Source organism: Paenibacillus sp. W2I17 (genome assembly GCF_030815985.1).
GTDB lineage: Bacteria > Bacillota > Bacilli > Paenibacillales > Paenibacillaceae > Paenibacillus.
Window position 1 is genome coordinate 57,672 of record NZ_JAUSXM010000001.1, and the last position, 57,671, is coordinate 115,342.

Consider the following 57,671-nt stretch of genomic DNA (forward strand, 5'->3'; position numbering starts at 1 on the left):
CTACCATAGGCAAATGGTTGAAAAAACCGGGCGACCGTGTGGAACAGTACGAGCCGATCTGTGAAGTAATTACCGATAAAGTCAATGCCGAGATTCCATCCACTGTGGATGGAATTATGGGTGACCTTTTGGTGGAAGAGGGCACAACGATTGCTGTTGGTGAAGCAATCTGCCGCATGCAGGTCGCTGCTTCCGACGAAGAAGCGGCTGAGCAAGTAACACAAGTATCGCAGCAACAGGAGCAAGTGCAACATAATGCCAGCAACACTCCTGTTCCTGCCTCAAATACAGCAGCACATGACCCTAACCAGCCGATGCGCAATCGGTATTCCCCGGCAGTGCAATCCCTGGCAGCAGAGCATGGCTTGAACTTGCAAAGCATCCAGGGCACCGGTGCCGGTGGGCGCATTACCCGCAAAGATGTGCTGACATTTGTTGCACAAGGAGGTAACGCGGCTGGATCGTCTGCACAAGCATCATCTCCTGCAGTACAGCATGCACCTTCTGGTGTGCCGTCAGCTTCTCCATTCAGCGGAGTGAATCGTGGAAATGGAGAAATGGGTTTAACCGCTGGAGAAGCGATCTCAGCGTCCGATGCAGGTGTTCCTGTGAGACATTCAGGCATTCATCTAACCGAAAGCCCGAAAATTCCGCAGATCGAAGTGGAAGGTGGCGGCCAGGGAAGATCAGAGTATTTCATCGATGTTACCCCTGTGCGTAATGCCATTGCCCGGAATATGCGTCAAAGCGTATCGGAAATTCCGCATGCATGGACAATGATCGAAGTGGACGTAACAAATCTTGTGATGCTGCGCAATAAACTCAAGGATGAGTTCAAGCGTAAGGAAGGCATCAATCTGACATATCTGTCATTCATGATGAAGGGAGTCGTTAACGCGATTAAAGACTACCCAATCATGAACTCGGTATGGGCAGTGGACAAAATTATCGTCAAACGGGACATTAACCTGTCCATGGCGGTAGGAACCGAAGATTCCGTACTTACACCCGTAATCAAACATGCCGATCAGCGAAATATCGCAGGTCTGGCCCGTGAAGTGGATGAACTGGCTCGCAAAACACGTGAAGGTACGTTGAAGTTGGACCATATGCAAGGTGGTACGTTCACGGTGAACAACACAGGTTCATTTGGTTCGATCCTGTCCCAGCCGATCATTAACTATCCACAGGCAGCGATTCTTACATTCGAGTCGATTGTCAAGAAACCAGTGGTTATTAATGATATGATCGCTGTTCGTTCGATGGCTAACCTGTGTCTGTCGCTGGATCACCGAATCCTGGATGGTGTAATCAGCGGACGTTTCTTGCAACGTGTCAAAGAAAACCTTGAAGGATATACCATGGAGAGCAAGGTGTATTAATTAAATAGTTGTCGGGGAAGTGTATGTGCCGGAGGCCGTGCACTTTTCCTGCTGTCTACGGACAGGTGCTCAATTGTACACTGAACCTGAAGCAGAAGGGTGTGGGGGAATCATGAGCAAGCCGCTGGATGTTGCATACATACCAATGCTTGATTATGAAGAGGCTTGGAACCGCCAGAAAGCGATTGTGCAGCGATTGGACGAGGGCGAGGGAGCGGAGCAGATGCTGCTTTTACAACACCCGCCAACGTATACGATCGGCTCACAAAATCATCCGGAGCATCTGCTTCTCAGTCCGGAAGAGTTGCGTGAGCAAGGGATTTCTTTGTTTCAAATTGACCGCGGCGGTGATATTACTTATCATGGCCCGGGCCAGTTGGTAGGTTACCCGTTATTGATTCTTGGTCGGGATGAAGACCTGGATCTGCACGGCTATTTACGGAAACTTGAGCAGGTACTTATGGATTATCTCGCAGACCAGGGCATCGAAGCCGGACGCAAAGAGGGTTACACGGGTGTGTGGGTTGGCGATATGAAGATTGCTGCAATCGGCATCAAGTTTAATCGTTGCAAACACCGCCGCGGTTTTGTGACCAGTCACGGGTTTGCTTTTAACATCAGCTCAGGCATTCAACATGCAGGTTTTCAGGGGATTGTTCCTTGTGGGATTGAGCAGTATGGCGTTACCTCACTGGAGGATATAACGGGCAAGTCCTATGCGGTGGAGCAGGTAGCGCAGGAGATTGTTCCGTACTTTAATCGTATTTTTCCATATGAGATTAATTGGGTCACAGAAAAAGAAGCCCTTCAACGTCTGTAAACAGTTCGTCGAAAGGCTTTAGGTTGCTATCCGAACAGCAACGGTTCGAGAGCTATGAAAAGGGTGGACCCGATCATGGCGATCAGCATGAGATAGATGATGATTTTGAACCATTTCTTTTTTTGCATGATGAGAGAACTCCTTTCAACATAAAGTAAACAAGCCATAGTAATTGTATTGTACCGTATCCACGAGAGGGAGGAAAGTCCTATGATTAAACAACAACGTGTTATCGATCAGTTCATGGAACTGGTGCAGATTGATAGCGAAACGAAAAATGAACAGAACATCTCGAAGGTGTTAAAAGAACAGTTTACAGATCTCGGTCTTTATGTCTATGAGGATGATACCATGGAGCAAACCGGACATGGCGCCGGAAACCTCGTCATTACCTGGGAAGCGGAAGGAACTGAAGGGGTTGCACCGATCTTTTTCACATGTCATATGGACACCGTGACGCCGGGACAGGGAATTAAGCCTGAACTGGGTGAAGATGGCTGGATCCGCAGTGATGGAACAACGATCCTGGGAGCAGATGACAAAGCAGGGATTGCGGCATTGTTCGAAGCGATTCGTGTGATCCAGGAAAACAAGATTCCACATGGTAAAATTCAATTTGTCATTACGGTCGGCGAAGAGTCTGGCCTTGTGGGCGCACGTGCGATGAATCCAAAGGATATCGATGCCGAGTTCGGTTATGCGCTGGATTCTAATGGAGCTGTAGGCACGATCTGTGTAGCTGCACCGGCCAGAGCTGAAATTCAAATGAGCATCTATGGTAAGTCCGCACATGCGGGCGTGAACCCGGAAGACGGGATCAGCGCCATTCAGGTTGCAGCCAAAGCGATTGCAGCGATGACACTGGGCAGAATTGATGATGAGACGACAGCGAACATTGGAAAATTCCAGGGTGGATCAGCACTCAACGTGGTATGTGACTTTGTACAACTTGAAGCAGAAGCTCGCAGTATTGTGCAGGAGAAAGTTGAATTGCAGGTTGCACAGATGCGTGACGCGTTGGAAACGACATGTCGCAAATACGGTGCTACAGCTGAATTCAGAAGTGAGATCCTCTACCCTGCATTTGGCTTCCATGATGAACATGAAGTTGTACAGCTTGCACAGCGTGCCATCCGCAGTATTGGGCTGGAGACAAGTACGTTTGCTTCCGGTGGTGGCAGTGATGCCAATATCTTTAACGGATTCGACCTTCCGACAGTGAATCTGGCGGTAGGGTATGAGGATATTCATACAACCAAAGAACGCATTCGTGCTGAAGATATTGTGAAGTTGTCCCAGGTGGTCGTAGCTATTATTCAGGAAACGGCAGCTGACAAGAAATAACGTGTACTTCTTAGACAAAAGTCCGAACCCGGTTTGTACGGATTCGGACTTTTTGCGAATTCATGTTATATTTCAAGGGAGAAGACTCGTTAATTTAGGGTCAAATTGAGTCAATGGGTGAATGGATTAATGACCCATTCATTTGCGTCCAGCGAGCAGATCGACTAACTTGGCATCCGGGCCCCACTCGCGCAACCATTGCTTGAGTATGAGCTGCACTTGCTGGGCTTGTCCTACCACGTGTACGGATTGAGGCGTCATATAACTGTTCATTGAAAGTCCCCCTGATTCGTTTATATTTGCTGTGAGAATTCTATACGCTCACCATATGCCCAAAATCAGAGATATATACATTAACCGAATATATAAATTACGATATGGAGTTGAAGAACAAATGAAACCAAACCAATCTGCCCAATCCATCCACGCGGCGCAACCTGCCAATCCAAAACTGGATGAAGTGACCGTATCCACTAAGCCAATCTTCGAGGGCAAAGTGATTTCACTTCAAGTCGATACCGTTAAACTGCCAAACGGCCAGACGGCTACACGTGAGATAATCCGACACCCTGGAGCGGTAGCTGTACTTGCTCTGAATGGGGATCGCATGCTTGTTGTGGATCAGTATCGTCAGGCAATGGGACGCACCGAAGTAGAGATTCCTGCGGGGAAACTGGACCCGGGTGAAGAACCAGAGGTTGCAGCAGCACGTGAATTGCGAGAAGAGACGGGATATGTGGCCAAGTCGCTACGTCATTTGCGGTCGTTCTATACTTCACCGGGGGTTCGCAGATGAAATCATTCATCTCTACATCGCAGAAGAGCTTGAAGCAGGGGACATGGCGCTGGACGAAGATGAATTCCTTGAAGTATCCGAGATCACACTGGAGGAAGCTTACGCTCTCATGGACGAGAACCGGATTAGCGATGCCAAAACGATGATGGCCGTGTACGCGTGGGACCTTTACAGAACGACAGGACGGTTCTAGGCATGCAAGACCAACTGAAAACGTCCACGATGTGGGAGCCCTGTTACACAGACCTGCATATTCACATCGGACGAACCTCTCGCGGTGAGGCCGTTAAAATCAGTGGCAGTCGTGATCTGACATTTGAGAATATTGCTCGGGAAGCTTCGGAACGTAAAGGAATTCATTTGCTTGGTGTTATTGATTGTCATTCTCCGGTTGTACAGAAGGATATTGAGCAATTGCTGGAGAGTGGTACCATGTCCGAGATTGAGGGCGGCGGTATTGCCTACCAGGACACCACCATTCTGTTGGGTACAGAGATTGAGCTGCGCGAGCCTGGAATGCGTGAGTTCCATATGCTGGCGTACTTCCGTGATCTGAAAACAATGAAGTCCTTCACGGACTGGATGAAACGTTATATGAAAAATGTGAATCTCAGTTCTCAGCGTGTCTACGTGCCCGCTCTAGAGATGCAAGGCGAGATTAAGGCACGTGGTGGGCTTATTGTGCCTGCACATGTATTTACACCGCATAAAGGCATCTATGGCAGTACTGCGTCCCGTATGGGCGATGTACTGGATACCCGTCTCGTGGATGCTGTCGAGTTGGGGTTAAGCTCTGATTCATCCATGGCCAGTTATATTCGGGAGTTGGATCATGTACCGTTTCTGACCAATTCGGATGCTCATTCACTCGGTAAGATTGGACGGGAGTATAACGAACTGCAAGTGGCTTCCCCTTCTTTTGATGAATTCCGCATGGCACTTCAAGGAGAAGCCGGCAGGAAAATTGCTGCCAATTATGGACTGAATCCAAGGCTGGGCAAATACCACCGTACTTACTGTGCCGCATGTGGCAGCATAATGGACGAGCAGGCGATGTCAGCAGAGCGTTGTCCGCACTGTGGCAGTCTGAAGCTGGTTCAGGGGGTGCTGGATCGCATTCTGGCAATCTCTGATCGGGAGAGTCCTCATGTTCCTGCAAACAGACCGGCCTATCATTATCAGGTACCACTGGAGTTCATCCCCGGACTTGGCAAAGCCAAACTGCGGCAGCTACTGGACCATTTTGGTACAGAAATGAACGTACTTCATCGCACGCGTGAGGAAGAGCTTGCTACGGTTGTTGGACCTGTGCTAGCAGGCTTAATTGTGGCTGCACGGAACGGACAACTGGAGCTGTCCTCCGGAGGTGGCGGCACGTACGGAAAGGTTGCTGTTCAGGAAAAAGCTTCGGATTAGATAAATTGAACTAAACATTTACACAAAACGGAGGGGACAGAAAGAACTTGAAGAAGCGGAGCTAAAAGCTTTCTGAAAGAAAGCTGCATCGGAAGCATATGCTTCGCCTTTATCCCCGGATTTCCCCTTTAAAAAGGAATGAAAAAAATCTGGGGAAAACAGCGATCGAAAGGTTGTTCTGTCATCGTAGTGACCCGTGTAAATACTCCTAGGTTCAACTGATAAAGCTTCACTTCACGTAGAGCCAATCTGGACAAGAAGTCATACGGGTGCATTCCGGTTCATAAGAATGACTATGAGGATGTAACTGAGAATCCTTGCAGCATGATACCGGAAAGGGGACTCGTACCTGTATGCGCTCTTCCTACTTTACATTTAAAGGTCAGACTTCGTTATATGTATTCGTGGCTGTCTTGTTTCTGGTCGGTGTCATTTTTGGCGCGCTCATGGTGAACGCATTGTCTCTTGAGCAACGTCAGGATCTGGAGGGTTATCTGGGCAATTTCTTCATGACCGTGCAGCACAGTGCACAGGTGACAGAGACCGGGGCATATTGGGACATTGCCATGCTTCATCTGAAATGGGTAGGTCTGATCTTTATTCTGGGTTTATCCGTTGTTGGACTACCCGGTATACTGGTTCTGGATTTTTTGAAAGGTGTGCTCATTGGATTCACAGTGGGGTACCTTGTTGGACAGTATTCCTGGAAAGGGCTGCTGTTTGCACTGGTGTCCGTGGCACCGCATAATCTATTTGTCATTCCGATCCTTCTGATCTGCAGTGTGGCGGCGATGACGTTCTCGTTGTACATCATTCGCAATCGTGTTTTGATGCAGCGAACACCTGGTCGACAAAGGCCTTTTGCTTCATATATAGTGTTAACTTTGGTCATGGCTGCATTGCTTCTCGGCGTGGCGTCTTTTGAAACATGGGTTACACCTGCAATGATGCGCTGGGTCACGCCAATGCTACTACCGGCCTAACGTGCATCGTATAGTGTAAAATGTTGACTTTAATTACGCACTCCCCCTATAATGAAAAGAGTGGGTTAAGTTGCAGTGTGCAGTGATTTCCTAGGGGGAGGGAGAAAATGGAAGCACGGATTGATAAAATTAAGCAGCAACTACAGTCCCAAGGATATAAATTAACGCCCCAGCGGGAAGCCACCTTAAGAGTACTTCTTGAGAATGAAGAAGATCATCTGAGCGCAGAAGACGTATTCATGCTCGTTAAAGAAAAGGCTCCCGAAATCGGTCTGGCAACCGTGTACCGTACCCTCGAACTGCTGAGTGAGCTGCATGTTGTAGAGAAAATCAACTTCGGCGACGGTGTAGCGCGTTATGATCTGCGCGGAGATACATCCAAGCATCACCATCATCACTTAATCTGTGTTCAATGCGGAAGTATGGATGAAATACGTGAAGACTGGCTTGGACCGCTTGAAGAGCGTTTGGAGCGGGAATTCAACTTTTCGGTAGTAGATCACCGACTGGACTTTCATGGAATTTGTTATCGTTGCAAAGCTAAAAATGAACAGAAACCCAAAGATGAAGAATAACATAGCATATCTTCAAGCTCTCACCGGCGGTTTTGACGGGAGAGCTTTTTTGGCACCGGACATGATCTGGAGTTTCCCCCGAATGGCATAAACCTGTGTTTATGGACATACCCTGATTCAAGGACATTACCGGATTCGAATCAGGAGGGGACGCGCCCATGATTATATCAGTGCGGAGAGGGCTCCGTTTTATTCGATTTATCATAGTTTTTGCTGCATTAGTTTATCTGTTCTATCATGTTCTGGATCTGTTTAATGGCTGGATCTCACCTGTGGATCAGTATCAGATGCCAACTGGCAATGCAATCAAAGTATTTCAGGAAACGGATTGGCCTGGTAATGGAGAAGGACATCCTACGATGGCAGAGCGTCTCCGTTTGTTCTATTGGTACGGGGAGTAGCTTCGAACAGCCAGGGATGCAAATACGGGAGCAGTCTGCCAGAGCGGCAGATCTGTCAGTTGAGGAGCGTTGTACATGAAACAGACGATACATGCCTATGCCTTATACTTGGAAGATGATAAAGGGATGTCGAGCAGCACGCTTGAATCGTATCTCCGAGACGTGGACAAGTTCATTGAATTTGCAGATAAGGAATATGGCATACGCGAAGCCGATCAGGTCAGACGCACACATGTCGTCCTGTTTGCAGGTCAGCTCAAACAGGCAGGACGTGCCAATGCAACCATTGCCCGCAGCATCGTATCTCTGCGCTCCTACTTTCATTTTTTGATGCGGCGGGGTGATATTATACAGGACCCTACGTTTGATGTGGAAGCTCCCAAGGCGGACAAGACGCCACCACAGGTGTTAAGTATCCAGGAGATCGAACAACTGCTGACAGCGCCTGATATTCGTTCACCGCAGGGTGTGAGAGATCGAGCGATGCTTGAACTGTTATATGCTACAGGCATTAGGGTCTCGGAACTGATTGCCCTTGACATTCGGGATGTACAGCCAGGCATGCGCTTTATACGATGCGGTGGGGCGGGCAAGGAACGTATCCTTCCCATGGGTGCACCAGCAGCACATTGGGCAAGTGTATATGTGGAGGAATTCCGCAATAAGTTGCTCAAAACCGATTCGGACGAGCAGGCACTATTCGTGAATGTATCTGGTAGACGTTTAACCCGGCAGGGTTTCTGGAAGCTGCTCAAAAAAGCGGCGGTGGACGCAGGAATCTCGGAAGAAATTACGCCGCATACGCTGCGTCATTCGTTTGCAGCACACCTTATTGCCAATGGGGCGGATACACGTGCGGTTCAAGACATGCTGGGTCACGTGGAGCAGCCTGGGCAACAATATGGCAATCATGGTCGCAAAACCATGAAAGAAATCTATGAAACCCATCATCCGAGGGCAAGATAGATTTTGACGCATGGCCTTCACAAATAAATGCGGAACATTGGGCCGATTTAGGATAAAATAAATTGAATACATCCAAACGCCGTTATACATAAGACGGATCGTTTCAACTCAAGGAGGAACATACATCGCATGACAGCATTAAACCAACAAATGATTTCGGAAGCAGCATCTTATATTCAAAGCAAAAGCTCCATCAAGCCGGAAGTCGGTTTGATTTTGGGTTCGGGTCTTGGCGTACTGGCAGAACTGATTGAAGATGGCGTAAGTATCGCTTATCAGGATATTCCACATTTTCCGGTGTCCACAGTAGAAGGACATGAAGGTGAACTATTGGTAGGAACCATTAAAGGTCGTCCAGTCGTGATGATGAAAGGCCGTTTCCATATGTACGAAGGATATGGTCCGGAATTGACAGCTTTCCCGGTACGGGTCATGAAAGAACTGGGTGTAAGTAGCCTGCTTGTAACCAATGCTGCGGGCGGCGTGAATACGTCGTATGAAGCTGGAGACTTGATGCTGATCTCGGATCATTTAAATCTCACAGGCAAAAATCCACTGATCGGACCAAATGACGCCGCACTGGGCGTACGTTTCCCGGATCTTTCCGAAGCATACAGCCGCCGTTTGCGTGCGCTGGCGAAGGATACGGCTGCATCACAAGGTTTTAACGTACGTGAAGGGGTATACGCAGGTATGCTTGGTCCGAACTACGAGACACCGGCAGAGATCAGAATGCTGCGTACATTGGGCGCAGACGCAGTGGGCATGTCCACTGTATCTGAAGTGATCGTCGCACGCCACGCAGGCCTGGAAGTACTCGGTATTTCCTGTATCAGCAACATGGCTGCCGGAATTCTGGATCAGCCGCTGTCACATGATGAGGTGATGGAAACGACGGAACGTGTGCGTGAGTCGTTCCTGGCGCTGGTATTGGCGGTTATTCCACAAATGTAAGCAAGATTTGAGTAGATTAGGTTACCTCTTTGGATGAGAAATCATCGGGGGTAACCTTTTTTTGTTATGTTAAACGTACGGTTACTCATTCGTTGAGTGCAGTGCGTTTTTTTGGCTTTGATCACATTTTCAATAAAAGTTCGGGAAATCATGCTTTACATGGAATAATTTACTGGAAACGGGCCGACAATGATTAGCAGTACATGCATGGAACATGCAGTAAGCAAGTCATTTGAGGAGGTAACCTAGTGAAGAAAAGAATAATGGCATCGTTCATGACCCTTTGTATCCTGCTGTCCCTTATGGCATCAACGGCATTGGCTGAAGAAACACCAAAGGGAGCGGGAGCCGCTGATTTAGCCCCGTCGGCGCGCTCTGCGATCTTAATGGATGCAGACACGGGAACGGTCATTTATGAGAAAAACAGTCATGATCAGCTGCCTCCGGCGAGCATTACGAAAATTATGACCATGCTGCTTACGATCGAAGCGATCGACTCAGGCAAGCTGAAGCTGACAGACAAAGTAAGAGCGAGCGAATATGCAGCTTCGATGGGCGGTTCGCAGATCTTTCTGGAGCCCGGGGAAGAAATGACAGTTGATGATATGTTAAAAGGGATCGCGATGGCTTCAGGCAATGATGCCTCGGTCGCTATGGCCGAGAAGATTGCTGGCTCGGAAGAAGCGTTTGTACAACTGATGAATGAGCGTGCGAAGGAGCTTGGCATGAAGGATACTCATTTTGCCAACTGTAACGGCCTGCCGGTCGATAATCATTATTCTTCCGCCCATGACATTGCCGTCATGAGCCGTGAACTGCTGAAACATTCCGGGATTACGAAGTACACCGGTGCATATCAGGATTACCTTCGCAAAGATACTGAAAAGCCATTCTGGCTGGTGAACACAAACAAGCTGGTTCGTTTTTATCAAGGGGCAGACGGTTTGAAAACAGGTTACACATCCGAAGCGAAATTCTGCTTGTCCGCAACAGCGTCCAAAGATGGACTGCGTGTCGTTTCCGTGGTACTCGGTGAACCAAATACCAAAACACGGAACAGCGAAGTGTCTTCGATGTTTGACTATGCCTTTAGCCAATATACGATGAAGGCACTCTACAAGGCAGGGGATCTGCTGGGCAGTCTGAAGATCGAAAAAGGCGAAGTTGCCGAATTGCCTCTGAATGCCACGCAAAAATTATAGTGTGCTGATGCGCAAAGGAGCCAAATCCAATGACATCCGGCATGAATTGCTGGTTGCCAAAGAATTGAAAGCTCCGATCAAAGCCGGGCAAAGTATAGGAAAACTTGTGGTTTACCAGGGCAATGACGTGATTAAGGAGTTCGACATTCAGGCTCCGCAGGATGTGAATAAGGCTGGCTGGTGGAAGCTGTTCAAGCGGACAACGTCCAACCTGTTTGACTAAACGGCGATTTCTGCGAGTTGCACGCATCCTTCGAACATATTTTGTAGTTAAATAGGGGTTTTCTTCTAGTTTTGTCGGGGGGCAGGAAAAGCCCTCGGAAGCGTAGAAATCCTTGTTCTAAGACAGGGAGGAGAGTGAGCAAACGTGAACTTGCATGTGGAAATGGAACACCATCGCGGGATTCTGATTGTACGATTATCCGGGGAGCTGGATCACCATACAGCTGACATGGTACGGATGCAGATGGATGAAGCCATCCAGCGGAGACAAAGCGAGCATCTCGTACTCAGCCTGAAAGATCTGCAATTTATGGACAGTTCAGGTCTGGGTGTCATTTTGGGAAGATACAAGCTCATTAAGAATAAAGGCGGCAAGATGGTGGTCTGTGACGTCAATTCGCCAGTGTACCGTTTGCTGGAAATGTCGGGTCTGTTCAAGATTATGCCGATATACGAAAATGAGGGAACTGCTCTCTCAGGTCTGGAGGTCGTCTCATGAATGAAGGAACAGGGACAAATTTCATGAATCTGCAATTCGCGGCCAAGTCAGAGAATGAATCGTTTGCACGGGTAACCGTTGCTGCATTTATCTCCCAGCTTGATCCAACGATGGACGAGCTCAGTGACCTGAAGACGGTCATTTCGGAAGCCGTGACCAACAGCATCATCCACGGATACAACAACAACTCCGAGGGTGTGGTGTCCATCCAGGCCGAGATTCGGGAAGACATGATCACTATTATTGTGGAAGACCGCGGTGAAGGAATCGAAGATCTTGAACTGGCCAAGCAGCCGCTATATACGTCCAAACCCGAACTTGAGCGGTCGGGCATGGGCTTCACCATTATGGAAAACTTTATGGATGAATTCGAAGTCAGCAGTGAGCCCGGCAGAGGCACCTCCATCAAGATGAAAAAAAGGATTGAATCCAAGAAAGCATTGTATAATTAGGGGTTGGTGTTCTTATGGATGCTGAAGTGAAACCATCTTCACAGACCTATTTGGACGATGCCGAGGTCAAACGGCTGATTGCGCTCAGTCAGTCGGGTGACCATGTCTCACGGGATACGCTGGTGAACTGCAACATCAGACTCGTCTGGTCCGTCGTACAGCGTTTTATGAACAGGGGATATGATCCGGAAGATCTATTCCAGATTGGTTGTATCGGTCTGCTCAAGTCAGTGGACAAATTCGATCTCAGTTATGACGTGAAGTTCTCGACCTACGCGGTGCCGATGATCATCGGAGAAATCCAGCGATTCCTGCGGGATGACGGTACTCTGAAGGTCAGCCGTTCACTGAAAGAGATGGCGAATAAAGTCCGCAAAAAAAGGGACGAACTGTCCAAACATCTGGATCGTTTACCAACGATTAAGGAAGTTGCCGCAGAGCTGGGGGTAACCCCGGAGGAAGTCGTATTTGCCCAGGAAGCGAACAAACCACCGACCTCCATCCATGAGACGGTATTTGAGAATGACGGTGATCCCATTACGTTAATGGATCAGATTGCCGACGAGTCTCAGGAACGATGGTTTGACAAACTGGCGCTAAACGAAGCCATCGGTGGTCTCAGTGAGCGGGAGCGGTTAATCGTTTATCTTCGGTATTACCGGGATCAGACCCAGTCCGAGGTTGCCAGCAGGCTGGGAATATCTCAGGTACAGGTATCACGTCTGGAGAAAAAAATACTGCAATCCATCCGCGACCAGATCGCGCAGTGATTCTGGGATTGCAACAACAATATTGGTGCATATACACCAATATACGACAACTAACAACCTTCTATCGCGCATTATGGCGAGGGAGGTTATTTGTTGTTAATACGGGGAGATTCCGAACGATTGGACTGCATGACCAGCATCATGCCAAGAATACATACCATACCAATCCATTGATAGAAGCCAAAAGGTTCATGGAGCCATACGACGGTTGTTCCAACAGCAGCAAGCGGCTCTGCGCTCCCGAGCAGGCTGGTTTCCTTGGGTGTAAGACTTTTGAGACTCGCAATATAAAACCAAAAAGCAATCATGGTTCCAAAAAGGATCGTAAATATCAAATAACCGTAAGTTTCGAGCGTGATGTTAGCAAAATTCATTTTCCAGGGCGGGTGAATAAAACTCATTCCCAAACCACCGATGATCATAGCCCAGCCGACCACAACAAGTGAATCGAACTTTTTAATCAGTTGCACGGCATACAGCGTATAAAATGCAGCTGAAACCCCAGATAACAGTCCCCATATCACTGCGAGTGAGGAGACAGATAACCGCGTAAGCGAGCCATTCGTCAGCAGGAGAAAACACCCACTGAGAGCCAGAACGGCGCATGCAAGGTCATTGCGTGTGAGGACAGACTGCTTACGGAGTGCGATGTAAATCATGATCATGACAGGGGACAGGTACTGCAGGAGTGTAGCCACCGCTGAATTGCCGTGTTTAATGGATGCCATGTACGTATACTGGACGGCAAGCATGCCCACCAATCCGAAAATGATCATCTGCCTAGTAGTTTTTTTATTTCTCCACACATTAAAAATCTGAAATTGTCCATTTGTAAACGATTGAATAACCAGTAATAGTAACCCAGCAATCAACAAGCGTACAGTGACATACCAATTGACCTCAATTCCATCCAGTTGAAAGAGTTTTTGAGATACCGTCCCCCCAATGCCCCAGCAGATGGCCCCCGTCAGAACGAGTACGATGCCTGAAATTTTGGATTTTGCAGAAGTTGTCATTCTTGTTCGCCTCACCTTAAATATAAGAATAGTGTTATATTAAGGAGAAATCCGGTACATTTATATCAATATTACACTTAAAAATATAACTATATTGAGATGAGGGCCATGCAGAAAATCGAATTTATCATTGATCAACATTTGAAAGAAATGACGCAACACCGTACCGATACCTTATCTATAGCCTGTTATGAGACAACCATTGTTCAAAATGTTCACGGACATATTCCTCTCCACTGGCATAATGAATTGCAGTTTGTTGACGTTCTTCAGGGTACGGCGTTGTTTCATATCAACGATCAAAAGATGATTTTGTCCAAAGGTGACGGGATTTTTATCAACAGTGGAATAATGCATATGGCCGAAGATCACGGTGTGAGCGAGAACTGCATTTATTTATGTCTGAATTTGTCCCCACATGTTATCATGCCTTCGGATTTGTATATAAAGTACGTACATCCATATGTAACAGCAACTAATTTGCCTTTTCTGTATATCGAAAGAGCTAACGCTTGGGGAGAACAGATCTTGGATGCTATTGCAAGGATTAGAAAGGAGCTGGTGCACCAAGTTCCTTTTTACGAAGTGAATATTGCTTCGGCGGTGCTTAATATGTGGAAACTGCTGATTATGAACGGATATTCTCTTGAACATGATCCATCAGAGATGAGCAGAAACAACCGAATGAAAGACATGTTGCAATGGATTAATCTCAATTATGCCGATCCAATTAAGCTTGAAGATATTGCAAAGGCGGGACAGTTAAGTCGATCAGAGACCTGCCGTTATTTCAAGCAAATCCTGAAAACCACACCCATGCAATATGTGATAGAGTACCGCATCCAAAGAAGCATTGAACTATTGCAATCCTCCAAGCGTAGCATCACCGAAATTGCCTATGAGGTCGGTTTTAACAGTACGAGTTATTACATTAACCAATTCCGCAAAACAATGAATTCAACCCCTTTACGATTTAGAAGGGAATTGAACAAAAGAGACAAAGAACATAATTTTTGAGATATTGTTCATGATTCGTGAGCCTATCCACCAATACCGAAGAGTCGCCCATACGGCGACTTTTTTGATATGTAAAATAATGCTTCACACTCCGTTACGCTTCAACCCGGTCACAAGAAGCATAGGGTGAGGGCTTGCCTAATGATACACAAGCAACGCAGGCGGCAGTTTAGACCTGAAGAAGCGAAGCCTTCACCTTTGTCACCAAATTTCTACACAACTGTATTCTAAGACGCATGCAGAGATAACCTCAAAAGTCATAGAATTGTGAGAAAAATAACCCCATAAAGCTCATCTTTCAATTCCCTTCCTGCCACCTCCCCAGCATATTTATTACAAACGTTTGGAAACGGGAGGACGATGGGTAGCGAAGGGATGGAATCGGTCAAAAGGAGAGAAGCGTGAGGGCTCATCTAAGGATACACAGCAACACAGGCGGCAGATTAGGACCTGAAGAAGCGAAGCGTGCACATTTGTCTTCAAAATTTCTACACAGCTGTAGTCTAGACGGCTCCAGAAGATAACTTCAAGAGTCATAGAATTTTGAGCAAAATAACCCCAAAAAGCTCTTCTTTCAATTCCCTTCCTGCCTACTCCCCCAGCATATTTATTTCAAACGTTTGGAAATGGGAGGACGAGGGGTAGCGGAGGGATGGAATCGGTCAAAAGGAGCGAAGCGTGAGGGTTCGTCTAAGGATACACAAGCAACGCAGGCGGCAGATTAGACCTGAAGAAGCGAAGCGTTCGCCTTTGTCTCCAAATTTCTAACACTTAGAAATCAATCAAAAGAATTTGGAGACAACAGCGATCAGAAGGTTGGTCTGCCGTCGGAGTGTCTGCGTGTATCCTCCCCCCCCGAGCAACAGCGATCAATGACCGATCCATCCCGCAGCGTCAACTCAGCCTTCCACCTTTTTTCCAACCAGTTTGTAATAAATTTGCACATTCTTCAAATACTAACCTAAATTACGCAGTAAAGGAGTGCTATGGATGTCCCAGACACCCACTCCAATGGTCTATATTCGTCTGCGCAGCCGTATTCGCATCCAGAGGGGCAGAGCAGTCAAGCTTGGAGACATTGCACATGTACTGACCTCTTCTGAAGACCAGGAGAGCAGGCTACTGGAGCTTGAACTGCTGCGCCCTGGACCGGAGGATGGCAATCTGATCCTCATTGATATATTGCAGATTATTCCCCGAATTCGGAACATCTTGCCAGAGGTAAGTGTGGAACTGATGGGATCAGGTCATACGTTGGTTGAAGTCATTGCGGGAAATGGTCAACCTTCCAAGTCCCTGTTCATTCTGGTTTGGCTGCTGCTGTTCTTTGGTTCAGCCTTAACCATCATGAATTTTCATGCCGATGTGAACATGCAGGAAGTACAGATTCGAATTGTGGAGATGCTTACTGGGCATCGGGACGAACATCCCTATCTGTTCCAAGTGGCGTATTCCATTGGCATTGGATTCGGAATGGCAGTATTTTTTAATCATTTGTTCAAGAAAAAGTGGAATGAAGAACCTACCCCGCTGGAAGTGGAGATGTTCCTATACCAGCAAAATGTAGATAAATATGTGGTGATTGAAGAGAGCGAACGGATGCACGAGCAGGAACGCAGGGAGATGAATGCGGATGAGCGTTCTTAATGGAGCAATCAGCATTGTATTGGGTATTGCAGGGGGAATTGCCGTAGGGAGCGGCGTAATTGCGCTCATTCTGGTGCTCGATATGATTCCCAGGTTGGCCCAACTTACGCAATCGTATGACAAGACTCACTGGTACGAAGGGGCGCTAATAGGTGGTTCACTGCTCGGGACGGTGGCGGACTTCTGGCACTGGAAAATGCATGGGGTGCTGCTGCTCAGCCCGATTGTTGGTTTGTTCTGTGGCGTGTTCATCGGTCTGCTGGCCGCGGCGCTCACTGAGGTACTCAATGTACTGCCCGTATTAGCCAAACGATTGGGCATGAAACCTTATTTGTTTGGATTACTGCTCGCCATGATTTTGGGCAAAATGACAGGTTCCCTGTTTGATTTTTTTATATATCAGCGGTAACTCGTGGCCATAGGAGGATGGGAAGATGGATGAACGAACGGAGCACACAGGCCAGGAAAATAGTGAAGGTATAACGGAAGAGATGTTACACAAGTCTGCTTATGAGATTCAAAAGGAAGAAGAGGAGAAAGCGTACAATAAGAAAAAACAAAATGAGATGTCCGACAGCATTGAGGAATCCGTACAATATTGGCAGGAAAACGATGACATCTCCCCACGAATGAGTGAGAACAAATATACGCTGCAACAGGTATTGGGGCTTGGAGAATCGTTCGACGTGAATATGAGGGAAATGGTCCTGGGTGGCAAGCACGTTGGATTGCTGATGATCACGGGCTTCGCCAAGGATGAGATTTTGCTTGAAGTGTTGAAAAGACTGACCTATCTCACGCCGGATGACGTCTCCGGACATGCACTCAAATCCTATTTTGAATGTTACATTCCCCATATTCAGGTGGAAAAAGTCGAGAAGATGAGTGCGGTCATCAACAAGGTTCTTACTGGTATGAGTGCAATGTTCGTTGAAGGGGACCGCTCGGTCTTAATTATGGATACCCGGAGTTATCCGGTTCGTTCACCGGAAGAACCTTCATTGGAAAGGGTCGTCCGCGGTTCCAGAGACGGCTTTACCGAAACACTCCTGACCAATGTAACCTTGGTCCGTCGAAGAATACGCGACCCAGGACTGAAATTTGAGATCATGCAGGTGGGGCGGAGAACACAAACCGACGTCTGCGTGGTGTACATTGACGATATTGTGGATAAAGTGCAGGTAGATTCCGTTCGTGAAAAAATACAGCGAGTGGATATCGATGGTATTCCCGCAGCCGACAAGCAGCTGGAAGAAGCGATTATCAACAAGGGTTGGAATCCGTTCCCACTCGTTCGTTATTCGGAACGACCGGATGTTACAGCTTCCCATTTGCTGGAAGGACGAGTTGTCATTTTTGTAGACACTTCCCCGAGTGTGATGATTTTGCCTACGACCTTCTTCGATCTGTGTGAACATGCGGAGGAGAACAGACAAACGGCATTGATGGGGACGTATTTACGGTGGGTGCGTTTTGCAGGGATTCTCATATCGTTATTTTTGCTACCACTATGGCTTCTCATGGTTATTGACCCTTCGATTAAACCGATGGGACTTGACTTCATTGGTCCGCAGGAAAATGTAAAGTTACCGCTGATTCTACAGTTTCTACTGATCGAACTGGGCGTCGATTTATTACGGATGGCAGCGGTTCATACGCCTACACCTCTGGCATCGGCCATGGGCTTGATCGCGGCAATTCTAGTCGGGGATATCGCCGTCAAAACAGGATATTTTGTCAATGAAGTTGTACTCTATATGGCTATCGCAGCCATCGGTATGTTTGCTACGCCGAGTTACGAGCTGGGTCTTGCCAACAGGTTAGTCAGGTTAGTTCTGCTCATTGCAGTAGCGATATTCAAGGTTCCGGGGATTGGTCGTGGGCTGTACATTGCTCATATTGGCGCTTACCGTTCACCGGTCGTACAATTCTTCGTATCTCTGGCCTTTTATACCGTTTAATGCAAAAGCCCTGGGCAATTTTTTATTCCGGCTTCCGTTGCTGGAAAATAAAAAACGTCCATCATTCAATAAAACCCGTGACAACACCAAAATGTCCGATGATCCGGACGGGGAACTGCGAAAAAGTAAAAAACACAAATGATCTTCCGAAAAATCCATTCATCTCGCTGCCTAATTTGATATACTGGTGTAAAATCATTGGAATATCAATTGTTCCAGTATATAAAAAGTGAGGAATGCAGATTATGTATTTACATGGTACAAGTAAAATAAATGCGCAAGGACATCTGGAGATTGGCGGAGTTGATGCAACAGATCTGAAAGAACAATTTGGAACTCCCCTGTACGTTGTGGACGAGCAATTGGTTCGCGAGCGTTGCAGAGAATACATGGAAGCATTCCGTGCTTCCGGATTGGGCTTCCAGGTTGCTTACGCAAGTAAAGCATTCTGTGTAATGGCGATGTGTGCCCTTGCAGCTGAAGAAGGACTTTCCCTGGATGTTGTATCTGATGGTGAACTGTTTACTGCACTGCAAGCAGGTTTCCCGGCTGAGCGCATTCACTTCCACGGTAACAACAAAACGCTGGAAGAGATCGAAATGGCTCTTGATGCGGAGATTGGATGCTTTGTTGTTGATAACTTCAATGAATTGCATCTGTTGCAGGCTGTAGCAGCGGACAAAAATCGTAAAGTAAACATTTTGCTTCGTGTGACGCCAGGTGTTGAGGCACATACGCATGAATATATTTCCACAGGTCAAACGGATTCCAAATTTGGATTCGATATTGGCAATGGTACAGCATTTGAAGCGATTGACTTGGCTTCCAAGCAGTCTAACCTGGTATTGCTCGGTGTGCATTCCCACATCGGTTCCCAGATCTTCGAAGTTGAAGGCTTCCAGATGGCTGTTCAACGTGTTGCTGAATTTGCAGCAAGTGTATATGAGCGCCTTAATGTTGCTTTCAAAGTAGTTAACCTTGGTGGTGGATTCGGAATTCGGTATATCGACGGAGATACGCCACTTGAAGTTGCGCAATATGTGAAGGCTATTACAGATGCCGTTAAAAATCATTTTGCTCAAATCGGCTATGCCGTACCTGAGATCTGGGTTGAGCCAGGCCGCAGCATCGTAGGTGAAGCGGGAACAACGTTGTATACCGTTGGAACAAGCAAAGACATTCCAGGCGTGCGTAAATACGTTGCCGTTGATGGTGGTATGACCGATAACCCACGTCCTGCTTTGTATGAATCCAAGTACGAAGCCGTGCTTGCGAATCGTGCGAATGAGGCTGCTCAGGAAACGGTATCTGTCGCTGGTAAATGCTGCGAGAGTGGCGATATGTTGATCTGGGATCTGGATCTGCCAAAAGTAGAAAGCGGCGATCTGCTCGCTGTAGCTTGCACAGGTGCGTATAACTACTCCATGGCGAGCAACTACAACCGGATTCGTCGTCCGGCTGTTGTATTTGTCAAAGACGGTCAAGGAGATGTCGTGGTACGCCGTGAGACGTATCAAGATATCATCCAGAATGACCTGGTACCAGCGCGCATTGCAAAACAGCCAGTAACTCGCTAATTCGTTTTACAGTTAAAGCAGATGAAAAGGGAACTTCCTTTTTTGTCTGCTTTTTGCGTATTTGAGCTAAATCATGAAAAAAGTTGCCGTTTTTTTTGCGATCCAGACATTTTCGGTGTACACTAAGAAAAGTGCTGTAATGCTTGGCCCAGGGTCATGCGTTCTGGCACCATTAACGATGGTCAATACGAAAGGAGTCATTTACATATGGCGAAACAAGCGAAAATTAAATTGGCAAACGGCGGAGAAGTTCTGATCGATCTGTTCGATCAAGAAGCTCCAAACACAGTAGCAAACTTTGAGAAACTGGCTAACTCCGGTTTCTACAATGGTCTTACATTCCACCGCGTTATCCCGGGCTTTGTAGCTCAAGGCGGATGCCCTAACGGTTCCGGTGCAGGTGGCCCAGGTTACACAATCAACTGTGAAATTAACCCGAACAAACATGAGCGCGGAACACTTGCTATGGCACATGCTGGCCGTAACACAGGTGGAAGCCAGTTCTACATCTGCTACCAACCGCAACCACATTTGGATGGACAACATACGGTATTTGGTAAAGTAACTAAAGGTATGGAGTTCGTGGACGCTTTAGAAGGTAAAGACAAAATGGAAACTGTTGAAGTTGTAGAAGCTTAATACCTTCACCTTAACTGGATCCAAACATGAAGTGCTTCTTTTATAGAAGCACTTTTTTTATTTTTTTACATACTTGAAATCGATGATTAGAAAGGATGAATCAAACCTTGGATATGGTTACTCAGCTAAGCTTGTTAAAACAAATTTATAGTGAGCGCACGTTGTGGGATGAAGAACTGCAGGCATCGCGGCATGTCGTTCCGGATAGTCTATCCGTAAAGGATCGAGAAGCGCTTGAGGCAGCCGGGCATGAACCGAATCGATTTGTACGTCCACAACATGATGAAACGATTACTGAGCTGAAAAAAGTTGCAAATCAATGGACGATCAATGATGCAGCGCAGGCCTTTGTATCCTCTTTGTGGTCAGCACCCATGATCTGGCGCTCGTTGCTTACGGGCAAGCTTATTGCGAGCAGTATGCCAAGTCATGAACATACGCCATATCCATCTTCGAACACTTGTAAGATCTGCGGATTAAGTGTAGATCAAGCAACCGACACAACGCTGCAATGGTATTGGCGGATGACCAATGGAACCCCGTTGGACGGTGATCCTTTTGGATATGTGTTGGCACTTCGAGAGCTGGCTGCCGCGCAGGAGCTTCCAATACCCAATGAGTACGACCGCTGGACATTCCGTGCGGTGTTAACGGTGCTGCGCGAATTACCTCCCAAAACACGTTACAGCAAGGCAGCAGTAGCGCTCAAGAAGGAACGTCTTTTGCCTACACAGAAGGAATATGCCTACCGTGATTTGCTTGAGACGTTAGCTCTGATTGGCATATTGGATACGCCGGAACATCCCGGAATGATCACGGAATTTACCTCTTACATGCAGCGTGACGCACGCCCCAATGTGCGGGTTGAAGTGCAGGCCCCTCTGGCGTGGTGGGACTCATCTGTCGGAATTAATGAGAACAACCTGAACAAGATATTTCATGATTTTGATCTGAATAATATATCTCTTGCGGATAAGCCTGATGAGAGTCCAGCTGTAAAGGACACGATCTTAGGGGCATTGGAGAAGAAGAGAAGTGTTCGCGGAAAAGTGCCAAAGGCATCTCCTGATGCAGGTACCGGGGAGGTACAGTCTGGAGATGTGTATGCTGTTCGGGTCCGGGAAGGCGTATGGGTGACTGTATACTGTCACGAAGTCAGAGACAAGCGTGTCATCGTCGAATATCTGGAGGGTGTCTTTCCAGAGATGCCGGGAAAAGCAGATTTGCATGGGACGTTTCGACCGAGAGCGAATGGACGCTGGAAATGCTCGGCTATTGCGATTGATTCCACAAGTTGGGTCAGAAGGGTGGCAAGAGAGTTCCCGCTTCCGACTTCGCCCCTGCAAGAACCTGACCGCATTCCATTTCATAATGCTAAAGAATTAAAGCATATGGCGAGCTGGTGTTTTCCTGATATGTAGAATGATACGATGGATGTGAAAATGTGCCTCCAAGCAAAAAACGTACCTCCTTAAGAGGAAGCGGTTTTTTGTTGTTTCTTAGCTTATTAAAAGTTAGTATGTGACAAAAAGGAACAAAAAACAATTGATTTTTTGGCATTAAAGTGCTAACATCCAAGTAATAACGAAAGCAATCCTTCAGGGCAGGGTGCAATTCCCTACCGGCGGTGATGCAGGAAGTGTAAGGACCTATGTGTCCAGCACTTGATGCAAAGTCCGTGACCTGTCTGCCATTGGCAGATGGCTGATCTGGTGTAATTCCAGAACCGACAGTATAGTCTGGATGGGAGAAGGAGAGGTGCAGACCTAACAGGTTTGCATTCAGCAGGAGTATTGCTGCACGGTCACGATGTGTGATGTCTTGCACTGTGCAGGGAAGATCCGGTTACGCCGGACAGTTCCATACATATGCCGCACTATAAAAGCTCTTTACCTGTAATTGATGTTCATTAAGGTATGTGTCTATTTTCACTTGTCCGAAATGAAGTTTTGGGCAAAGTGTTGGCGTGCTGTATCCATTTCACTCCTGCTGGTGACATTTGTCTCTCATCATCCCCATCGAACTGATTGTTCGACGGGGATTTTTTAATAAACAAGACTTTAAACCGCGGGGTGAACGGATTTGGAAATGATCAATGATGAATTTTATATGGCACTTGCATTGGATATGGCGGAACGAGCACAGGGACAGACTGGGATTAATCCGGTCGTTGGATGTGTAGTTGTGAAAGAGGGTCGTATTGTAGGCCTGGGAAGCCATCTGAAACGTGGAACCGGTCATGCAGAGGTGCATGCACTTAACATGGCAGGCAGTGATGCAGAAGGAAGTACGGTATACGTTACACTTGAGCCTTGTAGTCATTATGGCAAGACGCCACCTTGTAGTGAACGCCTGATTCATGAAAAGGTGAAACGTGTTGTGGTATGTTGTGAAGATCCAAATCCGCAAGTATCCGGCAGGGGCATAAGCATGCTTCGTCAACAAGGCATTGAAGTTGAAGTTGGCGTACTGCGTGAGCGTGGAAGACGCATGAATGAAAAATTCATTAAATTTATTACAACGGGTCTACCTTTTGTGACACTGAAGACGGCTACTACTTTGGACGGCAAAATTGCTACTCGCAGCGGAGACAGCAAGTGGATCTCCAACGAGCCCGCTCGTGAGATTGTGCATGCCCTTCGTCATCGTCACCAGGGAATTATGGTTGGCGTCGACACAGTGATTGCCGATAATCCGGAACTTACAACCCGTTTGCAAGTCGAAGGCATTAGTCCAGTGCGCATTGTGGTGGATTCCAAGTTACGTCTTCCCGTAGGTGCCAAAATGGTTAAGGATGGTCTTGCTCCAACATGGGTGCTGACAACAGACGAAGCCAGTCCTGAAGCTGCTGAACGTTTGGAAGCCTACGGCGTCGAAATTATACGCTGTGGTCCTGGACCACGTGTGGATCTGTTAAACGGACTTAGCAAGTTGGGTGAGCGTGAGATTGGTTCAATTTTGCTTGAAGGTGGAGGCACCTTGAATGGAGCCATGCTGGAGGCACGGTTGGTTGATCGACTGCTGATGTTTATCGCTCCAAAGATTGTAGGCGGTTATGATACACCTGGAAGCTTCCGCTTCGAGGGTGTGGAACGTATGAATCAGGCGATTCAATTGAATCAGTTGGAGATCGAACAAGTTGGAGATAATATCAGCATTGGCGGTATTCCAGTGTGGCCTGAATAAATAAATGAATTTGAAAAAAAGTAAGTTAGGTTCTTTATAACTTGAAAAAGGGAGGCGGCAGCATGTTTACCGGTTTGGTGGAAGAAGTCGGTCAGATCCGGCGTATTGGTCGGAAAGGCGAAGCGATGGTCCTGAATATCGGAGCTTCCGCCATCATGGACGATCTGAAGATTGGTGATAGTGTAGCAGTGAACGGCGTGTGCTTAACTGCGACAACGCTCGAAGGTGGAGGTTTTACCGCTGATGTAATGCCTGAAACCTACCGCCATACCAATCTCAGTCAGCTGCAATCTGGGAGTAAAGTTAATCTGGAGCGGGCCATGCAATCAGGTGGTCGTTTTGGCGGACATATCGTTCAGGGCCATGTCGATGGTACTGGAGTGATTGGCAGTATAACACGTGATCAGAATGCAATTGTGTTTGAGATCAAACCTGATGATCACCAGTTGTTCAAATATCTGATCCCCAAAGGATCGGTTACACTGGATGGCATTAGCTTGACCGTTGTCCATACGTCGGATACCGCATTCACGGTTTCCATTATCCCGCATACCATTGGTGAAACTGTACTAAATGTGAAAAAGACAGGGGATACCATTAATATCGAATGCGATATTTTGGGCAAATATGTGGATCATCTGCTCCAGTATGGGAGAGGACATCGGGAGACAGGTGCTGGCAAGCCGCGCAGTATCAGTGAAGATTTTCTCGCCAATCACGGATTTGCATAAATAGAGAACAGAAAAAAACTGGAGGTGGACCAATGTCAGAACAATCCATTCTGGACACAATAGAAGAAGCCATATATGATCTCATGCGTGGTAAACCCGTCATTGTTGTGGATGATGAAGATCGGGAGAATGAGGGCGATTTTATCGCTTTGGCCGAAAAGGCGACACCTGAAGTCATTAATTTCATGATTACTGAAGGTAGAGGTCTGGTCTGTGTTCCGATTACACAACAACGTGCGGACGAACTTAACCTGAAACCGATGGTTCAACAAAATACGGATTTCCATGGAACAGCCTTCACCGTTTCTGTGGACCACAAAGATACGACAACAGGTATTTCGGCACATGAACGCTCTATTACTGTGAAAGGTCTGATCGATCCTGAGGCGAAAGCTGGGGACTTCCGTAAGCCTGGTCACATGTTCCCGTTGATTGCAAAAGACGGCGGTGTACTTCGGCGTGCCGGACATACGGAAGCTGCAGTAGATCTCGCTATCATGTGTGGTTCCTACCCTGCTGGCGTTATCTGTGAAGTGATTAAGGAAGATGGCACGATGGCCAGACTTCCGGATCTGCAGGAGATTGCCCGCAAACATGATCTGAAGCTGATCAGTATTCAGGACATGATTCGTTACCGTAACGAAAAAGAGCAGCTGGTTCAACGTGAAGTGGCTGTACGCATGCCAACGGACTTTGGTGAGTTTCAAGCGGTGGCTTATACAAATGCTGTGGACAATAAGGAACATGTGGCTTTGGTCAAAGGAGAAATTGATGGTTCGAAACCTGTGCTAGTACGTGTGCACTCTGAATGTTTGACAGGTGATGTGTTCCATTCGCATCGTTGTGACTGTGGTCCGCAGTTTGATGCGGCACTCAAACAGATTCACGAGGAAGGCAATGGCGTACTGCTCTATATGAGACAGGAAGGTCGGGGTATTGGCCTGATCAACAAACTCAAAGCCTATAAGCTGCAAGAGGAAGGTATGGATACTGTTGATGCAAACCTGAGTTTGGGTTTTGCTGCCGACTTGCGTGATTACGGAATTGGCGCTCAAATTCTGAAAGACCTTGGAGTTCGTCAGATCAGACTGTTAACTAACAACCCTCGTAAAATTAAAGGCCTTGAAGGATATGGACTTGAAGTTGTAGAGCGTGTCGCGATCCAGATGGAGGAGAACGAGGACAATACGGTGTATCTTCATACCAAGCAAGCCAAGCTGGGGCATATGCTCAAGTTTGATGATATCGAGCAAAACGAACAGTAAATATATTTTTAGATGAATAACGTTCACCATGTAATTTATGGAAGAGATTAATTAGGGATTTCCGTTACTTACATTACATTATACCGTTAGGGAGATGACATGAATGGCACAATTTTTTGAAGGACATTTAGTATCAGAAGGATTAAGATATGGAGTTGTTGTTGGACGTTTCAACGAATTCATCACGAGCAAATTGCTTAGCGCAGCGCTCGATGCATTCAAACGTCACGGCGTGAAGGATGAGGAAGTGGATGTAGCTTGGGTCCCAGGTGCGTTCGAAATCCCTTTGATTGCGCAGAAAATGGCGGAGAGCGGCAAGTATGATGCAGTAATTACCTTGGGAACTGTCATTCGTGGGTCCACTACGCATTACGATTATGTGTGCAACGAGATGGCTAAAGGGATAGCGGCAATTAACCTGAAAACTGGCGTGCCTACGATCTTTGGACTGGTTACAACAGAAAATATTGAACAAGCGATTGAACGTGCCGGAACCAAGGCGGGTAACAAAGGTTGGGATGCAGCTACGGCGGCAATTGAGATGGCAAACTTGACGAAACAGCTAAAATAGTGCTTATTTAATAGTAGTGCCCTGCTTTGCGCAGACGAACACGGGAAACCGGATTCGGACGGCTTAGCAGGGTTTTGTATTTTTCTGGCGGGAGGATTCGTCTAGTGACGGTAGTTACATACAAACTGGAGACTTTTGAAGGGCCTTTGGATCTGCTGCTTCATCTGATTGATAAGGCTGAAATTCATATCCAGGATATTCCCATCAGCGATATTACCGATCAATACATGGCGTATCTGCATTCGATGCAGGAACTGGAACTGGATATTACGAGTGAATTTCTGGTCATGGCAGCAACACTGCTGTCGATCAAGAGCAAACTTTTACTGCCCAAACCACCGGTCATTGAGGACTTCGAGGATTATGATTTTATGGAAGAAGAAGATTATGATCCACGTGCAGAGCTGATTGCACGTCTGATAGAATATCGCAAGTACAAGGGAATTGCGCGTCATCTTCATGAACGGGAGTGGGAACGCAGCCTTATATTTTCCAAAGAGCCCGAGGATCTGCGCCCCTATATGCCCGTAGAAGCCCAATCAAACCCGGTTGAGGGTTTACACACCTCTGACCTGATTGCAGCCTTTCAGAAGGCGCTACGCAAGGCTGAGAAGCGCACAACTGTAACCCGAATCAAACGGGATGAGATTTCGGTTAAGGACCGGATACGGGATGTCATCGGCGCTTTGGAAAGTATGGGGCCGGGAGGCAGACTGTTATTCTCCAAGTTGATGGACGAGCATATCTATCGCCATGAGATTGTTGTCACTTTTCTGGCGGTGCTGGAACTGATGAAGATGAAGCAGATTGTCTGTTATCAGGAACGGATGTTTGAGGATATTGTTATGGAGTGGAGAGGGGAAACAAAGAATCATGGATTTTCCGAAATTGAAATCGATTATTGAAGGCCTGCTGTTTTTGTCCGGAGAAGAAGGTCTGAGTATCAAACAAATCGCCGAGATCGTCGACCAGCGAGTGGAACTTGTAACGGACGCGATTGAGGAGATGATTCATGAATTCTCACAGCAGGGACGAGGTGTACAGATTCTCAAGATCGCTGGTGTAGTTCAGCTGGGCACCTTGCCTGAGCATGCTGTGTATTTTGAGAAACTGGCGTACTCTCCAGCACGCACGTCCTTATCCCAAGCGGCTCTGGAGACGCTGGCTATTGTAGCGTACCGGCAGCCCATTACACGGGTAGAGATTGAGGAAATCCGCGGTGTAAAATCGGAGCGGGCCATTCATACGCTTGTGAATAAGGATTTGATTATTGAAGTGGGACGAGCCGAGGCGATCGGACGACCAATTCTGTATGGAACGACCAAGTCATTCCTGGATTATTTCGGACTGGCTTCAATTAAAGACCTTCCGGAACCAGGCTTGTTTGAAGATTCGGAAAACCTGGAGGAAGAGACACAACTTTTATTCAACAAACTGGATCTGCAACAACTGGAACCGGAAAGTGCTGATCCGGCGGATGATCTAAGTCATATCGACAGCGAAGATGATAATACGGATTCTTCACTCTAATTTGCAAGCTCATACTAACCGACACCCATCAGTGGAGTCGGTTTTTTTGTGCAATGTTTTAGATAAATGATGAATAAAACAGTTTTCAAACAAATATGAAATGGGATTTTTAGGTCAGACGTGAATTTTTTCCTATCCAGAGTGCCATACTAGACTAGAAAAAGAATTGAGGGCTTGGAGGTAAGGCCTGTGTGGATTTGGCTTGGAGGAATCGGTTTGTTGTTCGCATTGCTGATTGCCGCAGTCCTCATCTCAAATGTTCATGTACATTTTACATTCAGTAAACATAAAAGTGATGATTACGCCAATATTAATGTTCGTCTTCTCTATGGAATTGTGCGGATTAACTATGAAATCCCGAGTATTGTTTTTCGCAATATGAAGGAAGGTTTTCTGGTCAAGACCGAACAATCCATGAATCATTCCAGAGGGAGGGCCGAGGGAAGCGAGCGAGTCAACAAACGTAAAGTTAAAAAATGGGTTAAAGATGTCAAAATCATGCTGAGGGCTACCGATGCGCTAAAGCTCTGGCTGAAGCAGACCCTTACTCGTGTACATATGACCCAACTGTCCTGGTCTACTCACATCGGGGTAAGTGATGCAGCGTATACGGCTGTCCTTACGGGCTGGGTATGGGGGATCAAGTCCATTATCATTGGTTTTCTGACCTATCAGGTTAAGATTGAAAAGACGCCAATGCTTGAAGTTATACCGGTATGGTCAGATGAGATGGAGTTCCGGACGGAACTTGAATTCCGATTGAAGATCCGGATTACAGCCATTATGGTTGCAGGAATAAGGTTATTAACCCGAGTGTTACAAGTCGAGGGAGGATGGCGGATGTGGTTCAAGCTACTGCGGGAGCAGCGTCGTAAACACAAGGAGAAACAAAAGCTCGAAGGGGCAAAACCGTAACTTTTGAAGACAGAGATGTGTTATTCGTTCATGTTATCTCAATTTGGACTGGCAGTTTCTGATGGGTACAGTGATGTGTAGAACACTCGTTACACATTTTAGCCCAGATGAGACTGAGAAATCGCAGGATATGGATAAAATGCATTTGTTACATAAGTCCCCTGGTGTTTGGGGATCATATGGTTAGATCAAACCTAGCTTACATTGAAACTGGAGGGAATTCAGATGTCAGATCATCCAATTCAAGGCTTAATGGAAACTGCAATGGAAAATATCAAGGCCATGGTGGATGTCAATACTATCGTTGGCGATGCAGTTGAAACACCTGACGGTACAGTCATTCTGCCGATCAGTAAAGTGGGTTTCGGATTTGCAGCAGGTGGTAGCGATTTTCGCGTGAATGATGAAAAGAACAAGGAGACTGGTTCCACGACAGGAGCGAAGACAGAGCATGCCTCTGTATCTTCACCTTTTGGTGGAGGTAGTGGTGGTGGAGTTTCCATCCGCCCAATCGCATTTCTTGTCGTTGGTAAACAAGGGGTACACATTGTACCACTCGATAACTCCACGCATTTGTTTGAGAAGCTCATTGACTCTACCCCTTATGTTCTTGACCGAATCCAGGGCATGTTCCAACGTAATACAACACCAACGAATACAACACAAACGAATACAACAGATGTACCCGTTACACCAGACCCATCAACTTATAGCTAAGATCTATACGCAAAGATCCCTTCCGCACCCCATGCGAGAGGGATTTTTTGTTGTTTGTTTGAAGCACATTGAGCGTTTTTTCGGAGGGTTTCCGTATTGCATGAGACTTATGTCTGTGATCCGCCTAACCTAGACATGAAATAGGTTATTAAAGGGGGAACGTTAATGCACAGAGACACCGTTTTTATGGTTTTGTTTGGCTGGCTGCTATCTGCAGTCGTGTATTTGGTAGGGGGAATTGATCACCTGTTTATTGCAGTGACCATCTTTGTGGGGCTGGATTACATTACAGGGGTGCTGTCTGCATGGTATAGGAAGGAGTTATCCAGCAGGGTTGGATGGTGGGGGCTTGCTCGTAAGTCATTGACATTTGTTTTTGTCATTATTGCACATCAACTGGATATGGTTGCAGGCAATTCCAATGATTTTATGCGAGATGCAATGTTAATGTTCATTATCGGTACGGAAGGAATCAGTATATTGGAGAACCTGGGGAAACTGGGCCTGCCTGTACCGAAGTTTATCACTTCAGCTCTCTTTAAGCTTCGAGGCAATGAAGATCAAGTTGAAGACGAGGGGAAGATGTAATGTTACAGATCATCAAGGATTACATACCTGTGAATAAATACAGCCGAGCCGGACTGAAATTAAAAGCAAAACGTGGGATTGTGATGCATTATACGGCTTCTCCCGGGGCGCCCGCCAAGAACATTAGCAAGTACTTTGCAAGTCTGGCACAGCAAGATTCCAATAAAGCAGTGAAAGGTCGTTATGCAAGTGCACATTTCTCGGTAGATCGAAATTCGATATATAACAGTCTCCCGGATGATGAACTAGCCTATCACTGCGGGAGTGCAACATACACGAAGGAAGCTCTAGCCAAACTTGGGACATATCCGAACAATAGTACAGTGGGCATTGAGATGTGCATTGAAAAGGATGGCAGTATCCATGAAGATACATTCAATAACGTTGTAGACCTCGCGGTATACCTAATCAGGGAACGGGGCTTTCCACCCGTCTTCTTCACACATAAAGAAGTGGTTGGATGGAAGGAATGCCCACTGCCATGGATTAAACAACCAGGTGAATATGAAAGATTTAAGCAAGCAGTACATATAAAATTAAACCCACTACAAGAAATAGCAGTCACGGAGGATGATGAGATGAATACGGTTCTGGATTATGCACAATGGGCCTGGAATGAACTTGATCAGTACATTGGAGATGCCTACAACGACAAGGTGATTGACGATTGGGCATGGGTAGAGAAGGTACGCAAGAAGAAGTTAACCTATGGAGAGTTGCTGTTACTGAAGGTTTTAATTGATGAGCGCAGACGTAAAAAGTCCTGACCTAAAATACATCTCGGATAGGGGTTATGCCTGTCTGCTGGTTAACCAGGAGTTAAAGTGTGCTGGATCTTTCAAAAAATAAAAATGTTGTATAATCACGATATGGTCAGGATACTCAAGTTCATATTGGGTCTGAATCGAGGATTCATCGACGACTCCAATAACAGCGAGTTGATTTGTTTCGATCACATGTGTTGGTGTGGGTGAGCTCATACAAACATCCTTTCGTTTATTAAGTCAGAGTCAACAGGGGCGATGGAGATGTCCATGGTCCCTAGATGACCTATACGAGGCAGGATGGGGAAGGTTAAGCTGATCCGGTTCAAAACGGGTTCAAAATTCATAAATATAAAAAGCAGAACCCCACGTCGAATGTGATGTGGGGTTCTGCTTATGTAACTACTCTTTTGAGAACGTGTCCAGGGCCTCATCTGTAAGATGGAGTTCTGCGAAAGCCCTGCATATTTTTTGGAAAGATCTAATCGTATTTGTCTCGTACAACATCTCAATGGGATCAAAGCCTAACATGACAAGCGAATCCACAAGTTCTGTCTGATCTACTTCTGTATGGTGGAGCGCTTCAAGCATGGTTTCAATAACTGCTAAAAATAAAATGGCTTTATTCACTGTCTCGATTGGTGTCCCCTCCTTCGTAATACTACTAGAATAAGCGGAGGAGGACAGAAAATAACGAGAAAGTCCAATTTCTCAGTGATGAATCTATTCAATCTAAAAGTGTGGAGAGAATAACGGGTTGTTGTAAATTAAAATCTGATGATAAGCTCTCCCTTTGTATGTAAGATTAAGCTTTTTCGTTTACTTCGTGGAGAATGGAATCAATTAATTCATCATCAATCAGAGTGCTAGCTTTTTTGAGTGCCAACAGAATACCTTGCGGTTGTTCAAAAAAGACTGTAGAGAGAATAGGGGCAACCTCATCTAAATTAATCTTCTCAGCTTTGACCATACTGATCAAGGCAACAACGATCTCATGTCCCTCCACGTTACCTTCCATAAATCTTGTTCGTAAATGAGTTGCTACTATTTCGGTCTTTGACTGCGAGTACGCCATTACATTTCCCTCCAACGGTTCGAATATCTTAGCAGAGCTCCTCTTCATGCAAGTTTAAACCAGGTTAGATTAGGAGTTATCTTAACAATAATAAGGCAGATAGTTTAATTTATCAACAGCCACTAAATCAATAAAATCGGATTATAATCACAGTTTTATCCAGTAAAAAAGACCCGGAGAGGGTCATTTTTTAGGTCTGCCTTCCCAATAATCAGGAAATCCGTTGTAATCCCATGCGTTCAGATTTTCGCTGTCGGCTTGAATGGCAACATCTGCTCCGGAACCAAAGTCAACACCTACGGTTTGCAGTTCTTTGGCCTTAATAACCAGTACCTTGCCGGGTGCACCTGCACATATCAGAGCAAGCTTCCACGGTGTCTGTTGGTAGATATGTTCCATTTGTTTGGATGCTGTGCTCACATGAGACCACGAGGGGCAGTCCACCGTTCCCACGATGCTTGTCCACCCGTATCTCCGCTCCAGAACTTCTCGATATTGCTCGGCCTTGGCTCCGCAGATCAGAATAGGCATGGTCTTGAATGTTTCATAGAATAACTTGAATCGGGCGATGTAATTATTCTCAAAAGCATAGAAGGTCTCCCTGGGTTCGACTTTGTAATATGCAAGGCACATATCGAATAACGGCTTGAAATACCAGTGATCCGTCTGGATCAGATGTCCGACGTAATCCGCTTTTCGCAGGCAGTGTACGATAATTTCTCTCGCACTTGCATTGGGTAAGGTTATCCCGCAATAGGTAGGATCGTTCAACCAGCCGTAATGAGACTTGATGAAATCCATAGTCAGAACGGTATCGTGGGCCAGAATGGTGTTGGAAGCATCCCCAAATCGAACAGAAGCATGGGCTTCTCCATCAGAGGCCATTTGGAACCAGTTGTGGATTAATTCTACACTCCCCAGCATGCATGTCACCTTCTTTCCATGTGTGAATAATGGTTTCTTTGGTATACATATTCATCAACTCCTTCTGTACTAGAATAGGAAAAATGCTTCGTTCTCTCTCTTCTTTTGAGGAATCACTCCTTTTTTGTTCAACGTGCGAAGGTTATTGAGCAACAGTCTAGACTATGTAAAAAGGGAGAGGGGATGGACTGTGAAAAACGTATTTATAGGTAGTCCTGTACGAAACCGGGCTTGGATTATGGAACGGCACTTGCAATCACTTGAGCAGCAAGCAGTGCAGAAGCATTATATGTATATCCTGAATGATAGTGAAGATCAGACGGAGCATATCCTTGATTGTCATCAGATTCCTTATCTAACTCATAATCTGGGGAGAACATATGGTCATATACGTGGACAATATTCCTATCACAACCTGGCGTTGTTGAGGAATATGCTTCTGGATGAGTTTCTGAAATCGGACTGTAATTATCTGTTCTCGATTGATACGGATATCCTCGTTCCTGAGCATAGCCTGCAGCAGTTAATGGATAATGACAAGGATATATGTTCCATGCTTATACGGAATCATCCAAAGTTGAAGGCTCATAATGCCATGATCGGCGGAAAACATATACCTGAATTCAAAGCGGGTTTGTTCCCGGTAGAACTGACAGGTGCCGTATATTTGATTAAGCGTGAAGTGATCGAAGCAGGCGTTCGATATGGTTCTCATCCAACAGGTGAAGATGCACTATTTTGTGAGCAAGCTAGAAGACTGGGGTTTGAACTGTTTGTAGATACTCGGTTGCGTCCCGTTCATGCCTATGCGGAAGGGGTGGAGTTGATTGCTCAATTGGCTGCTTCGTAGAAAACAACGAGAAAATCCGGTTTTTGAAAGTATAGAAATGACCATTGTCTACCCGCCCGCACTTGACTGGAACCTCTTGTTCCAACGTCCTCAGCAATTGATGACCGCCTTCTCCAATATTCCAGGTATACGGGCTATCTTTATCAATGAAGAAACGTACAGGAAGCAGAGCCGCCCGATTGAAAAGTTAAATGAGGATCTGTTCCTTGTGCAAAAAGGTGTGAACTACGATCACCTGGTCAAAGGAAAGAAAGTACTCTGGTTCTCGAATCCAGGTCAGTACAATTATTCGGATGGACGGAAGTTTGATTTTACCGTATTTGATTACCTTGATAATTCGGCTGATGAGTTTGCTGTGTGGAAATCCTACATCCCGAAATGTTTTGACCGTGCAGATCTTATTGCCACGACTGCCAAGGTGATGTACGAGGCACATAAACATGACGGCAAACCAATCTTTATGTGCCCTAACGGGGCAGATTACCAACATTTTGAGAAAGCGCGGGCAATTCTGCCCAAACCGGCGGACTTCCCCGATGTTCATGATGGGCAAAAGATTGTGGGTTTCCACGGGGCAATGGCATCGTGGGTGGATTATTCGCTGATTACCGCTATTGCAGATAAAGGTTATCGTGTCGTTTTGATTGGAAACAATGCCCTCTATCAAAAAAATATTGTGCATCCCAATGTGACTTGTCTTCCACACAAAGATTATAAAGTACTTCCCGCCTACATTGCTCAATTCGATGTCTGTATCGTGCCATTCAAGCTGACAGAGATGATCCGGGGCTGCGATCCGATCAAATATTATGAATATTTGTCTGCGGGCAAACCTGTGTTGACAACGCGTATGGAGGAAATTGTTCATAAGTACAGCGATGTAACTTACTTTATGAATCAGCATAATTGCGGGGTGATGTTGGAGAAAGCGATTCGTGAGAATAGTGCTTCCAAAATTGCGGCAAGAGTAAGGGTGGCTAAGTCTAATAGCTGGGATGGCAGGGCAATGGATGCCGTGAAGATGATTAATCAGGTCATAGGAGGTATGAGAAATGAAAAAGATATTTAAACGAATGTTTGGTAGCCAATCGACTACACCGACAATTGAGCTTGAAGAAATAGAGATTGACGCGACGGAGTTCAATGTTACGACATACACCCCAAACACGGATACTACGATTGTATATCTGCCTGCGATCGATTTCCATAGTGAACGATTCGGGCGTCGACCACAACGGCTGTTAAAAGCACTCGCGGAAGTAGGCTACAATGTAATATATATCAACTCCAGTGATGAGTTCTATCAGGTAGATGCCTTGGAGTATCCATATCCGGAGATTCCAAACTTTGTTGTAGCCCGTGTGGGCCATAATGTCCGTACGCTGTTTCAAGGTGATCGCGTAATCTATTGGGTGAACGATAGCCGGCTGGCAAGTTCGGTCGAGACAGCCTATCCTGATCTAGTCGTATTTGATTCGTTGACCGATCCGGATCAGTACGAGAAGCACAAACACAAGATGGAAGCTGTTGCTGACGTTGTCTTTATTACACCTGAGAGAATCTATGAGCATGGCAAATACTGCTCACATGTTCATCTGGTTACTGCCGATGAATTTGAGATCAAGGAACGTGCAGAACAGGTAGCGCAAATTATAGATGCTTTGCCAAACAGAACGGCCCCTCTGATGTAGGGGTCTTTTCTTTGATCATATGCAGGACTATTCCTTTTCCAAAGATGACAGGGCTAATCGTGCTTCAATATATTTCGTTTGCATTATCGTTAGGGAATGAAGATAGCGTTCTACACTATAAAAAGCAGAGACGGCGAACAGCCAGACGGGTTAAACGAAGGATCTCCCGATCATCAAGTCATTTAACCTGATCCCGGCTTAAGCAAGTCTCGGTAGCTAAAATTACATACTATCCTAAGGAGTGGACTGTTCAATGGCTAAAAAAATGATTATCAAAGGTGTAGGTACGTTCATGGCTAAACGCCTTCCAAAAGATCCGATGGGCGAAATTGAGGTAGTTACCCTGGGTACCCTGCAAGATCTGAAAATTGACCTTAACGTGGAGCTTGAGGATATCTTTGGTGGTGACGGTCTGTTCGCCATTGATGTACTGGTGAAGTCCAAATCGATTGAAGTGTCGGCAACAGATGCCAAATTCGATCTGGATGCGATCCAGCTGATGATGGGTTCAACGGTACAAGAGCAAGTGAAGTCTTATGTATGGGTGCTGAATGAGCAGTCTACAGTGGCTGCAGGCGTATCCAATTCTGGCTTTGCTGAAGCCAAGCCAAAATATGCAAATAAAATCTATGGAAGCAACGGTGGCATCACGGTTCGTCTCAAAGATTCCAACACATTGCTGAAACAACTCACTTTAAAAGGAACGGCCGTGGAACCGAATGCGTTCTTCTACGACGAAGCAAATGGTGTAGTTATCCTGAATGCGGTCCATATCGATAAGGAGATTGTGCTGAACTACAAACGTGAAGAAACTGTAGACATGGTTGACCTGTTGGTTGACGAAGTACCATTCCCGATCTCTGTCGTTCATCACGGGACGTTCCAGCAAAAAGATGGTTCGTATGCAGGTGTTGAAACCGAGTTGTACATGTGCCGTGCAAAAGGAACATTCAGCATCAATGCCCAGCGTGCTGCCGCTTCTGCATCTGCAATCTCCTTGCAGATTCTTGATCCTGAACGTGCTGACGGAAAAATCGGCAGTATCAAACGCTTCAGCGCACCAAGCAAGATCTAATATCTAAATAAGGTTGATTGCTCCTGGCAAGGTATCAAACGGCATCTGTGTCCTCCCCTTCACAGAGCCTTGCCTTGCCAGGTTTTTTATTATATGGGGGAGAATGCCTTGAGGAGGTCTTTAAATTCATGGAAACAGAACAAGAAAAAGCCGAGCGTGAACTTGCGGAAAAGCTGAATGAGGAAGCGGCGAAACGAATCAAAGATGATCCGGAAAACAAACGGGTGACTCCGGAGGAAGTGGAAGCTGCTGAGCGTGCATTCTTTGAAGATGATGAGATTATTACGCTGCGGGATCGACGGAAATATCGTATTCCGCCATGTAACCTGAAGGATGCCCGCCGTCTGATGAAGTTGCTGAAAACGGTGAATATCGATGCCATTATTCTTAACTTCATTCCGACTGAGAATGATGAACTGGATGAAAAGCGGCAACAGGATTTATTTGATGTATTGGCAATGGCATTCAAAAACTATCCACATATCGTGACCAAAGATGAGCATGGTGAGTATATCATCAATCGAGAGTATCTGGATGAGTACCTTGATCTGAACACAGCTCGCAAAGTCATTGATATGCTCATTGGACTCAATGGTTTAAAAAAGTAGAACGCACCGAGGGGGAGTCTTTGGAGGGAACCGAAATCCGTGATACGGAAACACAGGAACCCGTTCACTGGGGAGAAATCTTCTTCACCCTCCATAAACACTGTGGGCTGAACAAGTGGGAGATTTGGGAGTACACACTCCCTCAGGTTGCGGAGCTGTGCAAGTCAGCCGAGAAATATATTCAATTTGAGGTTGAACTTATGACAGCACCTCTTCGCATGTTCGGTGGCGGTGGGGGCGAGGAAGTTGAAGAAGATGGGACTGTCAGACGTAAAAGAACCTTCAATGACGAGGATTACACGGAGATATCAGAAGATGATATCGGTATGCTTGCACAAGCGCTCGGAGGATAAGAGAGAGACATCCCGTTTTGCCTAAATGAAGGTAGAACGGGATTTATGCATAAAGGCGGTGATTCTTTTGACTGAAACAGAAGGACAAGGAGATAAACATTCCTTAACACAAGAAATATTAACAGATATGGATCAATTAACTGGACAAAACGCAGTACTGAAAGAGAGTTCCCCTTCAGGCGTTAGCACACTGATTAGACGAGTGGAGACAATCAGAAGTGATATGCAGTCGCAAATGATTGAAATACTGACTACCGATTTGGAGCACTTTTATCGTGGAGCGTTCAGTAAAATGAAGGATGTATCTGCAGCTGGCTCACAGGGGTTGATAGACTCCGTGATGAATACGATGAAATATATTTCAGCAGGTGAAACCAAGGGGTATTCATCAACATTACTCAAGAAATCCCTTGACTCGTCGCAGCAGATGGATCAACAGATGAGCCGGGCCGACCAAAATATGGAGCTTAGATCGTCTGGGACAACAAATGACAGTGGGCAATTCACACAAACCGGAACGGTCAAAAATCTGCAACGAATTGCACTGCAACATGGTATGGATCAGGAAGATGTAGGTCTTGCCTATCGCATTGGTTCTCGTAATTATGATCATTCATCTGAAGCTGTCGCGTTTGCTGAAGAAGTAGCCAAGCTGCATTCAGTGGGCAATATGGATGTAGAACAGACGGCAACAGGTCTGGAAGCTGTTACTCCGGCATGGGGTAGCAGTAGCTTTGATCTGTCCCAAGTCACAGACATGATGATTAGAGCTTCAACGATGTTGGATGTTGGCATTCAGGACTTGATGGATATGATGCGTCAGACCCTTCCAATGGTTGGTAATCCTGATGGAACGCTTGCACAAGAGGATGCATTAGCCAACTGGATTAGCAAGGCTGGATTGTTGGTTCAGTCAAAAGGAGATAATCCTCAGCAGGGCTTTGCATCGAATCGAGTTAGATTCGATCTTCTTGCTGAACAAGTGAAGGCTACGGATGCAAATGCGTCCATTCATCAGCGCACAGGTAGTAGAGACAACCTTCAATTCCGACAACGAGAGATCGAAATCGCATTTCAGATTGCAACACATGAGGCGATGCAAGGGTTGAAAGAGGAATTTGCCGAGCTGGGCGATTATCTTATCGCAGTCATGCGGTTAATTGGAGATCGTACGGGTGGCATTGTTGATCATATGGAATTGCTTAACCGAATTATGGATGAAGTCGGTGTTCAGGTTGCGTGGGATAAGTTCGGTGAAGTGATGAATGAAGGCGATCAGAAGCTATACGGTGCTACGAATGCGGATCCAGGGAAAGTCGAAAATACGGGGAGCGATGTTCCCGAGCCACTTCGAGTCACGGATGTGCAACGTGCTGGTGTAGCGCAAGAAATGGGCAGACAGCAGAGTCGTCTGCAGACGCTGGATCATCGCAGAACAGAAATTCAAAGTAGGACCGCCTCCAAGCAAGATGATGTACTTCAGGCCCGGACTAACCGAGATCATCAACATAAAATGTACAATCAGGCTATAAAAGATGGGGATACAGCGTCTTCTTCCATTCATGCAGAAGAACGTGACGAAGCTGAGAAGCGAGTCAAAACGTATAGTCGAGAACTTCTTCTATTGCGAGAAGAAATGCATTCTCTCGATATTCAGATTGCAAAGACGAAGCGAAGTCTTGAGTTTCTAGGCCGAGAACTGGATGACACGAGTAGAGCAATGATGCAACTTGAACACCAAGCTAGAGTTTTGATGATGGCGATGGATGATATGGACTTGGATGCAGTTGAACTACGAAACAAGTTGTATTTCCTTAATGCTGAGTTTACATACGGTTCAACGGATGTTCAGCGCTACGAATCCGAGATCCAGAAGCTGCGTAAACAGTCAACTCTATTGAATGACGTTCTCTCCACTTTGAGAACCGAAGTTAATGAATTAAATGCTTCTTTTAGACAGGGCATGATCGATGCTACAGCATACATATCCAAACTGAAGGAACTTGAACAGGTTCAGCTCGCAAGTATGATGAATGGTTCAGGAGGATTATTAGTCGTTCCAGGTGCAGGAAGCGTTGAATCACCTGGATCCCCTGTTAAGGATGATAAGGAAGAACCAAAGAACAAAACCTTTTTAGCTCGTCATGAAGACCTGATCAAAGATGTCATGAAAGACGCAATAATGGATGAATTCAATCCGGGGGGCGACTCGAAAAAAGGGAATAAAAACACACCCAAAAGAGGCCTTCTTTCCAGATTTAAGGATATGAAAGAAACGGGCAATCGCAAAGCATTTTTTGACAGCAATGCCCCGATCCGGAATAAAGATGGAAATATTCTTCGAGATAGACAAGGAAATTCGATTACTCAGCGTGACATCAATGCGGAGCAAGCTGCCCGTGGGATTAAAACACCCGGAAAATTTTCGAAATTAGTCAAATCCGGCGGGAGATTATTGAGGCCTTTAAAAGCTGTACCGGCACTTGGGTTGGCGATGACCGCCATGGATGTCGTCTCTGGTCTTGTCGATCCATTAAACAACATGGGTAAGTCAGAAGCGGAGAAGCAGAGTATTCGCGCTACCAATAAGGAAGAGTTGGCCAAAGATTTCAAGGATATGGAGCAGTCATCTTTTGTAGGGAAAGTGTGGAAAGGGTTAAACCTGGGGATGGATGCCGCTGTGTCCGGCACAATGAGTTCAATATTCGGAGAAAGTGCAACGAATAACAAGTTCGGGGACTACTGGAAGGGATTTAAGGCGGTATGGAGCGAAGACGGCGGAGATGCAGTTGAGAAGAAACTGGGCAAGGAATACAACTACAAGCAGGAGAAAAAAGAAGCCCAGATTCAAATGGATAAAGAGTCTGGAAAGCCGCCTGCGGACAGCAAACAACAACAACCGCAGATACAATACATTCAACCTCAAATGCAGTATATTCCTGCTGTGGGCGGAATAGGTACCATTGCTAACGGTTATACGCCTCAGCCACAGAGCAATGGCATTGATGAAATGATTGCCAAGATTAATCGGCAGCTTAACAAATCGACAAGTGATAACGAAACCAATTACCAAGTCACTCGATCCCGTCTATTGATTAGTGGTGTTCGCGAAGATTCTGGTCAGATGCGCGCGCTAATGGAGAAATATCTGCAAGAGAATATCAAGTTCTTCGATAAGGCCATTGCAAGTTTACAGAAGACGTACGACAAGATGGCTGAAGGTAAGGATAAAGATGAACTGGGCCTGGAGATCAATGAGAAGAAACAGAAGAAGGCACAATCAGAGCTTGAACTGAATGGTGTTAAAAACAGCCAGATTGATGAGCTTAGACGAAAGATGAATGATCAGTTTGAGTTGACGCAGTTGGATTATGATAAACGAATGTATGATCTCCTGGCGGCTAATGGGGGGAAGGAAGATGCACCAGAATTAATTGCATTGAACAAATCCCGTGCATCTGAAATGAACTCACAAATAAGTTCGATCAAGCAAGATTGGAAGAATCTGCTGAATAGTGGTTTGTTTAAACCAGGATCAAATGAATATATGGAGATTTTTAAACAAATCCAGGCATTGGGTGTAGAACAGTCCAAAAATTTGTATGAAATTAGCAAAAAAATGGATAAACCGATATCTTCTTTCAACATTCCAGCAGGTCTTAAGGTCATGGATTACTTTGATTACATGACGACGAACAATACACATAAAAGTGTGATGGTTGGCTCAGGTGATGTCACGGTTCATGTGAACATCGATAATATGACAGGCAGCACAAAAGATGTGGAGAGACTGACATCTACGTTGGACAAGACACTGCGGCAGAATAACCCGGGTATGGTGAACTATATGGCCAGCAATGTAGGTGCAAGAATGGGAAGCAATCATATCCCCAGATAAAATAGGTAAGGAGGGCTTCTGATATGACTCAGCAAGACCCGTTTGGCTTAGTTAATGACCGGTATAAAAGAAGGCTGTATGTAGATACAGGCATGAAGTTCGAGCCAGTGAACGGAAGAATCATTGATCCGTACTCTTCACCTTCGCCCAATCCGCAAATGAGGGAAATTAAAATGATTAATGCTCCCTCGCATTTTCATCAGATGGGCGTATCTTCGTACAAGGCCATCATTAACATCTTGTTTAAAGATAAGCAATCCTATCACGACTACGCCATGTACGTAGGCTGGACACACAAATTTTATGATGAGAAGGGTAATATCTATGTTGGTGTTGTAGAGTCCATCAAAGTTGACCCTATTTTCTACCATCAGGATACGATGGATAAAGATCAGAAGGGGTACAAGGTCGAATTGACCATGACCCTGATCAAAAAAGATGGATATGACCGTAAGAGTGCAATACAGTTTCAGGATTTACAGACAACAGAAGGGAAGGACCACTGGGCAAGAGATTCCATTGAACGCTTGGCTGATTTGGGACTGACGGTTGTAACACAATTGGATGGCACCCCAATTCTATATTTCAGACCGGAAAACTTTATAACCAGAGCAGAGTTTGTTACTTTCCTGATGCGAACCAAGCGTCTGCTGGAACGAACAATTCGAGAGTAGGGTGACCTACTCTCTTTTCTGTCTATTCTAAAGATAGGAGGTGTTTATCATACGAAAATGGGTTGATGTAAACGAAGGGGATTGGTTCTATAACGATGTTATGGAAGCCACGAATATGGTTTTGGAAGATGGTGAAGTCTTTGTGGCCGGGATCAACTATAACAAGTTTGAGGAAGGCAAGCCTTTTGTATATGAGGAAATCAAAGGGAAAGCGGGGCAAACCTCATTTAGTCTGCCTGTGTTGATTAAACCAACAGATGACAATCCACTGTATGTGTTTATTGATGGTGTTCAAACGATTTACCAAACGGCTGAAACCAATAGTAAGGGATTAACCGATGTGGAGTTGTATACCGGTGTGAAAGCAGGACAGGTGGTGTCCTTCTGTAGTTATGGAGAACCGTTGCTAGACAGTGCTTGGAAAAGGCCACCCGTGTCCTGGACTGGAGATTTGCCCAGAGCTGTTCTTAGTGCAGCGACGACCTACTTCTACGATCCATTCAGTCGTAATCATCAGGAATATTTGTATGCAGCAGGCCAACCGCTTCGCAGACTCAGTATTCCTTCCGAGGTATGGGCAGACACCATGGGAGATGCAGAGGCGGTAACCAAAATTGCAACAAAGGCTATTGGTTACCGAACGGATGTATATTGTGTCAGCCCAGGGGGCTCGGTGTTTCTTCCTTTTAATCTGAACGGTGTCACCTGCAAGTTCAATTATTGGACAAAGAATAACAAGTTCATGAGTGAAGATATCAAAGCGACAACCCTCAAACCAGCATACAACAATTGTTTCTTTCCTAATGCCATTATACAGCGGGGAGAAGCCTTTCATCTGATTAATAAGTTACGCAAGGTGTTCTATGCCAGATTTACGGACATGAAAGCACCAACGACGGGGATTAATCAGCCTATTACGGCATTTCAGGGACAACGGGTTTTTAGACTTAACGGCAATTATCCGGCAGGTAAAAAGAAACTTAAAATTACAGTGAAATTCAAAGACGAAAAAAAAGATAAAGTCCAAGAAACACCGGTTTATTCGGAAATTGACAACCATACGGTTGTTTTCAATCAACCTTTCTCAGAAGGCGACGAAGTGACGTTCTATTATCTCAAAGATGTGAGCGAGAGGTTCGCAGACGTCGGCAAAGATTCGGCCATTTATTATCGGGACAAAAAGGAGCGAGTTGTACAGAACAAGGATGCCTTCTGGAAAATAGCCGTCTCGGAAATGGAAGACGAAACATTTGCGAACAATGATCCACTAATTGCTGGCATTCCGATCAATAACAAGCTGGATGGTGCAGCGATAGTAACAGATATGGGGAGACCTACAAATGGCACAGAACAGGCAGAGGTATGGTTCCTTGGGAATTCCGCTATGACCCGGGCTGAAGCCGTAGCTTTCCTGGACCGATTCATGAAATGGACCATCGAGCGATTCAAGTAAGGGGGAGATTACAATATGATTCCAATTTCGGATGAGGTTATGAATGTGCTATCCCAGCGTCTGAAGCTGGGGGAAGGAGCGCTTCCCAATATCCGGGTCGAAGTAGATCGGCTGGCATTTATCCCGGGACGGACGGAAGAGTTCAGGCATATCGTAACCGAGCAGGTACCCATCATCAGTACAGAATCCGTTTGGGTGGATGAGTCGAGTAATGGTATATATAACGGTTCGACTCAAGCGAATGCACAGGAGATTTGTTTTCCGATCAAGGGTAAAACGCTGATTACTACTCCTGTTACAGATGAATTTGGTGCTCCTCGTAATAGTGCGTCAAAAATTCACCGAGGCATCGATTTGTCGGAGAAGATCGGAACGCCAATTTTGGCTGCATGGGCCGGAAAAGTAGTCCGAACATCCTTAAATAAAACAGAAGGTGCCGGTAATGCCGTAAATATAAGACATGATAATGGTGTTATCACTAAATATTTTCATCTGAAAGAAATTCTCTGTTCGGTGGATGATGAAGTAGCTCAAGGGGCTGTCATTGGAACGCTAGGCAATACGGGTGGCGTATATACTGGTGGTCATAAGGTGTCCGCGGCTGAACGTGCGGCGGGCAAGGGAAAACATCTGCATTTTGAAATTTGGGAAGGAGTTAATCCAACAACGAGAACTGGAGAGGGTGGCAAGCCAGTTGATCCTAGATTATATCTGAGCGGACAGCGCAAACTGCATGGAAATGCGAAAACAACATTTACTGATGTAAAGCCGGTTCAGGTCGAAGGATATCCCGGAGAGATCAAACTGAATGAGAAGTTCGACAAGCGAGACTGGCATGAGAAAAACGTTTATACAACCGGATTGAAATTTTCGGATTATGCCAAGATTGAATCGGGCTGGACTATGTTTGATTCAGGAGGCAAGTTGCTATACACCTTTGAAGGCAAAGCCGCCGTAGCTGAATTTGAGATTAACGTTACGAAACTGAGTATGCCTACGCAAGGGCTGCTTAGTATTGGAATGGGGACTAATTTTAGTGAAGCAGAAGGGGATTCTTTCGCCGTGGTGATTGATGGTAAAACGTATGCCTATGTCAATAAGTTTAACGGGGCATATGATCTGACCAAACTCACGGAATTGAATAATATTGTGATCCCTGCAAAAGCCAAGAGTATCAAGATTAAGGTGACCTATGGGGGCAAACAAAACCCCACTGTCCCAACCGGATCTGTTCCTGCTTCGAGTAAGAAGTATAAAAAATTCGCCATTGATTATATTCGCATACAAGAGTTGTTGCCTGCTCCGTTGAAGAATCAAAAGAGTGAAGAAGGGCTGGATCCGTCTAAAGGATATTATCAAACGAACAGCTACGGAGATTTTATCAATAATAAAAGGACAGAGACGGATGTTATTCAGGTCGGGTCTTTTGTTTATATGGACACGCAGGTTCTTCCCAATATTATTAGTGCCGAAATCGATGATCAGTTTGATTCTGAAGCCAGGGAAGCACGGCTGACCCTCTCCAATCCGAGAGGATTCTTCTCTCCTGATTATAATCCTGCTCATTTTCCTGAGCTTGGTGGTGTGACGTCTCCATGGTCTTATTTCGCAAACGGATTCCATATCGGAGTTCTGAGTGAAAATACACCGATACGCATATATATGGGATATGGTCAGCACATGATGCGGGTATTTACTGGACTGATTGACAAGGTGGACATCAATGGCGAAGGCTCCACGCTGGAGATTACGGCCCGAGATATGTACAAGCGCATTATCGAGAAAGTCATTTCCGAGAAAAAAGCCTATCCAGAAGTAGATGAGATTGATAATGTGCCAGATCCGGTGCCGCCTGCAGCAGTTGGCACGGATCGGACATCAACCATAATTCAGGCTGCACAGGCCCAAGCTGAAGCGTATAGTGTGCCTGATCATAAGTTTTTGCTTGCGATATGCAGGCACGAGACCGTTCTCGGAACACAAGGTAAGGGTAAAGATGAGAACGGCAGCTTTATTCTTGGATATGGCTGTCCTAGTGAGGGGCCGTGTACTAAGAAATACGCAGGTATTCAGGAGCAAATGAAGCGCGGTGCAGAACGGATGTCCAAGGCGTTGGCGTCCAGAGGGAAAAAAGTGAATTCCAAGGCGGATGTACTTTATTTCCATAATGGTGGAGACATTGCTCCCATGACCTGGAGTCAAGATCGGGAGAATTGGGTGGACAAGGTATGGACCTATTATCAGGAGATGCTTGCAGACCCTGCAAGCTGGACCATTACAGCAACCTCCACTCCCGCAGTTACACCAACACCAGCTCAGCCTGTGGAGCTTGAAAAGCCGGCCTGGGTCAAATCTACGGTAGTACTAGATCTCGTTAAACATGCAGGTATGGTGGGTTGGCGGGCTACCAGTGAGGATCGCTCTTATCCTGACTACGTGATTGACGAGACCTATCTGATTGAGGTAAATCAGAAGACGGGTAGGGTCATTGTCCCCGTACCGGGTCAAGAAGGTGAGTTTGAAGTTAAGGACGCAAGTACAGTGCTGACACCGAATGGATGGCTTAATCCATTTATCGAGGAATATGGCAGGACGTTTGAGCAATGGTCTGCCAAAGTTACGGAAGCTGTTCAGGAGGTGATCTCGGAGATTCCGTATCGAAGCTACTGTGACCGTTATGGTACATACCGACTGGAACGCCTGAATTATGACAAACCTGTCGTGGCAGAGTTTTCCGAGAATGACAATCTGATCTCCATTACGAAATCCACGGATTGGTCCAGAGGAAGAAGTCACATCGTTGTTATTGACTCGAATGATAGTCAGAGCAGTTTCGTAGACAAGGAGATTTTGCTCGAACTCAAAGGAGAAATCCGAACCATGGTGCTGGCCGTTCCTTGGGCGAAGACGGTTGAAGCCAAAAGACAGGTGGCAGAGCGAGCTTTTTTTGACATGAAACGGATGTGCCGTACGCTTCAGGTATCCATTCCTGCGAATCCTGCGCTTGATCTGCTCGACAACGTTATTGTGACGGATAAAACGACCACCACACGAGCTGTATATACGATTAAAAGTATTAAAACCAGTTATTCTGTCGACCGTGGCATGTTACAGGTCATTGATATGATGTGGGCAAGAAAGGGAGTGATGGTGTAATGGCCGGCATTGTGAATGAAAATATTGTATTTCCCGTGCTGGATCTAATCCACCGGGAGCTTCGCAAATATAGCAGTATCTCCAATTCGAATGTTTCTCCTCTTGAAGGTGAACCTTCCGTTACATTATATCGGGAGCATATGCAGGACCTGGACCGGGTGACTGGAGCAGATCTCTTGTATGAATCGGCATGGAAGGTTTCGATCTGGATGAAGTTTGGCTCAGAGGATGAGGAAGACTTTCCTTCCGGGGTGGGCTACTCCCACCCGGATTATGATTATTACAAGTATTTTAGGCTAACGCAGGTGACGGCCCGTACATATGATCCGAGTGGAGAGTCGATGTTCACATACAATATTGGTCTAAATTATGATGACGAAGGGCGCTTAACTGGAACGAGCGTAAGTCGTATATAACATGTAGGAGGTGGTTCCATGGCATTTAATGTATCTTACATCGCGGGTGGCGTCATCGACAAAGTGCGCGAGCTGCCGTACCCACACTTCAGTAAAAAGACGATCCCGTTCATTCGGGGACAGATGTTGGACATTCCGGCGGCCAAGACCACCAAGTCTGATACGTTCACATTGGCGTATGACACAGAGTTTCTGAGCATTGCATTTGCTGCAAGCCACTATTGTGTCGGCGATTACTGGGAGTTGATGATCGGGACGGAGAAGGTATGTCATACCATCTATACGAAGGAACTTCCCGAATCAGTTTCCATGGGTAACAGTTTCGGAATTGTCTACCCGATTCCGGCGGGGACGACCATTAAGTTTGACTTCTACAACGCGGTGGCTGAAGCCAAGTCGGTCTGGTACAACATTAAATTTTTGAGATAAGGAGGGTGACGATGGCACAGACAGTACCATTAACCAAGTTCAGTGGGTTCGTGTCAGGCGAAAGTAAAGCAGAGGATATTATTTTCGATCTGGCCGATGCAATTGTAAGCGCGAAGATTCCATCCGCCAATGGTTCAAATGTAGAAAACAAATGGAAAAAGGTCTACGAGTCCATGTCAGATGTATGGGTGACTTACAAAGAGATGACCCGTTCAGGCGTTCAAGGAAAATATAAGCATACCGATGGGAAGCTCTATGATGTATTGAAACTTGCAAGTAATCTTCAGAATATCGTAGCGCAAGAAGATGGAAGGTTACTTGTAGATGAGGATGGATATTTAAATGAGGTACTAGATACACCTAATAGGTTATCTGGGAAGAAAATTAGTGTTACTACCCATGAGTATCTTGATGAGAAAGAAAATAAACTTCTTATTAACATTTCAGGTTCTTTAGTAGTTATTGTCCCAGATGAAACCTCCAAAGTTGGAGAGCGGTCTTATTTTGTGAGACAAGTACATAGGAAAAAAGACGGGATGAAGGTAAATAGTCCTGACTGGAATGAATTTGAAATTATAACCGAAATGCCTACCGATTGGGCATACGCTTTAAGTAAGCAGAATTACAAATTAAGAGTTGAATATAAACAATATTACTTAGATGGGTATAGACGTTACTACACAACAGAACCAGTCCTTGCAACCAAGTACACGTTTACCGAACGATATTATATCGCTGAACCAACCAACTACACTACACCAAAGGTTGTGTTGAAAGCTACACCAGATGTACCAGAGGGGATTTCCTCTCGGGATTACTTCATCATGTTTACTCAACCTCAGAACTTTGCGGGCGGAGATTATAATTACTTTGACTGCCAGCATGGCGTAGGATTCGTAGGCGAATTAAGCAAGGGTGATCCGTCAGCTACATACAAAGGTATCTGCAGTCCTTCAACCGTCTCACCTGGGTCAACCCCCGTAGTAGTGGATCAGACAGCAGCAGAAGCGATGTACGAGCAGTGGAATGTTCCTGAAGCAACTAAACTGTACACACCACCAACCATCACATGGGATAAGGATTTTGATGGAGTTACTGAACTGATCAGTCCGGCTTCCCATTTCTTTTATGGTCGTAACTCTACCGTAAAATGGTTGCCAAACAAAAAACGGAGACCGGATTATCTGGTAGCCTACCATATTTCAGTCAATAACGACCGAGCTGCGGTTGTCATTGAAGGAGATCCTTCTCCAAATATTCATGGATATTATCGAAGTTTCGGTTATTTTGGAAAAATCGTACCTTTTAATGACCATGATCACATTGGAAACTTTGGTTTAACCGTAGGTATGGGAGACTTGAAACAGGATCTAACAGGATATACCAAAAATGATATTCGAACGGATTTAAATCCGGACAAATATGCGCAATACGGAGAGTATACTTCAAATGGGATGGACTCGGTATCTCTTCTCCGAACTCGAGGTAATGTACTTTATCAAGCTCATTATCCAGCATTTATTACCCAGCTGCCGAATTATCCCGATGTTGGGAGTATTCCAAAAGAACTGTCTAAACTAGTGTTAGATAAGGATGGTTTCCAAAAGTCACTATGGACCGGGAAATACCATGCAAGTCCAGTCTATCTGGTGCACCAGGCGGAAGGTTATCGGGGTTATATGGATGGGGTTGTTGCGATATATGATCAGAATCTCGTTAATCTGGACGAACTGATTGTAGATACAGAGATTCCCAAAGATAATAATAACCCTGCAGCTGGTAATTGGACGGAAGTGTACAAATTCTTCAGTATCAAATCACCGATGAATTTTTTCAAGCAGTCGCCTGCTCCTGACCTGGTAACGATTGCAATACTTAAGGAAATTAAATAAGGAGGATTAACATTACATGGCAAATTTCAAGTATGTAGAAACCATTACAACATCCCAGGATCTTCTGAACAAGTTGAAGGAGGAGATTACGGCTTTCGAGAACTTCCCCTTCGAATCAACAGCGGGTGAAACAGCTGAGAATAACTCGTGGAAGGTATTTTATGAGGAAAAGGATGCTGAAAATCGTATCAGTCTGTTGATTCTTCAAAGCACTATGTCTATCGGAACAACAGAAAAACCAATCACCAAAAAATATTATGTACAGTTCACGAATCACGCCATCGTTCCACGAGTGATCACACCAACACCTGCTTATGTAGAGCATAGTACATTGACGGTCCAATTGCTTGAAGGACTGGAAGGAGAAGAGCCTGCTGCTTTGCCGGTGAAGACACTGCCAACATTCAAATTAACAGGTCACCCTGTACTGTACCAGTGGGCACTGGAGAGTCATACGCCAACGGATCGAAACAAAGAAAAGCCGGTTTACATGTATATCAATGTGATGAATAATCGTCTGGCTATGGTTCTGGTTGCAGATCCGGCTGTAAATTTCCTGGATTATAAAAAATCTTTCCTCTATGTAGGTGCGCTGAAGCCATTCAAATACAACCTCAATGATGTAGACGGAAACGTTATGCTGACGGCAGGTGCAGTTATTGATGAACCGGATATCGCAACAATTGCCAAAGACGGTACATACTACTATGGACAGTATACCTCTGCAGGTAACAACACGTTGCAGATGCTTAAAACCAAATCAGGTATTGAATTCCAAAGCCATTATCCTTCTTTCATTACACAAGCACCACCAGTAGGCAAAGCCTTTATTGATCCTGAACTTGGGGATACGGGACTTGAACTGGAACCACAGGGTTTCCAGGCATCCAAATGGACGTCCAAATATCACTTGTCTCCAATTTATGTTGTCCACCCCTATGAGGGATATCGTGGTCAGTTTGACAACTGCATTGCGGTAACGAAACATAATATCCTTCACCTGGATGAGTTGATTATTGACGTGGAAGGAAAGCCTTGGCATCAAGAGGTTTATCGTTATTTCGATACAGATACACAGCAGAACTTCATGAACTTATCAGCTAATCAACGTATGGGCGTAGCGATTCTGAAAGAGGTACGTTACTCAAGTAAACAAGCATAGACCTGAATCGTATAGATTCAGTAGAGGGAACCCTGACTCCGCTCAGGAGTTCCCTTTTTATTTGGAGGGGGTGATGCAGTGCTCACAACAAACGAATACTATTTCAGCATCCGGGACATTGTTCAGACATCACAGGGATATTTGCTCAGGATAGGCAGTACAGGAAGTAGGACTTTGGACTATATGTTTGTATATATTCCTTATAGTCGTTATGCCAGTATATTGATGCTGGATTTCTACATGGCAAGGAATGCTGCTGATGATACGATAAAAGACGAATTGATTGACTCCATCAAAAGAGATTTGGAAGGAGAAGAACAATTTATCGTTCTGTCTGATGGAAGAACAAGGAATCATATATCGATAAACGAGATACCTATTGGAGACAAACGAAATACGGTACAAAGCGAGATCGAAGAAGGCATTAAGGCTATGCGTAATCGATTAGGTGCCGATGAGTCCTTAGAGCCGATTGAAGCAATTCGAACATCTCTTCGAGATAGCAATCTTATGGATAACTCTGAGCAAAAGGCTGCTGATCGAATGCAGTGGCTGCATCAGGGACAGTTGCATACGGAAGATGCAGCATGGCGTGTTGATAATAACAAAGAATTGAGAATATTCAAGAATGTTACAGTGACACGCAACTTGCTGAAAAATCTGGACAAAATTCATCCATCCCAATGGGGTGTTCGTTTCTCGGATCAGGATGTCATTCTGGATTATCTTGGAGATTACGAGCGAGATGATGCAGTTGAAACCGTTGTTGAACGAATCATGGCGTCAGCCAGAGATCATCAGAAGCATACCCGGCTTGAGATTTTAGCGATAGCCAATCGGACAGTTTCGATGCTCACGGAGCAAATGGTGATGGATGGTGCTCTGAAAGAAACTGAGCGATGCAGCATCATAGTTAGAGTAATTGACAGCGTTAAAGAGAGACTGAAAGATACTGCGATATCCAAGCTGGACTTGGGTTCATTAATGACTCGGCGTGAACTCGATGTTTCATATGGAAACCTGCTAAAAGCTGCAATAGTCCATCATCGGAACACCTCCAAGGAGCTCATGAGTAACTTCCAGCGTTTCTATAAACGGGATTCAAGCATAGATCATGACATACCAATAGGGAATTCTTCACGTTCCCTACAAGAAGAATATATGAAAATTGTACATGAGCAAATTCTCTCTTCAATAGATCATACGAGAGAAATCAGTGTTCATAAGCCAGATCAGGGTGAAAGAAATCTTCAGGTCGAAGGGCAACTGGCTCATTTCAATCAAGCCTTGCGGAATATTGATTTTGAAACGCAGATGCAGTACGTACAACGATGGGGGCAACGCAAAGACTTCGAAAACGGGTTAATCATGCGTCCACCTGTTCTGGCTAAACTGAAAACACGCCAATTCCCAAGTGTGGTACATCAGTCTCTCCGAATGGAAAGAGATACGAATAAAGAACTGCTTTTAGCGGAAACACAGTTATATAGACGAAGCGCAGAGCATGATATTATTTCTTTAAACGAGATCATAAATTTGGATCGGAGCCGACTGACAGCACCTACCTTGATTAATAAGGAAGGTCTATGGGGAACCATGGCTAAAGGTGTGCAAACCTATATGGACAGATCTTCAGCCAATAGGTATCACCCCGCATCTGCGTTAAGAGATATTCGTAGTGATCCCTGGGTGATCCAAAATGCTTTTCCAAGAGCACAACGTATTATAGGTCATAATCCAGCAACAATAGATCAGGAATTCCCTTGGGGCAATAGAATCATAGATCATAATCCTGCTTATATTGAAGATGTGAATACGCAAATCAAGGCTCACCGGCTTATTGTTGTACTTGGAGCGGTTGAGGACACAAATAAGCAAATTCTTGCATCAAGGGATGTTACGGAGTTCGGATATGTCTTGCGAAATAAACCCGAAGCATATCGAGATACAGTAGAATTCGCTAGTGTTGAGAGGGATAAACCTGAGGGCACTCGGGTAGATAAAGAAGCTGCACATCTCCTTCGAGAATATTCAGAAGGACGCAGGGTCGACAAATTTGAATCATTTGTATCTTCCCAATTCGATACGGGTCATGTTGGTCCGCGAGCCATGTATATTCCCAAAACAGAAGTGCATGCCGAGCGAACGGATACATATGAGATAGAATTAAAATTTTCAAGAGCGGGTAACCGCAATACTGAGCAAGAAATCTGGTTACCCCAGGCTTTACGTGGAGAACGTGAAGATAAGACATTGACGATTGAAGATACGGTCTACGAGGCGCTGAAGAGTAGGAATAGTAAAAACCTTTTTCTTGACGATGAGATGTATGTAGCACTTAAAGGCAGCAAAGAGCTCAATATAGAGAAATTGTGGCAATCCCTAAAAAATATGACGCAGAAGCATATGGTTTACTTGGATGACTTACTAAAAAAGTTCATCAGTGATGGTGGAACGATTGGAAACAAATTATATCCGGGTCATCTGGAAGATTCATTGCTGGCAGCTGAATTATTAGAACGCCCTGCGCTTGTATTGGAGATGATGATTGATGCGGTGTATCAGACCGATGATGTCGCCTTTATGGATGAAAACCTTCTTACTGGAATTCGAGAGAGAATCGATGCATTAATTGAAGTGGGTATCTTGTGTTCGATTAAACAAAGTGATAATGGACTCGTTACATTCAGTTCAGAGGGTATTAGAGAATTGAAACAAGTTATCATCGACATGGACATGCCAGAAGCATATCAAGAGCCCGATGATGCATGGACAGACACACCATATCTAGATGCAGATCACCTACCCCGTCAGGGGAATGTAGATGATAAAATGTCCGAGTCCTTCAAGGAAAAGGACAGTGAGTATAATCAAGAAGGGTTGCTGAATGAGCAAAATACGGGTTCAAAGTTTGATCGGCGCGGAGAAACCATCGAGGTGACTTATGCGGATTGGGATGCCAAACCGATTACTTTTAATTTTGATACTCCACTTGGTTTTGTTGATTCATCTCCAGGAGTTTTCGATGAGGATCTATCAGAAATGAACGCTGCTCACTCACAGGAAAAGTTCGGCATGGTGAATGAAACAGTCGATGGTTCTAATCACGATCGAGATGGATTATTTAACGAGCAAGATTATGCTACAGGAGAATCTATCCTTCGGTCAGGCGAGCACTCTAATACATACGTTGCGGGTTCGACAGATCTCCGAGAACTGCATATTAGCGAAGAGTACTCCACTGGGGCCCGTTTCAGTCAACAAGCGGATGTGAGTGAGGAATATAACTTAGGCAGTCCTGTTAGTCGTGAGCTTCAACAGACTGGAGAGATAGTCTCAGGAGCTTCTTCACAAATGAGAAAAGCACAGGTCATTCAGTTGTATACCTCCAGCACTTCTGGAATTCGTCAAGCAAATACAAGTGAGGGCTATGAATTAGGAGATCCACTTTTACGCCAAGGTCTATCTAGTGAAGGCTTTAGCCTTGGATATCAGGATTTGCGTGAAATGCAATGGGATGATGGTTATATGGGGAAAATGAATCATCGACTGGGTGTAACAGCAGAAGGATCATTTTACAGTTATATGGAATTAAAACAGGCAAACATGAATGACGGAATGCAATTGGCCATGAACTCAGAACGATTGGCAGAGCAATCAGGTCGAGTTGAACATGCTACTCAATTGAAAGATTCATGGGTGAATGAAGATTTTCTGGGTCAGGTATACAAACTTGGTAACCTGGAACAGCAGTGGATAGCTGATAAGCCACAACAGGGAAATCTGGAGAGCCAGTGGGTTGCTACCAAATATCAATATGGTTTGATGGATCAATATCTTGACAGCGGGGATAAACCTAAGTACGCAGACGTGCCAGTAGAATCCATTGGAGGTTTGCCGCTCAAATATGGGCAGATTGAAGAGGAGTTGCAGGCAACTAAATACCAGTATGGCAACTTGGAAGAGCAGCTACTCGGAATTAAACCTCAGTATGGAAAAATTGAAGAAATGCTGTTTTCTACCAAGCCCCAATATGGAAATTTGGAAGAAAATCTTCTCGCGACTAAGGGTGGTAAAAGTTCCGAATATCACATTACCAACAACGGAGATAAACGTGCAAGAGATTCATATGTTGAGGAACAACGGAACGGATCAAAGAGCGAGCGAAGGACAGGTCTTGAGGAAGATATAGCGGGAATTCTAAATCCTCTTCGGGCTACATTTGAATCTGGTTTGTTAAGCACAAAAGGTAATTCCCAGGCTGATTGGGAGCAATCTTTAGTGAGTGATAAGGCGAGCAATTATTCTTCAATTGTTACTATATCTGAAGCATTAAAAATTCAACAGCATGGGCATGTGGGAGAGCAATTGAATGCTAGCAAGTTGGAACAAGGTGCTTCTCTTCTAGATGGTTCAGAAGGAAAGAAAGGACATGTGGATGGTGAATTAATCGATTGTACATGGACAGGCACGAACTCAGGGCACCACGCTAATGTTGGGGCAGGATTATCCGGTGAAACCGGACCACTTGAATCTACAGAGCAATACGAAATAACGACTGCATTTAAGAATATTCTTAATGGTGAATTAAATATAGAAGATACTAACATGTCAATCAAGTTAAGTGGGTCTGGACAAGAAGTGGATGATTTTTCATATGCAGATTTTGAGGGCAGAGTGGCGCTTATTCAACAGGATGTCATCACTGCAGAACGAGAGGATGAACGAATATCTCATCTGGAAAACCAGACACGAGAGGCAACATTTGCGAATGCTCGTTTGTCTGAATTGCAGAATCCGGAGGATACATTCGCAACCTTTGAGGAACGATGTACGCAGGTGATCACGGGCTTTATTTTCGCTGAACGACCTGAGATGCGTGCAGAGTATTTGGAACAGCTTTTTGCATTTTTGCCTGAACGAACAGCGCATCTTATGAAGATCTATCACGAAGCCAAAGTGGAAGGACGGGCTTCTGATGTTGAAGTCGATTCGGTGTTGGCTTATCGGGATCGGATTACTGAGGGATATCTGCCTCTTATGGATACTACCGCGCAGGGACTTGTTTTCGATTATACCGATAATCTGTTGGACCACGGAATGAATCCCGAAGACTGGGAGGGTGGTTTTGGCGTGCCCGAAGAGTATGATCCTCATGACCCGTTCAACGTTTATTTCCCATACTCCAAAGAGATGGATGCACTTGAACTTGTTCAGGCGGATGATTGGGTTCAATTCGGAGGCGGCGATTGGAAACGGGATGAGCTCCTCGGCAAGTTTTACAGTAAAAATGAAACTTCTCAAATCAACGGATGGTACCGGAATAATTTTCTGGGCGATCAGTATAAATTCTCCGTTGATTTCAAGGTAGATGAGAACGAGAAGGGTGACGATGGCGTTGGTATTATTTTCAAAATGCAAGATACCAATAACTATTGGATGTTCATGGTCAATGGTGGTGATTCTACAAGTGCTCTAGATATGAGGACACCGATGCAGCTGTATCATGTCGTCGCGGGTAGAAAAGAGTCTGTAGGTTCTCCGATGCAACCTTTTAAATGGGAGAGGGATCGATGGTACACAATCTCAGTATCCATCATTAAAGGTAAGCTGCAAATCTATACCGATTCCAAACTACAATACGATTTAACGGGCACTGATTAACTCAGTGTTCTTTTTTTCGTATAGAGCGAGTACGAGGTGATTTTATGGGTCATACATTTGGATTATTTACAATGTCTCAAAAAGGCGTGTTGTTCGCCAATATGAGAGCTAAGATAGCTGATAAAGACGATTATGCCAATCCTAACCATCCAGAGCATCTCCCGGAGAGTCCGAATGCACCGAGAAGTGAAACGGACCGGCATGGCGAAGAAAATAATCCTATTCTGGGTGATCCAGGTTACGGTCAGATAGGACGATGGCAGACGGTTCAATTGGATGCACTGGAAAACAGTATTGATCAAATCATTGAGCAATATCTGAGAGATAAGTCTTGGTATGAGAGTGTACGATGTCGTGAAGCACTGTGGAATATGTACCGCAGGATTGAATGGTGGGTAGAACAACAGCAGCCTCCAGATAAAACACAATATCAGCGAGTGATGCAAATGGTGAAAGACTGTATTCACAAGATTCTTGAAAACGCCCAGAAGCCTGGCGGTAGTCATCATGGTGTGTCATTGCCGATCTGTCCGGCACCTTACTACCATCATTTTAGCGGGAATTACTTCAATCATTTTGATGCAACCGTATATGAGATCCCGCTTTTTTCGATGAAAAAGGATGTCCCGTTCTCGAATAAATTCCCTGATTTCTTCAGATATGTATCATCGACGGAGGATAAGGAATGGGTAGCTGTTCACTCCGTAGGCAAAAATGAACAATCTGGTTCAGAGATGATCTTAAAACTGGATTTAGGGCTTCTGGAGATTGGCAACTCATCCAAAATCACATTTAACTGGCGTGTGAAGCGTTATGGACAGATCAGGTTCAAGTACCTGGCTAGTGCCAAGCGCGGTAACGGCATGCTGTTTTATATTAATGGGCAGCAAGTCGGAGGTGAATGGAGCGAGAATAGCGGATGGCAGGAAGCTGCATTTACGTTGCAGCCAGGACAGATGTACAAGTTCGACTGGCTGATCCGTAAAATGAGACCTGAAGTATGGCAGAACAATGGCATCTATCTCAAGGATGTTGAAGTCGTTGAGATTGTGGATACACGCAAGCCGCCTGCACCGAAAGATTACGATCTGGATGGTGAGGACGTATATGAGTATGGGAACTGGGTTGTAAGATCACCGCAAAGTTTGGCACAAGCCCATTTTAAAGGACAATTCATTACGGATGATTTACGTAAGAAAACCATGACGATGGATCTGGATAACGAATGTGATGGAACGGTTTCATTTGCTTACAAGATGGGGGTGGATGAAGAGCCGTATCCCAATCATGATTATCAGTTGTTTTTTGATGATAAAATGCTTGAACGCACTCAGCGAGGGGATGGAGATCATGGCAGTTATGCTACATCAGTGCATGGTGTGGAGTGGAGACTGAATGGGGAATATTCAGAAACGGAGACTAACCAGGCTAAAATCGAATATGAA

At 45.4% G+C, this 57,671-nt stretch carries 51 protein-coding genes, 3 pseudogenes and 1 riboswitch (2 of these 55 cut by a window edge); of the genes and pseudogenes, 47 read left to right on the forward strand and 7 right to left on the reverse strand.

The annotated features are described in order from the left end of the window. A protein-coding gene (locus tag QF041_RS00300; RefSeq protein WP_307410558.1) for a dihydrolipoamide acetyltransferase family protein crosses the window boundary here: on the forward strand, positions 1–1,382 show its 3' portion. Its footprint begins 64 nt before the window's first position; only the last 1,382 of its 1,446 coding nucleotides appear in the window; its start codon lies off the left edge, out of view; its stop codon occupies positions 1,380–1,382. 112 nt (positions 1,383–1,494) lie between these two features. After that, on the forward strand, positions 1,495–2,202 hold the full coding sequence (lipB, locus tag QF041_RS00305) for a lipoyl(octanoyl) transferase LipB (RefSeq protein ID WP_307410562.1): 708 nt from the start codon (positions 1,495–1,497) through the stop codon (positions 2,200–2,202). Positions 2,203–2,228: 26 nt separating this feature from the next. Here lipB and prli42 read toward each other — a convergent pair whose 3' ends face one another. Then, positions 2,229–2,330, reverse strand: a complete 102-nt coding sequence (prli42, locus tag QF041_RS00310) for a stressosome-associated protein Prli42 (RefSeq protein ID WP_017687624.1) — start codon at positions 2,328–2,330, stop codon at positions 2,229–2,231. Positions 2,331–2,412: 82 nt separating this feature from the next. Between prli42 and QF041_RS00315 the strand changes: the two genes are divergently transcribed. Next, positions 2,413–3,546: a M20/M25/M40 family metallo-hydrolase gene (locus QF041_RS00315; protein WP_307410566.1), complete on the forward strand. Its 1,134-nt coding sequence runs from the start codon at positions 2,413–2,415 to the stop codon at positions 3,544–3,546. A 138-nt stretch (positions 3,547–3,684) separates the two neighbouring features. Here QF041_RS00315 and mciZ read toward each other — a convergent pair whose 3' ends face one another. Continuing rightward, positions 3,685–3,819, reverse strand: coding sequence for a Z-ring formation inhibitor MciZ (mciZ, locus tag QF041_RS00320; RefSeq protein WP_307410569.1), 135 nt, complete (start codon positions 3,817–3,819; stop codon positions 3,685–3,687). A gap of 121 nt (positions 3,820–3,940) precedes the next feature. Between mciZ and QF041_RS00325 the strand changes: the two are divergent. The 11 genes and pseudogenes from QF041_RS00325 to sigF all read left to right on the forward strand — a co-directional run bounded on the left by QF041_RS00325 (position 3,941) and on the right by sigF (position 12,782). Further along, a pseudogene (locus QF041_RS00325) lies at positions 3,941–4,535 on the forward strand (NUDIX domain-containing protein). 2 nt (positions 4,536–4,537) lie between these two features. Further along, on the forward strand, positions 4,538–5,758 hold the full coding sequence (locus tag QF041_RS00330; RefSeq protein ID WP_307410572.1) for an endonuclease Q family protein: 1,221 nt from the start codon (positions 4,538–4,540) through the stop codon (positions 5,756–5,758). 353 nt (positions 5,759–6,111) lie between these two features. Continuing rightward, positions 6,112–6,741, forward strand: a complete 630-nt coding sequence (gene spoIIM, locus QF041_RS00335; protein WP_017687629.1) for a stage II sporulation protein M — start codon at positions 6,112–6,114, stop codon at positions 6,739–6,741. A gap of 107 nt (positions 6,742–6,848) precedes the next feature. Then, entirely contained in the window at positions 6,849–7,316 is a 468-nt protein-coding gene (gene fur / locus QF041_RS00340; protein ID WP_036607866.1) for a ferric iron uptake transcriptional regulator, read from the forward strand. Positions 7,317–7,474: 158 nt separating this feature from the next. Continuing rightward, positions 7,475–7,717, forward strand: coding sequence for a DUF4227 family protein (locus QF041_RS00345; RefSeq protein ID WP_307410575.1), 243 nt, complete (start codon positions 7,475–7,477; stop codon positions 7,715–7,717). A gap of 75 nt (positions 7,718–7,792) precedes the next feature. Further along, positions 7,793–8,683, forward strand: a complete 891-nt coding sequence (locus QF041_RS00350; protein ID WP_307410578.1) for a tyrosine recombinase — start codon at positions 7,793–7,795, stop codon at positions 8,681–8,683. A 129-nt stretch (positions 8,684–8,812) separates the two neighbouring features. Continuing rightward, the gene (locus QF041_RS00355) at positions 8,813–9,637 is read left to right on the forward strand and encodes a purine-nucleoside phosphorylase (protein WP_091018093.1); all 825 of its coding nucleotides are present in this window, start codon (positions 8,813–8,815) and stop codon (positions 9,635–9,637) included. 302 nt (positions 9,638–9,939) lie between these two features. Next, positions 9,940–11,062, forward strand: a pseudogene (locus tag QF041_RS00360) (D-alanyl-D-alanine carboxypeptidase family protein). A gap of 144 nt (positions 11,063–11,206) precedes the next feature. Then, positions 11,207–11,560 (forward strand): anti-sigma F factor antagonist, encoded by a 354-nt coding sequence (gene spoIIAA / locus QF041_RS00365; protein ID WP_017687636.1) that lies wholly within the window; start codon positions 11,207–11,209, stop codon positions 11,558–11,560. Beyond that, complete coding sequence (gene spoIIAB / locus QF041_RS00370; protein WP_036672324.1) at positions 11,557–12,012, forward strand: anti-sigma F factor; 456 nt, start codon at positions 11,557–11,559, stop codon at positions 12,010–12,012. The genes spoIIAA and spoIIAB overlap by 4 nt, the downstream gene beginning before the upstream one ends. A gap of 14 nt (positions 12,013–12,026) precedes the next feature. Beyond that, positions 12,027–12,782: an RNA polymerase sporulation sigma factor SigF gene (gene sigF / locus QF041_RS00375; protein ID WP_036607856.1), complete on the forward strand. Its 756-nt coding sequence runs from the start codon at positions 12,027–12,029 to the stop codon at positions 12,780–12,782. A gap of 86 nt (positions 12,783–12,868) precedes the next feature. On the opposite strand, the gene QF041_RS00380 is transcribed toward sigF, so the two are convergent. Next, entirely contained in the window at positions 12,869–13,798 is a 930-nt protein-coding gene (locus tag QF041_RS00380; RefSeq protein ID WP_307410587.1) for a DMT family transporter, read from the reverse strand. A 108-nt stretch (positions 13,799–13,906) separates the two neighbouring features. On the opposite strand from QF041_RS00380, the gene QF041_RS00385 reads away from it, so the two are divergent. From QF041_RS00385 to QF041_RS00465, 17 genes and pseudogenes are all read left to right on the forward strand, one after another. Next, the gene (locus tag QF041_RS00385) at positions 13,907–14,815 is read left to right on the forward strand and encodes an AraC family transcriptional regulator (RefSeq protein WP_307410590.1); all 909 of its coding nucleotides are present in this window, start codon (positions 13,907–13,909) and stop codon (positions 14,813–14,815) included. Positions 14,816–15,805: 990 nt separating this feature from the next. Continuing rightward, positions 15,806–16,462 (forward strand): stage V sporulation protein AA, encoded by a 657-nt coding sequence (locus tag QF041_RS00390; RefSeq protein WP_307410592.1) that lies wholly within the window; start codon positions 15,806–15,808, stop codon positions 16,460–16,462. Continuing rightward, entirely contained in the window at positions 16,443–16,871 is a 429-nt protein-coding gene (locus tag QF041_RS00395; protein ID WP_026080996.1) for a stage V sporulation protein AB, read from the forward strand. The genes QF041_RS00390 and QF041_RS00395 overlap by 20 nt, the downstream gene beginning before the upstream one ends. A gap of 25 nt (positions 16,872–16,896) precedes the next feature. Then, positions 16,897–18,565 (forward strand): annotated as a pseudogene (locus QF041_RS00400) (spore germination protein). Between the two features lie 103 nt (positions 18,566–18,668). After that, the gene (gene lysA / locus QF041_RS00405) at positions 18,669–20,000 is read left to right on the forward strand and encodes a diaminopimelate decarboxylase (RefSeq protein WP_307410594.1); all 1,332 of its coding nucleotides are present in this window, start codon (positions 18,669–18,671) and stop codon (positions 19,998–20,000) included. A gap of 207 nt (positions 20,001–20,207) precedes the next feature. Then, complete coding sequence (locus QF041_RS00410; protein WP_017687646.1) at positions 20,208–20,639, forward strand: peptidylprolyl isomerase; 432 nt, start codon at positions 20,208–20,210, stop codon at positions 20,637–20,639. Positions 20,640–20,752: 113 nt separating this feature from the next. After that, entirely contained in the window at positions 20,753–22,060 is a 1,308-nt protein-coding gene (locus QF041_RS00415) for a hypothetical protein (RefSeq protein WP_307416859.1), read from the forward strand. 169 nt (positions 22,061–22,229) lie between these two features. Further along, positions 22,230–22,398, forward strand: a riboswitch (FMN riboswitch). Between the two features lie 323 nt (positions 22,399–22,721). After that, positions 22,722–23,825 (forward strand): bifunctional diaminohydroxyphosphoribosylaminopyrimidine deaminase/5-amino-6-(5-phosphoribosylamino)uracil reductase RibD, encoded by a 1,104-nt coding sequence (ribD, locus tag QF041_RS00420; protein WP_167483687.1) that lies wholly within the window; start codon positions 22,722–22,724, stop codon positions 23,823–23,825. A gap of 62 nt (positions 23,826–23,887) precedes the next feature. Then, positions 23,888–24,556, forward strand: a complete 669-nt coding sequence (gene ribE, locus QF041_RS00425) for a riboflavin synthase (RefSeq protein ID WP_150364570.1) — start codon at positions 23,888–23,890, stop codon at positions 24,554–24,556. 32 nt (positions 24,557–24,588) lie between these two features. Beyond that, positions 24,589–25,821, forward strand: coding sequence for a bifunctional 3,4-dihydroxy-2-butanone-4-phosphate synthase/GTP cyclohydrolase II (locus tag QF041_RS00430; RefSeq protein ID WP_076318983.1), 1,233 nt, complete (start codon positions 24,589–24,591; stop codon positions 25,819–25,821). 103 nt (positions 25,822–25,924) lie between these two features. Further along, positions 25,925–26,392: a 6,7-dimethyl-8-ribityllumazine synthase gene (gene ribH / locus QF041_RS00435; RefSeq protein WP_307410602.1), complete on the forward strand. Its 468-nt coding sequence runs from the start codon at positions 25,925–25,927 to the stop codon at positions 26,390–26,392. A 104-nt stretch (positions 26,393–26,496) separates the two neighbouring features. Continuing rightward, positions 26,497–27,297 (forward strand): segregation and condensation protein A, encoded by an 801-nt coding sequence (locus QF041_RS00440; RefSeq protein WP_076328266.1) that lies wholly within the window; start codon positions 26,497–26,499, stop codon positions 27,295–27,297. Beyond that, on the forward strand, positions 27,266–27,922 hold the full coding sequence (scpB, locus tag QF041_RS00445) for an SMC-Scp complex subunit ScpB (protein ID WP_221822076.1): 657 nt from the start codon (positions 27,266–27,268) through the stop codon (positions 27,920–27,922). Before QF041_RS00440 ends, scpB begins: the two co-directional genes overlap by 32 nt. Before the next feature lie 189 nt (positions 27,923–28,111). Beyond that, complete coding sequence (locus QF041_RS00450; RefSeq protein WP_307410610.1) at positions 28,112–28,837, forward strand: DUF2953 domain-containing protein; 726 nt, start codon at positions 28,112–28,114, stop codon at positions 28,835–28,837. Positions 28,838–29,062: 225 nt separating this feature from the next. Beyond that, a complete protein-coding gene (ytfJ, locus tag QF041_RS00455; protein WP_307410613.1) occupies positions 29,063–29,554 on the forward strand; it encodes a GerW family sporulation protein in 492 nt (163 codons plus the stop codon). A 165-nt stretch (positions 29,555–29,719) separates the two neighbouring features. After that, a complete protein-coding gene (locus QF041_RS00460) occupies positions 29,720–30,142 on the forward strand; it encodes a phage holin family protein (protein ID WP_133385391.1) in 423 nt (140 codons plus the stop codon). Continuing rightward, complete coding sequence (locus tag QF041_RS00465) at positions 30,142–30,909, forward strand: peptidoglycan recognition protein family protein (RefSeq protein ID WP_307410617.1); 768 nt, start codon at positions 30,142–30,144, stop codon at positions 30,907–30,909. The genes QF041_RS00460 and QF041_RS00465 overlap by 1 nt, the downstream gene beginning before the upstream one ends. Positions 30,910–30,933: 24 nt before the next feature. On the opposite strand, the gene QF041_RS00470 is transcribed toward QF041_RS00465, so the two are convergent. The 4 genes from QF041_RS00470 to QF041_RS00485 all read right to left on the reverse strand — a co-directional run bounded on the left by QF041_RS00470 (position 30,934) and on the right by QF041_RS00485 (position 32,905). Then, positions 30,934–31,122, reverse strand: a complete 189-nt coding sequence (locus QF041_RS00470; protein WP_036607825.1) for a hypothetical protein — start codon at positions 31,120–31,122, stop codon at positions 30,934–30,936. Positions 31,123–31,308: 186 nt separating this feature from the next. Then, complete coding sequence (locus QF041_RS00475) at positions 31,309–31,536, reverse strand: hypothetical protein (protein ID WP_036607823.1); 228 nt, start codon at positions 31,534–31,536, stop codon at positions 31,309–31,311. A gap of 175 nt (positions 31,537–31,711) precedes the next feature. Next, the gene (locus QF041_RS00480; RefSeq protein WP_307410620.1) at positions 31,712–31,981 is read right to left on the reverse strand and encodes a hypothetical protein; all 270 of its coding nucleotides are present in this window, start codon (positions 31,979–31,981) and stop codon (positions 31,712–31,714) included. Positions 31,982–32,164: 183 nt separating this feature from the next. Further along, a complete protein-coding gene (locus tag QF041_RS00485; RefSeq protein WP_307410623.1) occupies positions 32,165–32,905 on the reverse strand; it encodes a GT-D fold domain-containing protein in 741 nt (246 codons plus the stop codon). Between the two features lie 190 nt (positions 32,906–33,095). On the opposite strand from QF041_RS00485, the gene QF041_RS00490 reads away from it, so the two are divergent. From QF041_RS00490 to QF041_RS00565, 16 genes are all read left to right on the forward strand, one after another. After that, positions 33,096–33,755 carry a glycosyltransferase family 2 protein gene (locus QF041_RS00490; protein ID WP_307410626.1) on the forward strand — a complete coding sequence of 220 codons (660 nt, stop codon included), beginning with the start codon at positions 33,096–33,098 and terminating at the stop codon, positions 33,753–33,755. Then, on the forward strand, positions 33,733–34,824 hold the full coding sequence (locus QF041_RS00495; protein ID WP_307410629.1) for a glycosyltransferase: 1,092 nt from the start codon (positions 33,733–33,735) through the stop codon (positions 34,822–34,824). The genes QF041_RS00490 and QF041_RS00495 overlap by 23 nt, the downstream gene beginning before the upstream one ends. Then, entirely contained in the window at positions 34,808–35,446 is a 639-nt protein-coding gene (locus tag QF041_RS00500) for a hypothetical protein (protein ID WP_133385383.1), read from the forward strand. Before QF041_RS00495 ends, QF041_RS00500 begins: the two co-directional genes overlap by 17 nt. 253 nt (positions 35,447–35,699) lie before the next feature. Further along, the gene (locus QF041_RS00505; protein ID WP_307410634.1) at positions 35,700–36,521 is read left to right on the forward strand and encodes a hypothetical protein; all 822 of its coding nucleotides are present in this window, start codon (positions 35,700–35,702) and stop codon (positions 36,519–36,521) included. 128 nt (positions 36,522–36,649) lie between these two features. Continuing rightward, entirely contained in the window at positions 36,650–37,129 is a 480-nt protein-coding gene (locus QF041_RS00510) for a hypothetical protein (protein ID WP_076331342.1), read from the forward strand. A gap of 20 nt (positions 37,130–37,149) precedes the next feature. After that, complete coding sequence (locus QF041_RS00515) at positions 37,150–37,482, forward strand: hypothetical protein (protein WP_223199730.1); 333 nt, start codon at positions 37,150–37,152, stop codon at positions 37,480–37,482. A 67-nt stretch (positions 37,483–37,549) separates the two neighbouring features. Beyond that, the gene (locus QF041_RS00520; RefSeq protein WP_307410640.1) at positions 37,550–41,380 is read left to right on the forward strand and encodes a phage tail tape measure protein; all 3,831 of its coding nucleotides are present in this window, start codon (positions 37,550–37,552) and stop codon (positions 41,378–41,380) included. Between the two features lie 23 nt (positions 41,381–41,403). Continuing rightward, positions 41,404–42,054, forward strand: coding sequence for an S-layer homology domain-containing protein (locus tag QF041_RS00525; RefSeq protein WP_307410643.1), 651 nt, complete (start codon positions 41,404–41,406; stop codon positions 42,052–42,054). Between the two features lie 115 nt (positions 42,055–42,169). Beyond that, positions 42,170–43,507 carry a hypothetical protein gene (locus QF041_RS00530; RefSeq protein WP_307410646.1) on the forward strand — a complete coding sequence of 446 codons (1,338 nt, stop codon included), beginning with the start codon at positions 42,170–42,172 and terminating at the stop codon, positions 43,505–43,507. Between the two features lie 15 nt (positions 43,508–43,522). Continuing rightward, positions 43,523–46,663 (forward strand): M23 family metallopeptidase, encoded by a 3,141-nt coding sequence (locus QF041_RS00535; RefSeq protein WP_307410651.1) that lies wholly within the window; start codon positions 43,523–43,525, stop codon positions 46,661–46,663. Beyond that, entirely contained in the window at positions 46,663–47,079 is a 417-nt protein-coding gene (locus QF041_RS00540; RefSeq protein WP_307410654.1) for a hypothetical protein, read from the forward strand. Before QF041_RS00535 ends, QF041_RS00540 begins: the two co-directional genes overlap by 1 nt. Before the next feature lie 18 nt (positions 47,080–47,097). Next, on the forward strand, positions 47,098–47,508 hold the full coding sequence (locus QF041_RS00545) for a hypothetical protein (protein WP_307410657.1): 411 nt from the start codon (positions 47,098–47,100) through the stop codon (positions 47,506–47,508). Between the two features lie 11 nt (positions 47,509–47,519). Continuing rightward, on the forward strand, positions 47,520–49,400 hold the full coding sequence (locus QF041_RS00550; protein ID WP_307410660.1) for a hypothetical protein: 1,881 nt from the start codon (positions 47,520–47,522) through the stop codon (positions 49,398–49,400). A gap of 16 nt (positions 49,401–49,416) precedes the next feature. Next, positions 49,417–50,562: a hypothetical protein gene (locus QF041_RS00555; protein ID WP_307410664.1), complete on the forward strand. Its 1,146-nt coding sequence runs from the start codon at positions 49,417–49,419 to the stop codon at positions 50,560–50,562. 78 nt (positions 50,563–50,640) lie between these two features. Continuing rightward, complete coding sequence (locus QF041_RS00560; protein ID WP_307410667.1) at positions 50,641–56,226, forward strand: hypothetical protein; 5,586 nt, start codon at positions 50,641–50,643, stop codon at positions 56,224–56,226. A 44-nt stretch (positions 56,227–56,270) separates the two neighbouring features. Then, on the forward strand, positions 56,271–57,671 hold the 5' end (the start) of the coding sequence (locus QF041_RS00565; RefSeq protein WP_307410669.1) for a hypothetical protein. Its footprint extends 3,285 nt past the window's final position; only the first 1,401 of its 4,686 coding nucleotides appear in the window; its start codon is at positions 56,271–56,273; its stop codon lies beyond the right edge, outside the window.

What these genes read in the sequence shown, in the direction of transcription:
- QF041_RS00485 (WP_307410623.1), bottom strand. Translation starts at nt 32,905, where the DNA reads ATGCTGGGGAGTGTAGAATTAATCCACAACTGGTTCCAAATGGCCTCT.
- QF041_RS00315 (WP_307410566.1), top strand. Translation starts at nt 2,413, where the DNA reads ATGATTAAACAACAACGTGTTATCGATCAGTTCATGGAACTGGTGCAG.
- QF041_RS00380 (WP_307410587.1), bottom strand. Translation starts at nt 13,798, where the DNA reads ATGACAACTTCTGCAAAATCCAAAATTTCAGGCATCGTACTCGTTCTG.
- QF041_RS00350 (WP_307410578.1), top strand. Translation starts at nt 7,793, where the DNA reads ATGAAACAGACGATACATGCCTATGCCTTATACTTGGAAGATGATAAA.
- QF041_RS00530 (WP_307410646.1), top strand. Translation starts at nt 42,170, where the DNA reads ATGGTTTTGGAAGATGGTGAAGTCTTTGTGGCCGGGATCAACTATAAC.
- QF041_RS00540 (WP_307410654.1), top strand. Translation starts at nt 46,663, where the DNA reads ATGGCCGGCATTGTGAATGAAAATATTGTATTTCCCGTGCTGGATCTA.
- spoIIAB (WP_036672324.1), top strand. Translation starts at nt 11,557, where the DNA reads ATGAATGAAGGAACAGGGACAAATTTCATGAATCTGCAATTCGCGGCC.
- ribH (WP_307410602.1), top strand. Translation starts at nt 25,925, where the DNA reads ATGGCACAATTTTTTGAAGGACATTTAGTATCAGAAGGATTAAGATAT.
- QF041_RS00505 (WP_307410634.1), top strand. Translation starts at nt 35,700, where the DNA reads ATGGCTAAAAAAATGATTATCAAAGGTGTAGGTACGTTCATGGCTAAA.
- ribE (WP_150364570.1), top strand. Translation starts at nt 23,888, where the DNA reads ATGTTTACCGGTTTGGTGGAAGAAGTCGGTCAGATCCGGCGTATTGGT.
- QF041_RS00385 (WP_307410590.1), top strand. Translation starts at nt 13,907, where the DNA reads ATGCAGAAAATCGAATTTATCATTGATCAACATTTGAAAGAAATGACG.
- QF041_RS00510 (WP_076331342.1), top strand. Translation starts at nt 36,650, where the DNA reads ATGGAAACAGAACAAGAAAAAGCCGAGCGTGAACTTGCGGAAAAGCTG.
- QF041_RS00470 (WP_036607825.1), bottom strand. Translation starts at nt 31,122, where the DNA reads ATGAGCTCACCCACACCAACACATGTGATCGAAACAAATCAACTCGCT.
- sigF (WP_036607856.1), top strand. Translation starts at nt 12,027, where the DNA reads ATGGATGCTGAAGTGAAACCATCTTCACAGACCTATTTGGACGATGCC.
- ytfJ (WP_307410613.1), top strand. Translation starts at nt 29,063, where the DNA reads ATGTCAGATCATCCAATTCAAGGCTTAATGGAAACTGCAATGGAAAAT.
- QF041_RS00480 (WP_307410620.1), bottom strand. Translation starts at nt 31,981, where the DNA reads ATGGCGTACTCGCAGTCAAAGACCGAAATAGTAGCAACTCATTTACGA.
- QF041_RS00465 (WP_307410617.1), top strand. Translation starts at nt 30,142, where the DNA reads ATGTTACAGATCATCAAGGATTACATACCTGTGAATAAATACAGCCGA.
- QF041_RS00500 (WP_133385383.1), top strand. Translation starts at nt 34,808, where the DNA reads ATGAAAAAGATATTTAAACGAATGTTTGGTAGCCAATCGACTACACCG.
- QF041_RS00410 (WP_017687646.1), top strand. Translation starts at nt 20,208, where the DNA reads ATGGCGAAACAAGCGAAAATTAAATTGGCAAACGGCGGAGAAGTTCTG.
- QF041_RS00460 (WP_133385391.1), top strand. Translation starts at nt 29,720, where the DNA reads ATGCACAGAGACACCGTTTTTATGGTTTTGTTTGGCTGGCTGCTATCT.
- QF041_RS00355 (WP_091018093.1), top strand. Translation starts at nt 8,813, where the DNA reads ATGACAGCATTAAACCAACAAATGATTTCGGAAGCAGCATCTTATATT.
- QF041_RS00390 (WP_307410592.1), top strand. Translation starts at nt 15,806, where the DNA reads ATGTCCCAGACACCCACTCCAATGGTCTATATTCGTCTGCGCAGCCGT.
- QF041_RS00415 (WP_307416859.1), top strand. Translation starts at nt 20,753, where the DNA reads ATGGTTACTCAGCTAAGCTTGTTAAAACAAATTTATAGTGAGCGCACG.
- QF041_RS00535 (WP_307410651.1), top strand. Translation starts at nt 43,523, where the DNA reads ATGATTCCAATTTCGGATGAGGTTATGAATGTGCTATCCCAGCGTCTG.
- QF041_RS00395 (WP_026080996.1), top strand. Translation starts at nt 16,443, where the DNA reads ATGCGGATGAGCGTTCTTAATGGAGCAATCAGCATTGTATTGGGTATT.
- QF041_RS00555 (WP_307410664.1), top strand. Translation starts at nt 49,417, where the DNA reads ATGGCAAATTTCAAGTATGTAGAAACCATTACAACATCCCAGGATCTT.
- QF041_RS00330 (WP_307410572.1), top strand. Translation starts at nt 4,538, where the DNA reads ATGCAAGACCAACTGAAAACGTCCACGATGTGGGAGCCCTGTTACACA.
- QF041_RS00545 (WP_307410657.1), top strand. Translation starts at nt 47,098, where the DNA reads ATGGCATTTAATGTATCTTACATCGCGGGTGGCGTCATCGACAAAGTG.
- fur (WP_036607866.1), top strand. Translation starts at nt 6,849, where the DNA reads ATGGAAGCACGGATTGATAAAATTAAGCAGCAACTACAGTCCCAAGGA.
- QF041_RS00550 (WP_307410660.1), top strand. Translation starts at nt 47,520, where the DNA reads ATGGCACAGACAGTACCATTAACCAAGTTCAGTGGGTTCGTGTCAGGC.
- prli42 (WP_017687624.1), bottom strand. Translation starts at nt 2,330, where the DNA reads ATGCAAAAAAAGAAATGGTTCAAAATCATCATCTATCTCATGCTGATC.
- QF041_RS00525 (WP_307410643.1), top strand. Translation starts at nt 41,404, where the DNA reads ATGACTCAGCAAGACCCGTTTGGCTTAGTTAATGACCGGTATAAAAGA.
- lipB (WP_307410562.1), top strand. Translation starts at nt 1,495, where the DNA reads ATGAGCAAGCCGCTGGATGTTGCATACATACCAATGCTTGATTATGAA.
- mciZ (WP_307410569.1), bottom strand. Translation starts at nt 3,819, where the DNA reads ATGAACAGTTATATGACGCCTCAATCCGTACACGTGGTAGGACAAGCC.
- lysA (WP_307410594.1), top strand. Translation starts at nt 18,669, where the DNA reads ATGTATTTACATGGTACAAGTAAAATAAATGCGCAAGGACATCTGGAG.
- spoIIM (WP_017687629.1), top strand. Translation starts at nt 6,112, where the DNA reads ATGCGCTCTTCCTACTTTACATTTAAAGGTCAGACTTCGTTATATGTA.
- QF041_RS00430 (WP_076318983.1), top strand. Translation starts at nt 24,589, where the DNA reads ATGTCAGAACAATCCATTCTGGACACAATAGAAGAAGCCATATATGAT.
- QF041_RS00345 (WP_307410575.1), top strand. Translation starts at nt 7,475, where the DNA reads ATGATTATATCAGTGCGGAGAGGGCTCCGTTTTATTCGATTTATCATA.
- scpB (WP_221822076.1), top strand. Translation starts at nt 27,266, where the DNA reads ATGGATTTTCCGAAATTGAAATCGATTATTGAAGGCCTGCTGTTTTTG.